This is a genomic window from Demequina sp. NBRC 110056 (assembly GCF_002090155.1).
Classification (GTDB): domain Bacteria; phylum Actinomycetota; class Actinomycetes; order Actinomycetales; family Demequinaceae; genus Demequina.
This window is the reverse complement of record NZ_BBRM01000008.1, coordinates 56802-111358: the sequence shown is the minus strand read 5'-3', so window position 1 is coordinate 111358 and position 54557 is coordinate 56802. Positions and strand designations below refer to the sequence as shown.

61 protein-coding genes and 1 tRNA gene (2 of these 62 cut by a window edge) are annotated in these 54557 nt (G+C 72.3%); 31 read left to right on the top strand and 31 right to left on the bottom strand.

The window, feature by feature from the left end; genetic code table 11:
- Positions 1-661, top strand: partial view of a xylulokinase gene (gene xylB / locus B7K25_RS12895; RefSeq protein WP_084106564.1) — the 3' end only. Its footprint begins 770 nt before the window's first position; the window shows 661 of its 1431 coding nt (coding positions 771-1431); the start codon falls outside the window, past its left edge; it ends in the stop codon at positions 659-661.
- 86 nt (positions 662-747) lie between these two features.
- Here xylB and B7K25_RS12890 read toward each other — a convergent pair.
- From B7K25_RS12890 to B7K25_RS12880, 3 genes are all read right to left on the bottom strand, one after another.
- Positions 748-821, bottom strand: a tRNA-Pro gene (locus B7K25_RS12890).
- Positions 822-874: 53 nt separating this feature from the next.
- Positions 875-1828, bottom strand: coding sequence for a metallophosphoesterase (locus tag B7K25_RS12885; RefSeq protein WP_084106562.1), 954 nt, complete (start codon positions 1826-1828; stop codon positions 875-877).
- A gap of 7 nt (positions 1829-1835) precedes the next feature.
- Entirely contained in the window at positions 1836-4526 is a 2691-nt protein-coding gene (locus B7K25_RS12880; protein ID WP_084106560.1) for a transglycosylase domain-containing protein, read from the bottom strand.
- A gap of 98 nt (positions 4527-4624) precedes the next feature.
- On the opposite strand from B7K25_RS12880, the gene B7K25_RS13625 reads away from it, so the two are divergent.
- Both B7K25_RS13625 and B7K25_RS12875 read left to right on the top strand, forming a co-directional pair.
- Entirely contained in the window at positions 4625-4777 is a 153-nt protein-coding gene (locus B7K25_RS13625; RefSeq protein WP_144019012.1) for a DUF4177 domain-containing protein, read from the top strand.
- Positions 4774-5247, top strand: coding sequence for a RidA family protein (locus B7K25_RS12875; RefSeq protein ID WP_084106559.1), 474 nt, complete (start codon positions 4774-4776; stop codon positions 5245-5247). Before B7K25_RS13625 ends, B7K25_RS12875 begins: the two co-directional genes overlap by 4 nt.
- A gap of 181 nt (positions 5248-5428) precedes the next feature.
- On the opposite strand, the gene B7K25_RS12870 is transcribed toward B7K25_RS12875, so the two are convergent.
- Positions 5429-6121 carry a Crp/Fnr family transcriptional regulator gene (locus B7K25_RS12870; protein WP_084106557.1) on the bottom strand — a complete coding sequence of 231 codons (693 nt, stop codon included), beginning with the start codon at positions 6119-6121 and terminating at the stop codon, positions 5429-5431.
- Positions 6114-6527 carry a hypothetical protein gene (locus tag B7K25_RS12865; RefSeq protein WP_144019011.1) on the bottom strand — a complete coding sequence of 138 codons (414 nt, stop codon included), beginning with the start codon at positions 6525-6527 and terminating at the stop codon, positions 6114-6116. The genes B7K25_RS12870 and B7K25_RS12865 overlap by 8 nt, the downstream gene beginning before the upstream one ends.
- Before the next feature lie 101 nt (positions 6528-6628).
- Between B7K25_RS12865 and nth the strand changes: the two genes are divergently transcribed.
- Positions 6629-7336 (top strand): endonuclease III, encoded by a 708-nt coding sequence (gene nth / locus B7K25_RS12860; RefSeq protein ID WP_084106635.1) that lies wholly within the window; start codon positions 6629-6631, stop codon positions 7334-7336.
- A 43-nt stretch (positions 7337-7379) separates the two neighbouring features.
- Here nth and nhaA read toward each other — a convergent pair whose 3' ends face one another.
- The gene (nhaA, locus tag B7K25_RS12855; RefSeq protein ID WP_084106554.1) at positions 7380-8738 is read right to left on the bottom strand and encodes a Na+/H+ antiporter NhaA; all 1359 of its coding nucleotides are present in this window, start codon (positions 8736-8738) and stop codon (positions 7380-7382) included.
- Positions 8739-8775: 37 nt separating this feature from the next.
- Positions 8776-9495 carry a winged helix family transcriptional regulator gene (locus B7K25_RS12850; protein WP_084106552.1) on the bottom strand — a complete coding sequence of 240 codons (720 nt, stop codon included), beginning with the start codon at positions 9493-9495 and terminating at the stop codon, positions 8776-8778.
- Between the two features lie 56 nt (positions 9496-9551).
- Here B7K25_RS12850 and B7K25_RS12845 point away from each other — a divergent pair, with 56 nt between their 5' ends.
- The 9 genes from B7K25_RS12845 to dtd all read left to right on the top strand — a co-directional run bounded on the left by B7K25_RS12845 (position 9552) and on the right by dtd (position 14750).
- Positions 9552-10286, top strand: a complete 735-nt coding sequence (locus tag B7K25_RS12845; RefSeq protein WP_084106550.1) for a hypothetical protein — start codon at positions 9552-9554, stop codon at positions 10284-10286.
- Positions 10287-10305: 19 nt separating this feature from the next.
- Positions 10306-10740, top strand: a complete 435-nt coding sequence (locus B7K25_RS12840) for a thioredoxin family protein (protein ID WP_084106548.1) — start codon at positions 10306-10308, stop codon at positions 10738-10740.
- A gap of 40 nt (positions 10741-10780) precedes the next feature.
- Complete coding sequence (locus tag B7K25_RS12835; RefSeq protein WP_159450213.1) at positions 10781-11221, top strand: DUF4395 domain-containing protein; 441 nt, start codon at positions 10781-10783, stop codon at positions 11219-11221.
- Positions 11222-11367: 146 nt separating this feature from the next.
- A complete protein-coding gene (locus B7K25_RS12830; protein ID WP_084106544.1) occupies positions 11368-11904 on the top strand; it encodes an FABP family protein in 537 nt (178 codons plus the stop codon).
- Positions 11905-11941: 37 nt separating this feature from the next.
- Entirely contained in the window at positions 11942-13090 is a 1149-nt protein-coding gene (locus tag B7K25_RS12825) for a folate-binding protein YgfZ (RefSeq protein WP_084106542.1), read from the top strand.
- Positions 13091-13228: 138 nt separating this feature from the next.
- Positions 13229-13489, top strand: a complete 261-nt coding sequence (locus B7K25_RS12820) for a type II toxin-antitoxin system Phd/YefM family antitoxin (RefSeq protein ID WP_084106540.1) — start codon at positions 13229-13231, stop codon at positions 13487-13489.
- Positions 13490-13492: 3 nt separating this feature from the next.
- Entirely contained in the window at positions 13493-13924 is a 432-nt protein-coding gene (locus tag B7K25_RS12815; protein WP_084106538.1) for a type II toxin-antitoxin system VapC family toxin, read from the top strand.
- Between the two features lie 30 nt (positions 13925-13954).
- The gene (locus B7K25_RS12810) at positions 13955-14317 is read left to right on the top strand and encodes a DUF2516 family protein (RefSeq protein ID WP_084106536.1); all 363 of its coding nucleotides are present in this window, start codon (positions 13955-13957) and stop codon (positions 14315-14317) included.
- Between the two features lie 7 nt (positions 14318-14324).
- Positions 14325-14750: a D-aminoacyl-tRNA deacylase gene (dtd, locus tag B7K25_RS12805; RefSeq protein WP_084106534.1), complete on the top strand. Its 426-nt coding sequence runs from the start codon at positions 14325-14327 to the stop codon at positions 14748-14750.
- 205 nt (positions 14751-14955) lie between these two features.
- Here the strand turns inward: dtd and B7K25_RS12800 are convergent, their stop codons facing one another.
- Both B7K25_RS12800 and B7K25_RS12795 read right to left on the bottom strand, forming a co-directional pair.
- Entirely contained in the window at positions 14956-15738 is a 783-nt protein-coding gene (locus tag B7K25_RS12800) for a hypothetical protein (RefSeq protein ID WP_084106533.1), read from the bottom strand.
- Positions 15735-16691 carry an ABC transporter ATP-binding protein gene (locus tag B7K25_RS12795; RefSeq protein WP_084106531.1) on the bottom strand — a complete coding sequence of 319 codons (957 nt, stop codon included), beginning with the start codon at positions 16689-16691 and terminating at the stop codon, positions 15735-15737. Before B7K25_RS12795 ends, B7K25_RS12800 begins: the two co-directional genes overlap by 4 nt.
- 314 nt (positions 16692-17005) lie before the next feature.
- On the opposite strand from B7K25_RS12795, the gene B7K25_RS12790 reads away from it, so the two are divergent.
- The gene (locus B7K25_RS12790; RefSeq protein ID WP_084106529.1) at positions 17006-19585 is read left to right on the top strand and encodes an ATP-dependent Clp protease ATP-binding subunit; all 2580 of its coding nucleotides are present in this window, start codon (positions 17006-17008) and stop codon (positions 19583-19585) included.
- Between the two features lie 143 nt (positions 19586-19728).
- Positions 19729-20745 (top strand): aldo/keto reductase, encoded by a 1017-nt coding sequence (locus tag B7K25_RS12785; protein WP_084106527.1) that lies wholly within the window; start codon positions 19729-19731, stop codon positions 20743-20745.
- A gap of 176 nt (positions 20746-20921) precedes the next feature.
- Here the strand turns inward: B7K25_RS12785 and B7K25_RS12780 are convergent, their stop codons facing one another.
- Together B7K25_RS12780 and B7K25_RS12775 are read right to left on the bottom strand one after the other, a co-directional pair.
- Positions 20922-21455: a thermonuclease family protein gene (locus B7K25_RS12780; RefSeq protein WP_084106525.1), complete on the bottom strand. Its 534-nt coding sequence runs from the start codon at positions 21453-21455 to the stop codon at positions 20922-20924.
- Between the two features lie 129 nt (positions 21456-21584).
- Positions 21585-22463 (bottom strand): A/G-specific adenine glycosylase, encoded by an 879-nt coding sequence (locus B7K25_RS12775; protein ID WP_084106524.1) that lies wholly within the window; start codon positions 22461-22463, stop codon positions 21585-21587.
- 56 nt (positions 22464-22519) lie between these two features.
- Here B7K25_RS12775 and B7K25_RS12770 point away from each other — a divergent pair, with 56 nt between their 5' ends.
- Positions 22520-23140: a hypothetical protein gene (locus B7K25_RS12770; RefSeq protein WP_084106522.1), complete on the top strand. Its 621-nt coding sequence runs from the start codon at positions 22520-22522 to the stop codon at positions 23138-23140.
- Between the two features lie 9 nt (positions 23141-23149).
- Here B7K25_RS12770 and radA read toward each other — a convergent pair whose 3' ends face one another.
- On the bottom strand, positions 23150-24523 hold the full coding sequence (gene radA / locus B7K25_RS12765) for a DNA repair protein RadA (protein ID WP_084106521.1): 1374 nt from the start codon (positions 24521-24523) through the stop codon (positions 23150-23152).
- A gap of 83 nt (positions 24524-24606) precedes the next feature.
- Between radA and B7K25_RS12760 the strand changes: the two genes are divergently transcribed.
- Together B7K25_RS12760 and proC are read left to right on the top strand one after the other, a co-directional pair.
- On the top strand, positions 24607-25821 hold the full coding sequence (locus B7K25_RS12760) for a hypothetical protein (RefSeq protein WP_144019010.1): 1215 nt from the start codon (positions 24607-24609) through the stop codon (positions 25819-25821).
- Positions 25822-25886: 65 nt separating this feature from the next.
- Positions 25887-26735, top strand: coding sequence for a pyrroline-5-carboxylate reductase (gene proC / locus B7K25_RS12755; protein ID WP_084106517.1), 849 nt, complete (start codon positions 25887-25889; stop codon positions 26733-26735).
- Positions 26736-26828: 93 nt separating this feature from the next.
- On the opposite strand, the gene B7K25_RS12750 is transcribed toward proC, so the two are convergent.
- The 7 genes from B7K25_RS12750 to B7K25_RS12720 all read right to left on the bottom strand — a co-directional run bounded on the left by B7K25_RS12750 (position 26829) and on the right by B7K25_RS12720 (position 32094).
- Positions 26829-27443, bottom strand: a complete 615-nt coding sequence (locus B7K25_RS12750; protein WP_084106515.1) for a GyrI-like domain-containing protein — start codon at positions 27441-27443, stop codon at positions 26829-26831.
- Positions 27444-27460: 17 nt separating this feature from the next.
- A complete protein-coding gene (locus tag B7K25_RS12745; RefSeq protein ID WP_084106513.1) occupies positions 27461-27853 on the bottom strand; it encodes an FKBP-type peptidyl-prolyl cis-trans isomerase in 393 nt (130 codons plus the stop codon).
- Between the two features lie 54 nt (positions 27854-27907).
- Positions 27908-28282: an HNH endonuclease gene (locus B7K25_RS12740; protein WP_084106511.1), complete on the bottom strand. Its 375-nt coding sequence runs from the start codon at positions 28280-28282 to the stop codon at positions 27908-27910.
- Between the two features lie 88 nt (positions 28283-28370).
- Complete coding sequence (locus B7K25_RS12735; protein WP_084106633.1) at positions 28371-28844, bottom strand: methylated-DNA--[protein]-cysteine S-methyltransferase; 474 nt, start codon at positions 28842-28844, stop codon at positions 28371-28373.
- A complete protein-coding gene (locus B7K25_RS12730; RefSeq protein WP_144019009.1) occupies positions 28844-30343 on the bottom strand; it encodes an AlkA N-terminal domain-containing protein in 1500 nt (499 codons plus the stop codon). Before B7K25_RS12730 ends, B7K25_RS12735 begins: the two co-directional genes overlap by 1 nt.
- 76 nt (positions 30344-30419) lie before the next feature.
- Positions 30420-30995, bottom strand: coding sequence for a dienelactone hydrolase family protein (locus B7K25_RS12725; protein WP_159450212.1), 576 nt, complete (start codon positions 30993-30995; stop codon positions 30420-30422).
- Between the two features lie 58 nt (positions 30996-31053).
- Positions 31054-32094, bottom strand: a complete 1041-nt coding sequence (locus tag B7K25_RS12720) for an aminotransferase class V-fold PLP-dependent enzyme (protein ID WP_084106505.1) — start codon at positions 32092-32094, stop codon at positions 31054-31056.
- A gap of 78 nt (positions 32095-32172) precedes the next feature.
- On the opposite strand from B7K25_RS12720, the gene B7K25_RS12715 reads away from it, so the two are divergent.
- On the top strand, positions 32173-33072 hold the full coding sequence (locus B7K25_RS12715; protein WP_084106503.1) for a LysR substrate-binding domain-containing protein: 900 nt from the start codon (positions 32173-32175) through the stop codon (positions 33070-33072).
- Positions 33073-33146: 74 nt separating this feature from the next.
- On the top strand, positions 33147-34430 hold the full coding sequence (locus B7K25_RS12710) for an ATP-binding protein (protein ID WP_084106501.1): 1284 nt from the start codon (positions 33147-33149) through the stop codon (positions 34428-34430).
- 62 nt (positions 34431-34492) lie between these two features.
- On the opposite strand, the gene B7K25_RS12705 is transcribed toward B7K25_RS12710, so the two are convergent.
- Genes B7K25_RS12705 through B7K25_RS12695 form a run of 3 tightly spaced genes read right to left on the bottom strand, consistent with a single transcriptional unit; the run spans position 34493 to position 37851 of the window.
- The gene (locus tag B7K25_RS12705) at positions 34493-36355 is read right to left on the bottom strand and encodes a carbohydrate-binding domain-containing protein (protein ID WP_084106499.1); all 1863 of its coding nucleotides are present in this window, start codon (positions 36353-36355) and stop codon (positions 34493-34495) included.
- A 24-nt stretch (positions 36356-36379) separates the two neighbouring features.
- A complete protein-coding gene (locus B7K25_RS12700) occupies positions 36380-37165 on the bottom strand; it encodes a polyphosphate polymerase domain-containing protein (protein WP_084106498.1) in 786 nt (261 codons plus the stop codon).
- Positions 37162-37851 (bottom strand): DUF4956 domain-containing protein, encoded by a 690-nt coding sequence (locus B7K25_RS12695; RefSeq protein WP_084106496.1) that lies wholly within the window; start codon positions 37849-37851, stop codon positions 37162-37164. Before B7K25_RS12695 ends, B7K25_RS12700 begins: the two co-directional genes overlap by 4 nt.
- A 119-nt stretch (positions 37852-37970) precedes the next feature.
- Here B7K25_RS12695 and B7K25_RS12690 point away from each other — a divergent pair, with 119 nt between their 5' ends.
- The gene (locus B7K25_RS12690; protein ID WP_084106494.1) at positions 37971-38654 is read left to right on the top strand and encodes a response regulator transcription factor; all 684 of its coding nucleotides are present in this window, start codon (positions 37971-37973) and stop codon (positions 38652-38654) included.
- Complete coding sequence (locus B7K25_RS12685; RefSeq protein ID WP_144019008.1) at positions 38651-40078, top strand: cell wall metabolism sensor histidine kinase WalK; 1428 nt, start codon at positions 38651-38653, stop codon at positions 40076-40078. Before B7K25_RS12690 ends, B7K25_RS12685 begins: the two co-directional genes overlap by 4 nt.
- A 50-nt stretch (positions 40079-40128) precedes the next feature.
- Here the strand turns inward: B7K25_RS12685 and B7K25_RS12680 are convergent, their stop codons facing one another.
- Together B7K25_RS12680 and B7K25_RS12675 are read right to left on the bottom strand one after the other, a co-directional pair.
- On the bottom strand, positions 40129-40482 hold the full coding sequence (locus B7K25_RS12680; RefSeq protein WP_084106490.1) for a YciI family protein: 354 nt from the start codon (positions 40480-40482) through the stop codon (positions 40129-40131).
- Between the two features lie 93 nt (positions 40483-40575).
- A complete protein-coding gene (locus tag B7K25_RS12675) occupies positions 40576-42165 on the bottom strand; it encodes an ABC-F family ATP-binding cassette domain-containing protein (protein ID WP_084106489.1) in 1590 nt (529 codons plus the stop codon).
- A gap of 140 nt (positions 42166-42305) precedes the next feature.
- Here B7K25_RS12675 and B7K25_RS12670 point away from each other — a divergent pair, with 140 nt between their 5' ends.
- On the top strand, positions 42306-42893 hold the full coding sequence (locus B7K25_RS12670; RefSeq protein WP_084106487.1) for a DUF6518 family protein: 588 nt from the start codon (positions 42306-42308) through the stop codon (positions 42891-42893).
- 34 nt (positions 42894-42927) lie between these two features.
- On the opposite strand, the gene B7K25_RS12665 is transcribed toward B7K25_RS12670, so the two are convergent.
- Positions 42928-43356 carry a cupin domain-containing protein gene (locus B7K25_RS12665; RefSeq protein ID WP_084106486.1) on the bottom strand — a complete coding sequence of 143 codons (429 nt, stop codon included), beginning with the start codon at positions 43354-43356 and terminating at the stop codon, positions 42928-42930.
- 141 nt (positions 43357-43497) lie between these two features.
- Here B7K25_RS12665 and B7K25_RS12660 point away from each other — a divergent pair, with 141 nt between their 5' ends.
- Positions 43498-44145, top strand: a complete 648-nt coding sequence (locus B7K25_RS12660) for a DNA alkylation repair protein (protein ID WP_084106485.1) — start codon at positions 43498-43500, stop codon at positions 44143-44145.
- A gap of 140 nt (positions 44146-44285) precedes the next feature.
- Here the strand turns inward: B7K25_RS12660 and B7K25_RS12655 are convergent, their stop codons facing one another.
- The 3 genes from B7K25_RS12655 to B7K25_RS12645 are packed head-to-tail and all read right to left on the bottom strand — an operon-like array spanning position 44286 to position 45883.
- Positions 44286-44519, bottom strand: a complete 234-nt coding sequence (locus B7K25_RS12655) for a DUF4287 domain-containing protein (protein ID WP_200807965.1) — start codon at positions 44517-44519, stop codon at positions 44286-44288.
- 29 nt (positions 44520-44548) lie between these two features.
- Positions 44549-45523, bottom strand: a complete 975-nt coding sequence (locus B7K25_RS12650) for an SRPBCC family protein (protein WP_084106483.1) — start codon at positions 45521-45523, stop codon at positions 44549-44551.
- 21 nt (positions 45524-45544) lie between these two features.
- Positions 45545-45883 carry a metalloregulator ArsR/SmtB family transcription factor gene (locus B7K25_RS12645; RefSeq protein ID WP_084106482.1) on the bottom strand — a complete coding sequence of 113 codons (339 nt, stop codon included), beginning with the start codon at positions 45881-45883 and terminating at the stop codon, positions 45545-45547.
- 109 nt (positions 45884-45992) lie between these two features.
- On the opposite strand from B7K25_RS12645, the gene B7K25_RS12640 reads away from it, so the two are divergent.
- Entirely contained in the window at positions 45993-46352 is a 360-nt protein-coding gene (locus tag B7K25_RS12640) for a YciI family protein (RefSeq protein ID WP_234988268.1), read from the top strand.
- 13 nt (positions 46353-46365) lie between these two features.
- On the opposite strand, the gene B7K25_RS12635 is transcribed toward B7K25_RS12640, so the two are convergent.
- The gene (locus B7K25_RS12635) at positions 46366-46869 is read right to left on the bottom strand and encodes an SRPBCC domain-containing protein (RefSeq protein WP_159450211.1); all 504 of its coding nucleotides are present in this window, start codon (positions 46867-46869) and stop codon (positions 46366-46368) included.
- A 218-nt stretch (positions 46870-47087) separates the two neighbouring features.
- On the opposite strand from B7K25_RS12635, the gene B7K25_RS12630 reads away from it, so the two are divergent.
- Entirely contained in the window at positions 47088-48980 is a 1893-nt protein-coding gene (locus tag B7K25_RS12630) for a sodium:proton antiporter (RefSeq protein ID WP_084106480.1), read from the top strand.
- A gap of 80 nt (positions 48981-49060) precedes the next feature.
- On the opposite strand, the gene B7K25_RS12625 is transcribed toward B7K25_RS12630, so the two are convergent.
- Positions 49061-49732, bottom strand: a complete 672-nt coding sequence (locus B7K25_RS12625; RefSeq protein WP_084106479.1) for a DsbA family protein — start codon at positions 49730-49732, stop codon at positions 49061-49063.
- A gap of 37 nt (positions 49733-49769) precedes the next feature.
- Positions 49770-51797 (bottom strand): GMC oxidoreductase, encoded by a 2028-nt coding sequence (locus B7K25_RS12620; protein ID WP_084106478.1) that lies wholly within the window; start codon positions 51795-51797, stop codon positions 49770-49772.
- Positions 51798-52102: 305 nt separating this feature from the next.
- Here B7K25_RS12620 and B7K25_RS12615 point away from each other — a divergent pair, with 305 nt between their 5' ends.
- The 5 genes from B7K25_RS12615 to B7K25_RS12595 form a co-directional block, all read left to right on the top strand.
- A complete protein-coding gene (locus tag B7K25_RS12615; protein WP_084106477.1) occupies positions 52103-52531 on the top strand; it encodes a hypothetical protein in 429 nt (142 codons plus the stop codon).
- On the top strand, positions 52528-53025 hold the full coding sequence (locus tag B7K25_RS12610; RefSeq protein WP_084106476.1) for a hypothetical protein: 498 nt from the start codon (positions 52528-52530) through the stop codon (positions 53023-53025). The genes B7K25_RS12615 and B7K25_RS12610 overlap by 4 nt, the downstream gene beginning before the upstream one ends.
- A complete protein-coding gene (locus tag B7K25_RS12605) occupies positions 53025-53252 on the top strand; it encodes a helix-turn-helix transcriptional regulator (RefSeq protein WP_084106474.1) in 228 nt (75 codons plus the stop codon). The genes B7K25_RS12610 and B7K25_RS12605 overlap by 1 nt, the downstream gene beginning before the upstream one ends.
- Before the next feature lie 96 nt (positions 53253-53348).
- A complete protein-coding gene (locus B7K25_RS12600; RefSeq protein WP_084106473.1) occupies positions 53349-54356 on the top strand; it encodes an NAD(P)-dependent alcohol dehydrogenase in 1008 nt (335 codons plus the stop codon).
- Positions 54353-54557 carry the start of an NAD(P)-dependent alcohol dehydrogenase gene (locus tag B7K25_RS12595; RefSeq protein ID WP_084106471.1) on the top strand. 776 nt of this gene lie beyond the right edge of the window, so only the first 205 of its 981 coding nucleotides appear in the window; it begins with the start codon at positions 54353-54355; its stop codon lies off the right edge, out of view. The genes B7K25_RS12600 and B7K25_RS12595 overlap by 4 nt, the downstream gene beginning before the upstream one ends.

The window sequence follows — 54557 nt, the reverse complement described above, 5'->3', positions numbered from 1 at the left end:
CGTGTCGATCGGCACGTCGGGAACGGTGTTCGCGGTCACCGAGGTCCCCGCCCGAGACGTCACCGGGGCCGTCGCGGGCTTCGCCGACGCCTCCGGCGCCTTCCTGCCCCTCGTCGCGACGCTGAACGCCGCGCGCGTGCTCGACGCCTTCACGCGCGTGCTCGGGGTCACCCACGACGAGCTGGGCGCCCTGGCTCTCGCCGCCGAGCCCGGAGCCGGCGGCGCGGTGCTCGTGCCGTACTTCGAGGGCGAGCGCACGCCCAACCTTCCCGACGCCACTGCTTCGCTCAGCGGCCTCACGCTCGCCTCGACGACGCGGGAGAACCTCGCCCGCGCGGCGATCGAGGGCATGCTGTGCGCTCTCGCCGACGGCCTCGCCGCGGTCCGCGCGCAGGGCCTCGATCCCCAGCGCCTGCTCATCGTCGGCGGTGCGGCTCAGAACCCCGCGGTCCAGGCGATCGCGGCGCAGGTGTTCGACGCGCCGGTCGAGATCCCGGAGCCCGCGGAGTACGTCGCGCTGGGCGCGGCCGTGCAGGCCGCGTGGGCCCTCACGGGGGAGCGCCCTGCCTGGGCCGTGCAGACCGTGGCGACCCCCGCCCCCGACCACCGACCGGTGATCCTCGAGCAGTACCGAGCGGCCGCATCGGCCCACCGTCCCTGAGGCGCGCCGGCGCCGGACGGGCCTCGAGCCCGAACGCACCGGAGGCCCCGACGCATCAGCGTCGGGGCCTCCGGTGTGTCTCTCGGTCGGGGTGACAGGATTTGAACCTGCGACCTCCTCGTCCCGAACGAGGCGCGCTACCAAGCTGCGCCACACCCCGAGAAAACAGCCGTGTCAGGATACCGGACGACACGGCCTGAAACCTAACTGGCCTCAGCCCCCTGCCGGCGCAGGCGACGGCGCGTCCACCGGCAGCAGCGTGAGCAGCGTCGCCTCCGGTCGGCACGCCAGTCGGATGGGCGTGTACGGGGAGGTTCCGACGCCCGCGGAGACGTGCAGCCAGACGCTGTCGTCGCCGCCATCCTGGTCCGGGCGGGCGCCCGGCCAGCCGTGCAGACCCTTCGCCCGCGAGGTGTCCAGGTCGCAGTTGGTGACGAGCGCCCCGTAGCCGGGGACGCACACCTGGCCGCCGTGCGTGTGGCCCGCGAGGATCACCTGCGCGCCGTCGGCTCGCAGCGCCTCGAGGGAGCGCAGGTACGGGGCGTGGACGACGCCGATGCGCACGTCGCCCTGGGTGCCCGGGGCACCTGCGCCCTCGGCGACCGGGGAGAGCTCGTCGCGGCCGAGGTGCGGGTCGTCGAGCCCGGTGAAGGACACCGCGTGTCCGGCCAGGTCGAGCGCGCCGCGCGCGTTGTTGAGATCCAGCCAGCCGCGCGCCGTCAGGCCCGCCGTGAGCGCCTCGTGGTCGAGGGCCACGGCCTCACCGTGGAGGCGGGTGGGCTCGCGCAGGTACGTCAGCGGGTTCTTGGCCCGCGGTCCGAAGTAGTCGTTCGAGCCGTGCACGAAGACGCCAGGGAACGCGAGCAAGGGCTCGAGCGCCTCGAGCGCCGTGGGCACCGCATCCTCGTGCGCGAGGTTGTCGCCGGTGTCGACCACGAGGTCGGGCCGGAAGCGCGCGAGCGAGCGCACCCACGCCACCTTGCCGCGCTGGGACGGCGTGAGGTGCAGATCCGACAGGTGCAGGATCCGCAGCGGCTTGGACCCGGCGGGCAGCACGGGAGCGGCGACCTGGCGCACGACGTAGGAGCGCGCCTCGACGAGGCTCCACGCGAGCACGCCGGCGCCGGCCAGGACGGTCGCTCCCGCGACCTTGGACAGTGCTCCCACGCGAGGCTCAGTCGTCGCGACCGCGGCCGCGGTCGTCGTCGTCGCCGTTGCCGTTGCCGTTGCCGTTCCCGTTGTTGCCTTGCGGGTTGCCGTTCTCGTCGTAACCCGGGCACGGCTGGTTGGTGTCCTCGTTCCAGTTGTCGCCGTCGGCGCACTGCTGGACCCAGCCGTTGGGCGGGTTGGTCGAGAACGACGCCGGCGGCCACGTGTCGCCCCAGTAGTCCGAGGGTGCGGTGTTGCGGTCCCAGTCGGAGGGCCAGTTGTACCACCAGCTGGGCAGCTCGTCCGTGGCGAGGTAGACCGTGATGGTCGAACCGGGCGTCATGCGTCCGCCGGAGCCGGGGCTCTGCGACGCGATCGCGCCGGACTCGACGGAGTTCGAGAACACCCGCTGGTCCGAGACCCGCAGGTAGAAGCCCGCCTCCGCGGCGAGGTAGCGCGCCGTCGACTCGGAGCGGCCTACCAGGCTTGGCACCTGGACCGGAACGCCGTTGAGCATCTCGTCGGAGACGGACGGGAAGCCCACCGCCTCCACGCCCTCGAGCGAGCGCTCCATGAACTTCTCCCAGGTGGGAGCCATGAGCGTCGAGCCGTAGAAGAAGGGCTCGTAGCGGCCACCGATGCGCATCCGCTGCTGCGGGGTGTCGGTGTCGGGGTTGCCCAGCCAGAACACGGACACCAGCTGCGGCGTGTAGCCCGCGAACCAGGTGTGCATGTTCTGCTGCGACGTGCCGGTCTTGCCGGCGGAGACGCGGCCCTCGAGCTGCGTGCGACGTCCCGAGCCCTCGGTCATCACGCCCTGCAGCGCGTAGGTGACGCCGGCCGCGAGCTCGGCGGAGATCGCCTGGCGGCAGTCCTGCTGCGGCACCGGGATCTCCTCGCCCTCGGGCGTGGTGATCGACAGGATCGCGAGCGGCTCGCAGTGGACGCCCTCGTTGGCGAAGATCTGGTACATCTCGGCCATGCCCAGCGGCGACGAGTTCTGCGGGCCCAGCACCGAGGACGGCACGAGCTCGAATGGGGCGTTGTCGGCGCGCTCGAAGTAGAGGGACTCGGCCATGTCGCCGATGTCGCACAGGTCCAGCTGGCTGGCCATCGCGACGTAGGCCGTGTTGACGGAGTTCGCGGTCGCCTGCAGCACAGACTGGTTGGAGGCGCCGGTGTTGCCGACGTTGCCCGGCTTCCACGGCTTGCCGTAGAAGTTCACGGGGCCGTTGCACGAGTCCGCCCAGTCGCCGTCCTCGTACTCCTGGATGGATCCCTGGACGATCTGGCGCAGCGAGCGTCCCGAGTCGAGCCAGGCCGCGAGGATCACGGGCTTGAAGGTCGAGCCGGGGCTGAAGCCGCGGGAGCCGCCCCACTCGCGGTCGACGGAGTAGTTGATGGACGTCGAGCCCTCCGCCTCGGCGGCGGGGTCGAAGTCGCGGTTCTGCGCCATCGCGAGGATCTGACCGGTGTCAGGGTCCAGCGCGACCATCGCGGTCGCGAAGCCCGACGGGTCATCGATCGGCAGCGTCGAGCGCAGCTCCTCGTTGGCGATCTCCTGCTTCTTGACGTCGAGCGTCGTGACGATGTCCAGGCCACCGGTGTAGAGCAGGTCGTTGCCGCTCTGGGTGTCCGTGTTGAACACCTCGTGCTTCGAGATGATCTTCGTGACGTAGTCGCAGAAGAACGGCGCGATGTCCGAGGCGGAGCACGAGAACTTGGGAGCCGAGACCTTGAGGGTGTCCTCGACCGGGATCGCCTCGTAGGTGTTGAACTCCTCCTCGGTGATCATGTCCTGCTCGTACATGACGCCGAGCACGGCGTCGCGTCGGACCTCGGCCTGGTCGTAGTTGTCGACCGCGCCGTCGTCGGTGTCGAAGGTACGGGTCGGGTCCCAGCGCGAGGGGTTCTGCGTGATGCCGGCGATGGTCGCGGCCTCGAGCGCGGACAGCTCAGCGGCGGGCTTCGAGAAGTAGTACTGCGCGGCAGCCTCGACGCCGTAGATGTTGCGGCCGAACTGCGCGATGTTGAGGTACTGCTGGAGGATGTCCTCCTTGCCGCAGTTGACCGCCGGGTCGGTGCCGTCGCACTGGTCGCCGTAGCGCTCGTTGCGGCTCTCCTCGAACGCGAGGGCGAGGCGCCACTCGCGGATCTTGCGGGGGATCGTCGCCTCGGTGGCCTCCGCGATCGCCTCGGCCTGCTCCTCGGAGTCGTCGATCTCGAGGGCGTCCTGGAGGAGGGTGTTCTTGATCAGCTGCTGGGTGAGCGTGGACGCTCCCTGCTCGCCGCCCTCGGTGCGCAGGTTCTCAGCGACCGCGCGCAGCAAACCCTCGCCGTCGACGCCGTTGTGGACCCAGAAGCGCTTGTCCTCGATGGCGACCACGGCCTTCTGCATCCAGGGCGAGATCTCCTCGAGCGGGACGATCACGCGGTTCTGGCTGTAGAAGGTCGCGAGGAGGGTCTCCCCGTCGCGGGCGTAGATGTTCGACTGCTGCGGCAGCTCGACGGACTCGAGCTCGTCGGGGAGCTCCTCGAAGATCTCGACGGAGCCGTTGACGGCGCTGCCGGCGACGGTCACCGCGGGCAGGGCGATGCCTGCCAGGAGGAACCCGCCGATCACGGCGAAGGCGACGAACATGAACAGCGCGGACAGCAGCTGCACCACCGTCACGTGGCCATCACGGCGCGCGCGGCGAGAAGTGAAGAAGCCCATATACCAACCTTACGTCCCCGTCTGGACGACCTTTGCGTCCCATGCTCAACGCTCGATACCCGTGGAGGGTTCCTGCGGGCGCGCGATACTCTCGTCGCATGACGCAATGGGAATACGCGACTGTACCTCTCATCGACCACGTGACCAAGCAGATCCTCGACCAGTGGGGCGAGGACGGCTGGGAGCTCGTGCAGGTCGTGACCGGCCCGACGGGCGGCCTCGTCGCCTACCTCAAGCGCCCGAAGTCATGAGCGCCTCGTCCCGTCTGGCCGACCTCGGACTCACCCTGCCCGAGGTCGCGACGCCCGTCGGCACGTACACCCCCGCGCGCCGCCACGGCGACCTCATCTACACGTCCGGCCAGCTGCCTCTCGTCGACGGGGAGCTCGTCGCGACCGGCGTCGTCGGCGCGAGGGCGGGTGACGTGGGCCCCGAACGGGCCGTCGAGTGCGCGCGCGCCGCGGTGCTCAACGCCCTCGCGGCCGTCGCGAACGTCGCCGGCGGCATCGACTCGGTGCTCGGCATCGTCCGCATGACCGGCTACATCGCCTCGGCGCCCGGGTTCACGGGCCAGCCCGCGGTCCTCAACGGTGCGAGCGGCATCCTCGCCGACGTCTTCGGCGAGCCGGGCCGCCACGCCCGGTCCGCGGTGGGCGTCGCGTCGCTGCCGTTGGGCGCTCCCGTCGAGATCGAGCTCATCGCGGAGCTGCGCCCCTTCTGACCCGCTGGCGGTGGATTCTCGCTCATCACCCGTCCGTAGTGCACGAGTTGGGCCCCACTCGCTCATCGAGGGCGATGGATGCACGAGAATCGACCGCCAGGGCGCGGTCGGAGGGCCGATGCGCTCGCCAGCAGCGCCCGCCCCTCGCCTTCTCGACGGCGTCGGGTGGGCTAGCGGGGCGTCAACGCGAGCGCGCGCGCAGGCGCTCGGGCTCGTAGACCTCGACGGCGCCGATGTGGACGTCGATCCATCCGCGCGAGGCGAAGTCCGCGAGGGCCTTGTTGACCGTCTCGCGGGAGGCGCCCACCAGCTGCGCGAGCTCCTCCTGGGTGAGGCCGTGACGCACGGTCACGTGGCCGCGCTCCATGCGTCCGAAGCGGTGGCCGAGGTCGAGGATCGCCTTCGCGACGCGGCCGGGCACGTCCGAGAAGACGAGGTCGGCCATGGTGTTCGAGATGCGGCGGATGCGCTGCGCGAGCGCACGCATGAGGTGGCGGGACATCTCGAGGTGATCGTCGAGCCAGGTGTCGAGCACCGCCTTGGGCAGCTCGTAGATGATCGAGTCCTCGACCGCGTGGGCGCGCGACAGGCGCGGCCCCGGGTCGAACACCGACAGCTCGCCGAGCATGTCGCCCACGCCGAGCAGCCCGAGCAGGTTCTCGCGTCCGTCGCGGGCGGTGCGGGCCATCTTGATCTTGCCCTTGACGATGACGTAGAGCGCCTGGCCCTCGTCGCCCTCGTTGAACAGCACGTCGCCCTTGGCGAGCTCCATGCGCGTCATGGTCGCGATGAGGGAGCGAGCGGAGTTGCCGTCCATGCCGGCGAACAGCGGCGACGACCGGAGCAGCTGCTCCTCGCGGGGTGACTCACCCATGGTCGCCTCCTCGCGGGGGGGTGGACACTCGGCGCTGCTGTCCCAGTGCTCTCACCATCTGCCCCGTCACCATCTCCAGATTGTCGCTGACACGGTCCTCGTACGACTGTAGCCGGGCATCGAGGCTCTGGAGCGCCTCCACGCTCGCGGGAGTCGCACTCTCCGCGTCGGGCCACACGGCTCCCGACAGCTCCGCCGTGGTGGGAGCATCGGCCGCGAGCGCCTCCCAGGCGTCGTCCATCCCGAGCCGCTCGAGCTCGGCGACGTCGGCCAGCTGGGCGATCACGAGGTCCTTGCGCGCCTGCACCAGGCGGCGCCACCAGCGCACCCTCGCGAGCTCGCGGCGGATCTCGCGGCGGCGGTGCCGAAGCTCGGTGACCTGAGCCGACAGATCCGACGTGGGCACGGTCACCTCCGGGCTCGATGGACACGGGCGCGGCGCGCTCCGACGCCCTCTCTATCGGCCGGCGTGCGAGCGGCCTTGAGGCCCTCGCCTACGCTGGATCCATGGCCTCCCGCACACCCCTCACCGTCGCTGTCGAGGGCATGGACGCACCGCCCGTGGCGCTCACGCGCCGCGCGCGCGCCGTGAACCGTGCGCTCGCCGAGGTCTACCCGGACGCGCACTGCGAGCTGGACTACCAGACGCCGTTCCAGCTGCTCGTCGCGACGGTGCTCAGCGCGCAGTGCACCGACGTGCGCGTCAACCAGGTCACGCCGGGGCTGTTCGCCGTCTACCCGGACGCCCAGGAGATGGCCGGCGCGGACCGCGACCGGCTCGAGGCGCTCATCAAGCCCACCGGCTTCTACCGGGCGAAGGCGGAGTCGCTGCTGGGGCTCAGCCGCGACATCGTCGAGCGCTACGACGGCCAGGTGCCGGGCCGCCTGCACGACCTCACCACGCTGCGGGGCGTCGGCCGCAAGACCGCGAACGTGGTGCTCGGCAACGCATTCGGAGTGCCCGGGATCACGGTCGACACCCACATGGGTCGCCTCGCCCGCCGCCTGGGCCTCACCGTCAACGAGGACCCCGTCGTGGTCGAGCGCGACCTCATGGCGCTCGTCGAGCGCAGCGAGTGGACGCTGTGGTCGCACCGCGTGATCTTCCACGGGCGCCGCCGGTGCAAGGCCCGCAAGCCCGAGTGCGGCGCGTGCGAGATCGCCGCCCTGTGCCCGAGCGCACCCGGCGCGAAGGTGAGGGCGCCCGCGTCCTGACACGCGCATCGGCGCTGCGAACGCGCCGCCGGGAGCCGGAACGCTAGTGCTTGTCCGGGTTCGGGTCCTCGGCATCGGGCGCCGGCAGCTCGTCGACGTCCACGTCTTCGCGCGCGCCGAGCGCGCCGAACCGCTGGGCGACGAGGCGCGACTCCTCGAGGGGGGTCGAGCGGCGCTCGTAGATGCGCCGGTAGTGCCGGTCCCGCCACGTGAGCAGGACGGCACCGATGATCGCGGCGGTGAGCGACGCGAACAGCACGGCCATCTTGACCTCGGCGCCCACGGTGCTCTCGTCGCCGAACGCCAGGTCGCCGATGAGCAGCGACACGGTGAAGCCGATTCCGGCGACGAACCCCACCGAGCCGACGTCCCACCAGGACAGGCCTCGGTCGAGCCCTGCGCGCAGGATCTTCGCGGCCACGAAGGTGAACAGCAGGATGCCCAGCGGCTTGCCGACCACCAGACCCAGGAAGATGCCCTGCGCGATCGGGTCCGCCGCGGCGGTCGCGAGGCTCTCGGCGCTGATGGCGACGCCCGCGGCGAACAGGGCGAAGATCGGCACCGCGACGCCGGCCGAGACCGGACGCCACAGGTGCTCCCAATGCTCCGCGAGCGACGACCGCTCGCCCTTGCGCGCGACGGCAGGCACGACCATGCCGAGCGCGACGCCCGCGATGGTGGCGTGCACGCCCGAGGCGTGCATGGTCGCCCACGCGATGACGCCCAGCGGGATGAGGATCCACCAGTGGGTGATGCCCTTGCGTGCAAGGAAGCCGAACACGGCGATGGCCACGGCGGACGCGGCGAGCCACTCGAAGTGCAGGTCGGACGAGAAGAACGCGGCGATGATGATGATCGCCAGCAGGTCGTCGACCACGGCGAGCGTCAGCAGGAACGCGCGCAGGGCGTTCGGCAGCCACTTGCCGACGACGGCGAGCACGGCGATCGCGAAGGCGATGTCCGTCGCGGTGGGCACGGCCCACCCAGCCGTCGACCCGCCCTCCTGCATGAGGTTGACGGCGACGTAGATGCCCGCGGGGACCGCCATGCCGCCGATGGCGGCAACGATGGGCACGATCGCGGTGGCGGGCTTGCGCAGCTCACCGGCGACGATCTCGCGCTTGAGCTCGAGGCCGACCACGAAGAAGAAGATGGCGAGCAGGCCGTCCTTGGCCCAGCCCTCGACCGACAGGTGCAGGTGCAGCGACTCGGGCCCGAACTCGAACGCCTTGATGGTCTCGTACGACTCTGACCAGGCCGAGTTCGCCCAGATCAGCGCGATGACGGTCGCCGCGAGGAGCAGGATGCCGCCCGTACGCTCCGCGCGCAGCACATCCGCGAGGGTGCGCTCGGTGGACGGCGTCAGACGAGAGAACAGGCGGGAGTTGCTGGAGGTGGCCATCGAGTCTCCGGGTGGGGGGTCAGGGGGTGCCCCCAGCCTACCGAGCGCTCTCCTTGTCGCCGCGCTCGGCGGCGGGCTGCTTGGGCTGCGGGGGGTCGAAGCGGTAGCCGACGTTGCGCACGGTGCCGATGAGGTGCTCGTGCTCCGCGCCGAGCTTCGCGCGGAGGCGTCGCACGTGGACGTCGACGGTGCGCGTGCCGCCGTAGTAGTCGAAGCCCCACACCTCCTGCAGCAGCTGGTCGCGCGTGTACACGCGGCCCGGGTGCTGCATCAGGTACTTGAGGAGCTCGAACTCCTTGTAGGTGAGGTCGAGCGGCACGCCCTTGAGTCGGGCGGTGTAGCCGCCCACGTCGACGGTGAGGTCGCCGGAGGAGAACTCCGCGGCCTTCTCGAGCGGGTCCTCGGCGTTCGCGCGGCCGATCATCAGCCGGATGCGGGCCTCGACCTCGGCCGGCGAGGCGTCGGCGAGCACGACGTCGTCCGCGCCCCAGTCGGCGTTCACGATCGACAGGCCGCCCTCGCGCAGCACCAGCAGCAGGGGCACCGAGACGCCCGTGACGTGCACGAGCTTGCAGTTGTTACGTGCCTCGGCCAGGTCGTGGCGGCCGTCGACGATCACGACGTCGGCGTCGAGGGCGTCCAGCATGGCGGACGGCTCGGGCGGCAGCACCCGAGTCCTGTGGGAGAGCAGACCGAGGGCGGGCAGGACGTCAGGCGCACCGTCACGCGACGGTGTCAGCACCAACAGGTCGGCCATCGCCACCTCCGTTCGGCCTTAACTGTAGCGGCGTGGTGGATGAGACACTAACCCCCATGAATCCCACCACCCGGGCGACGATCACTGCTGTCGCGGCATCGGTGATCGCCACCACCGGGTTCCTGGGGACCAGGTATCTCGCTGCTGGCGTGCTGCTGGTGATGGTCGGCTTCGCCGTCGGCTGGCCGGTGCTCGCGCGGGTGTCGCGCCGGTGGGTGTCGACCTCGATCATCGGCGCGGGGTCCCTCATCGCCCTCGCGTCCGTGGTGCTCGGGCGTCAGGAGCCGTACCTGCGCTACATGGTCGTCGCGGTCGCCGCGATCGTCGTGGCCGCGCTGATCTCCGAGGTGTTCTTCGCGAGCCCGCCCGGTCGCGCCGTGACCGCCGTCGCCGCGACCGCGTCGGGCGGTGCGATCGCTGCCGCGGGCGCCGCGTGGGTGGCCTCGAGCCGGACGCCGGGCGCGGAGGACCTCGTCGTCACGGGCGCCGCCGCGCTCGCCATGGCCGCCATCGCCTCCGTGCTCACGCGCAACGCGACGGTCAACACCGTCGGCGCGCTCGTGTTGGCCGCCGCGTCAGGCGGCGCCACCGGCCTCCTGTTCGAGTCCGTGACCTGGTACGGCGGCATCCTGGTCGGCATCGCCGCGGGCGTCGCTGTGGTGCCGATCGCCGAGATGTACCGCCGCGAGCCGCGCCCCCACTCCGTGTGGGCGGGAATAGCGTCGGCCGTCACGCCTGTTCTGGTGGCCGGCGTCCTCATCTATCTCGGCGGACGCCTGCTGATCGGCTAGGACTGAGGACGGAGGGCCGATGCTGGAACGAGCGCTCGTGATCGTCGCCCTTCTCGCGGTGGCGTCGCTGGGCTACTGGTGGTGGCAGCGTCGCCAGGGACGCGTGCGCGCGCTGAGCTCAGAGGACGTGCTGACGGCCGAGCAGCTGGGCGCGCCCCGCGGCGCGCACGCGACGTTCGTGCAGTTCTCGACGCCGATGTGCTCGAAGTGCCCGGGCACGGCACGCCTCCTGCGCGGCGTCGCCGAGCAGCACGTGCACGTCACCCACCTCGAGATCGACGCCTCCGAGCGGCTCGACCTCGCCCGCGAGCTGAGCATCATGCGCACCCCGACCACGCTCGTCCTCGATGGCGACGGCGCGATCGTCGCCCGCATGGATGGCGCCCCGACGGTCGAGCAGGCCCAGCAGGCGCTCGCCGCCGTGGCCTCCCGTTCCGACGGGTACGCCATCTAGGCCGGCGCCCCCTAGAATCGACCGCCAAGGAGGACCACCGATGGCTGAGGACGTCCAGATCGACCCGCGCGGCTACCGCTTCGGCGCGACCGTGACGCTCACGGTCGCCGTGATCGCGCTCGTGCTGGGCGCCACCACTGCGGGATTCGTGGCCATGGCAGTGCTCGTCGCCCTGTTCCTGCCCGGCGCCCTGGTCGGGCCCCAGGCCACCCTCCAGTCCGCGCTGTTCAAGCGCCTCATCCGTCCGCGCATCGGCGCCCCCACGGAGACCGAGTCCTTCCGCCCGCCGCGCTTCGCCCAGCAGATGGGCCTCGGCATGTCCGCGGCCGCGCTCGTGCTCGGCCTGCTCGGGCTCGACTGGGGCTTCTGGCTCTTCGGCGCGTTCGTGACGGTCGCCTCGTTCCTCAACGCGGTCTTCGGCTTCTGCCTGGGCTGCGAGATCTACCTGCTCATCAAGCGCGCGGGAGCGCGCACCGCCTGACGACCCGGCCATAGCCGCCCGGGATAGGATCGGAGAATCATGACCGGACTCGAGATCGCCTTCACCGCCCTCGCCGTGGCGGCCTTCGGCGCCACCACGTGGATCACCGGCATCATCGGCTGGCGGATCCTCCGGAGCCCGCGCCGGTGACCTTCACCCTCCCCGAGGGCCTCGCCCCCGAGGTCTACCCGCTCGCGTGGCTCGTGGGTCGCTGGTCCGGCCACGGGGAGGTCGCCTACCCCGGCGTGCCGCGAGCGCAGATCGTCCAGGAGGTCGTCTTCGATCACGACGGCGGCCCCTATCTCACCTACTCGGCCACGACGTCCCTCATGGGGCCCGACGGCGAGCAGGGGCAGGTGTGGGCCGTCGAGTCCGGGTTCTGGCGCGTCTCGCCGGAGGCTCCCGAAGGCGTCGAGCTCCAGGACTTCCAGCACCCCGTCGAGGTCGTCCTGTCCGACGCCTCCGGGCTGCTCACCTGCTACATGGGTGCCGTGGGCAACGGCCGCATCGACCTCGCGACGCGCTTCGCCGCCGCGACCGAGTCCGGGCCGTCCGTCCGGGGCGCGACCCGCATGTACGGCAACGTCAGCGGCCAGCTCATGTGGGCGTGGGACCTCGCGGCCTTCGGCGAGGAGCTGCAGTCCTACATGAGCGCCGAGCTCTCCCGCGTCGAGGCCGAGTAGCCCGGAATCCTCCGCGGCCGCCAGACGTTCCCCCGCCATGACCTCCCCCCTGCTGACCCGACCCGGCGCCGTCGACGACACGGGCGCCGATGCCGGCGTCGCGTGGCACTACGGCGATCCCACCGCCGAGCAGCGCGCGCTCGAGGCCGGTCGCGCCGTCGCCGACCAGTCGCACCTCGGCATCGTCACCGTCACCGGGCCCGACCGGCTGTCGTGGCTCGACTCGCTGTCGACGCAGCAGGTCGGCGCCCTGGCACCCGGCCAGTCGAGCGAGCTGATGATCCTGTCCCCGCAAGGGCGCATCGAGCACGTCGCCGGCATCGTCGACGACGGCGAGACCGCGTGGCTGATCTCCGAGTCCGCCCCCGCGCTCGCACTGTTCCTGGATCGCATGCGCTTCATGCTGCGGGTCGAGGTCGCCGACGCCACTGCGGACTGGGCCGCGCTGGGCGAGGCCGTCGCCGCCCCCGCGGCCGACGGCGAGCCGGTCACGTGGGTCGACCCGTGGCCCGGCATCGTCGCGGGCGGCACCACCTACGCCGCGACCCCCGACCAGCCGCACGCCGGCGCGGAGCGCGCATGGCGACTGGTGCTCGTGCCGCGCGCCGAGCTCGAGGCCGCGATCGACGCCCGCGTCGAGGCGGGCTGGACCCTCGTCGGCACCTGGGCGACCGAGGCCGCCCGCATCGCCGCGCATCGTCCGCGCGCCGCGCGCGAGGTCGACGAGACCTCGCTGCCGCACGAGCTCGACTGGCTGCGCACCGCCGTCCACCTGCACAAGGGCTGCTACCGCGGCCAGGAGACCGTCGCGAAGGTCCACAACGTGGGCCGGCCGCCGCGCCGCCTGACGATGCTGCACCTCGACGGCTCGGGCCACGCCCTGCCGGAGCCGGGCGCTCCGGTCCTGCAGGGCGACGGCGACGACGCCCGCGAGGTGGGCCGCGTGACCTCCGTGGCGCGCCACCACGAGCTGGGACCGATCGCCCTGGCGGTGCTCAAGCGCTCCGTCGACCCGTCCTCGGTGCTCACCGTGCCGTCCGACGGCGGACCGCTCGCCGCGAGCCAGGAGCTCATCGTGAACGCGGACGGCTTCTCGGCTGACCGTCCTCCCAAGCCCGGGCCCACGATGAAGGGGCTGCTCATGGGCAAGGGGTGCGCCGCCGACGGCGGCGACCTGCCCGACTGACCCAGCGAGCGCATCGGCCCACCGTCCTCGTCTGCCGCTCCTGTAGGAACGATCTCTGCGCGCTTCTCTGCCCACGAGCGCCCTGGAGGACCGCGCGCCACCTGCCGATCACCGCCACGCGGGAGTACGGTGACAACCGTGGAGATCTCAGTGACGGAGCTGCGCAAGGGCCTCACCCAGGCGCTCGAGGCCGCCAAGGACGGCGAGGCCGTCATCATCACCGAGCGCGGCGTGCCCGTCGCGCGCCTCACCGGCGTCGAGTCAGCCGACCTTCTGACGCGCCTCGAGGCCGAAGGCCTCATCACTCCCCCCGCCGAGTCGCGGGCCGTGCCGCGACTGCCCCAGGCTGAGGCCGCCAAGGATGCGCTGTCGAGCCTGCTCGGCCGCATGCGGAGGTAGCCCGTGGCCGTCGTCTACGTCGACACGTCCGCCCTCGTGAAGTTGTGCGTGCTCGAGACCGGAACGCCGCTCGCCGTCGGGCTGTGGAAGCACGCGGACGCGCTCGTCACCTCCCGCATCGCCGACGCCGAGGTGAGGTCGGTGCTGGCGGCCGCCGAGCGCATCGGCCGCATCGACGCCGCGCCTGCCGCGCAGGCGCGCGACCGGTGGAAGGAGCTGTGGCCCTCGCTCGCCACGGTGGAGGTGACCCCAGCGATCGCCCAGCACGCCGGTGACCTCGCCGACCGCCGACCGCTCCGCGCGGGCGACGCGATCCACCTCGCGAGCGCGCTGCTGCTCGCGGAGGCCAAGCCCATCCTGGCCGCCTGGGACCGGCGTCTCGCGGACGCGGGCCGCGCCGAGGGGCTCACCGTGCTGCCGCCTAGACTGGCCTGAGCACCTCCGACCGTTACTGAAAGGCCGCACGTGTTCGGTTTCCTGCAAGCCCTCGTCATCTGGCTCATCTCCGCCGGCGCCCTCGTGGGCTCGGTGTGGGCGCTTATCGACGCGGCCAAGTACCCCACCACCGCGTTCACGAACGCGGGCAAGCAGAGCAAGACGATCTGGCTCGTCATCATGGGCGTCGCGGCGCTCATCGCGTTCGTGTCCATGCCCCCGCTGCCGTTCGGTCCCAACGTGTTCGGCTTCGGCGGCGGTGGCGCGCTCGGGCTGCTCGGCATCGCGGCGATCGCCGTGGTCATCTACTACTTCGTGGACGTGCGCCCCAAGGTGCGCCAGAACAACTACGGCTCGGGCGGACGCGGCAACCGCTCCAACGGGGGCTGGTAGACGGCCGATGCGCGCCGTGCTTCAGCGTGCCTCGCGCGCGTCGGTGACGGTCGAGGGGCGCGTCACGGCGTCGTTCGAGCGTCAAGGGATCGTGGCGCTTGTGGGGGCGACGCACGATGACGGCCCCGAGCAGGTCGCGACGATCGCCCGCAAGATCGCGGAGCTGCGGATCCTCGACGACGAGCGTTCGGCCTCCGACGTCAACGCTCCCGTCATCGTGGTGTCGCAGTTCACGCTGTACGCGGACGTCCGCAAGGGGCGCCGGCCGTCGTGGAACGGCGCCGCGCCCGGGCCGGTGGCCGAGCCGCTCGTCGAGGCGGTGGTCGAGGCGCTGCGCGCGCGGGGGCTCACGGTCGGCAGCGGGGTGTTCGGGGCGATGATGGACGTCGAGCTCGTGAACGATGGGCCGATGACGATCCTCGTCGAGGCGTAGCCGCGCGGTCGCGACGGCCCCCGTTCTCACGGGCGCATCAGCGATCGTTCCGTGAGAACGGGTCGGTTCCACGCGTTCCCACGGACGTCTCGCCGTTCGTCCCTGGGGACCGGCGAGGGCCGCATACGACGTAGGGCCGATGCGCGGGAGGCTTCCCGCGCATCGGCCCTCTTGGCGTGGCCGGCCCGTGGTCCGGGCGGTCCGGTCAGACGTCGCGGCTGCGCAGCGAGAGCACCGCGAGCACGAACGGGATGATCGCCCACAGCAGCAGCACCAAGAGCGCGGGGCCCGAGGCGAGCCCGACCTCGCCCGCCCCGGGTGGGTCCGTGGCGATCACCTGGCTGGTGAGGGTGAAGGGCAGCAGCGCGCCCACCCAGTTGGCGATGGTGTTGCCCACCGACAGCAGGATCGGCGGCGCGATCAGCTCGATCGCGAGGATCGTGAAGATCGTGCCGACGGCGCTGCGCAGCAGCGTGCCGAGCGAGACGGACAGCACGACGACGACCACGAGGCCGAGCAGCTTGCCGCCGAACAGGCGCATCGTCTCGGTGTCGGCCAGGTCGATCGCCGCGGCATCGGCCGGCAGCGCGATCGCCCATGCGACCCCCACAGCCACGACGGTGACGACGAGGGCGAACAGGACCGCGATGGTGGTCTTCGCAGCGAGCACCGCTCCACGGGAAGGCGTGGCCGTGAACGTGTTACGCGCCGATCCGGTGGTGTACTCCGACGTGATGAGCAGCGCCGAGAAGATCGCCAGCAGGATGACGGCGAAGTCGAGCCCGTTGAACAGCAGGCTCGCGCTGGCGAAGGAGCTGTCCGTCGGGCTGGCCGCGAGCAGCGGGATGCCGATGAAGGCGAGCAGCGTGAAGCCCATGAGGATCCACGTCGAACGCAGCGATCGCGCCTTGATCCACTCGGACTTCACGGCGCGGCCGTAGGTGGCCTTGCGCACGGGGACGGCGCGCTGGGCGGCGGTGGCGGTCACTTGGAGACCTCCTCGGTCGGGGCCGATGCGGTCTCGGCGGTGCCGGGCACGCCGGCCTTGTACTCGGTCTCCTCGGCGGTGAGGCGCATGTACGCCTGCTCGAGGGTGGTGGTGTCGTCGCGCAGCTGGGAGATGAGGATCCCGTTGTCGCGAACGATGCGGCCGACACCTAGGGCGTCGAGGCCCGTCACGGTGAGGATCTCGCGCTCCTTGCCGGGCTCGACGGTGGCGCCGGCCGACGTGAGCAGCCCGGCGAGCGTCGCGGCGTCGGGCGAGGTGACGGACACGCCGCCACTCGCGTGAGCCTTGACGAACTCGTCCAGGGGCGCGTCGGCGAGGATGCGGCCGCGGCCGATGATGATGACGTGGTCCGCGGTCTGCTGGACCTCGCTCATGAGGTGGCTCGACAGGAACACGGTGCGGCCGGTCGACGCGAGGTGTCGGGCGAGTTGGCGCACCCACAGCACGCCGTCGGGGTCGAGGCCGTTGACGGGCTCGTCCATCATGACGATCTGGGGATCTGCGAGCAGCGCGCCCGCGATGCCGAGGCGCTGGCCCATGCCCAGCGAGAACTGGCCCGCCTTCTTCTTGGCCACCTCGGTGAGGCCGGTCATCTGGATGACCTCGTCGACGCGCTTGTCCGAGATCCCGTGCGTGGCCGCGAGCGCGCGCAGGTGCTGGCGGGCGCTGCGTCGGGGGTGGACGCCCTTGGCGTCGATGAGCGCGCCGATCTCCGCGAGCGGGCTGTCGAGCTTGGCGTAGGGCTTGCCGCCAAGCGTCACGGTGCCGCCGGTCGGGCGGTCGAGGCCGAGGATCATGCGCATCGTGGTCGACTTGCCGGCGCCGTTGGGGCCGAGGAAGCCGGTGACGATCCCGGGCTGCACGGTGAAGCTGGCGTGGTCGACGGCGGTCTTGCTGCCGTATCTCTTGGTGAGGTCCTTGGCCTCGATCATGGTGGGGACATCCCTTCTCGCGCCGTCGGCGCTCTCTTTCGTTGCTGCCTCGAACTTAATAGGGACGCGACCGTCGCGAACCGGTCCTTGGTCCCGTCATCCTCTCGGGGGATGCCAACCCCGATGCTTCCAGGGGTGCTGGGCACTCCGAGGCGCGACCCGCGCATCGGCGCGATGTTACGGGCATGTCGCACCTGTCACGCCGGTGGCGAACACGGGCATGAGCACGGCCTCGCCCTGGTTAGCCTGGATCCAGAAGCCACAGGTGACTGCGGCGACCCCGGCCCCGGCCGGACGGATCGAAGGAGGATGACATGTTCGAACGGTTCACCGATCGAGCCCGACGTGTGGTGGTGCTCGCGCAGGAAGAGGCGCGCATGCTCAACCACAACTACATCGGGACGGAGCACATCCTGCTCGGCCTTGTCCGCGAGGGCGAGGGCGTCGCCGCGAAGGCGCTCGAGGCCATGGACATCTCCCTCAACGGCGTGCGCGAGCAGGTCCAGGAGATCATCGGCGAGGGCTCGCACGCGCCGTCGGGCCACATCCCCTTCACCCCGCGCGCCAAGAAGGTGCTCGAGCTGTCCCTGCGCGAGGCGCTGCAGCTGGGCCACAACTACATCGGCACCGAGCACATCCTGCTCGGCCTCATCCGCGAGGGCGAGGGCGTGGCGGCACAGGTGCTCGGCAAGCTCGGCGCCGACCTCGGCGGCGTGCGCCAGCAGGTCATCCAGCTGCTCTCGGGCTACGAGGGCAAGGAGCCCGCGACCGCCGGTGGCGGCGGCCCCCAGGAGGGCCAGCCCTCGGGCTCGACCGTCCTCGACCAGTTCGGCCGCAACTACACGCAGGCCGCACGCGAGGGCAAGCTCGACCCCGTCGTGGGACGCGAGATGATCATGGAGCGCGTGATGCAGGTCCTGTCGCGCCGCACCAAGAACAACCCCGTCCTGATCGGCGAGCCCGGCGTCGGCAAGACCGCCGTCGTCGAGGGCCTCGCCCAGGCGATCGTGCGCGGCGACGTGCCGGAGACGCTGAAGGACAAGCACCTCTACACGCTCGACCTCGGCTCGCTCGTGGCCGGCTCGCGCTACCGCGGTGACTTCGAGGAGCGCCTCAAGAAGGTGCTGAAGGAGATCCGCACCCGCGGCGACATCATCCTGTTCATCGACGAGATCCACACCCTCGTCGGTGCGGGTGCCGCCGAGGGCGCGATCGATGCGGCTTCGATCCTGAAGCCGATGCTGGCCCGCGGCGAGCTGCAGACCATCGGCGCGACCACGCTCGACGAGTACCGCAAGCACGTCGAGAAGGACCCCGCGCTCGAGCGCCGCTTCCAGCCCATCCAGGTGCCGGAGCCGGAGCTGAGCCACGCGATCGAGATCCTCAAGGGCCTGCGCGACCGCTACGAGGCGTTCCACCGCGTCACCATCACGGACGACGCGATCGTGGCCGCCGCGCAGATGGCCGACCGCTACATCTCCGACCGGTTCCTGCCGGACAAGGCGATCGACCTCATCGACGAGGCGGGCGCGCGCCTGCGCATCCGCCGCATGACGAGCCCGCCCGAGCTGCGCGACCTCGACGACAAGATCGCGAACGTGCGTCGCGACAAGGAGTCGGCGATCGACGAGCAGGACTTCGAGAAGGCCGCCTCGCTTCGCGACGTCGAGCGTCGCCTCTCCGAGGAGCGCGCCTCGAAGGAGGAGGCCTGGAAGTCGGGCGACCTCGACGTGGCCGCGGTCGTGGACGAGGACCTGATCGCCGAGGTGCTCGCGATGTCCACCGGCGTGCCGGTGACCCGCGTGTCCTCGGACGAGTCCAGCCGCCTGCTCCAGATGGAGTCGGAGCTGCATAAGCGCGTCATCGGTCAGGAGCAGGCCATCAAGGTCCTCGCCCAGTCGATGCGCCGCACCCGTGCCGGCCTCAAGGACCCCAAGCGTCCCGGCGGCTCGTTCATCTTCGCCGGCCCCACGGGCGTCGGAAAGACGGAGCTCGCCAAGGCGCTCGCCGAGTTCCTGTTCGGTGACGAGGACTCGCTGATCTCGCTCGACATGTCCGAGTACGGCGAGAAGCACACCGTGGCACGCCTGTTCGGTGCGCCTCCCGGCTACGTCGGCTTCGAGGAGGGCGGCCAGCTCACCGAGAAGGTGCGCCGCAAGCCGTTCTCCGTCGTGCTCTTCGACGAGGTCGAGAAGGCCCACCCCGACATCTTCAACTCGCTGCTCCAGATCCTGGAGGACGGCAAGCTGACCGATGCCCAGGGCCGCGAGGTGAACTTCAAGAACACCATCATCATCATGACCACCAACCTCGGTGCCGACGCGATCTCGCGCCGTCAGGCGACGGGCTTCTCCGTGGTGTCGGAGACCGGCCACAGCTACGAGGACATGGTCAAGCTGGTGAACGGCAAGCTCAAGGAGCACTTCAAGCCAGAGTTCCTCAACCGCGTCGACAACGTCGTGGTCTTCCCGCAGCTCACGCAGGAGGAGATCATCGAGATCGTCGACCTCATGGTCGCCCGCCTCGACGAGCGCATGAAGGACAAGGACATGGGCATCGAGCTCACCGAGGCGGCCAAGCGGCTGCTCGCGGAGAAGGGCTACGACCCCGTGCTCGGTGCGCGTCCGCTGCGCCGCGCGCTCCAGCGCGAGATCGAGGACCCGCTGTCGGAGAAGATCCTCTTCGGCGAGGTCACCTCGGGCCAGATCGTCCGCGTGGACGCTCAGGGCGAGGGCATCCTCGGCGAGTTCACCTTCGAGGGCATCGACCGCGACGACGTGGTGGGCGAGCCCATCGCCAGCGAGGCCGAGGTCCGCGTCGGCGGCGGCGAGTCCCCCGAGGCGTCGGCCGACGACGAGGGCGAGGAGCCCACGCGGCACGCCCCGGGCGAGTAGCCCTACTCAGCTCATCCGGAGAGCCCGGTCACCGTTGGCGGTGACCGGGCTCTTCCGCGTTCCCACGCGTGAGGGCCGATGCGCGCGGCGAGGTGACCACCGCATCGGCCCTCCGGCGTCCGCGTGTCAGTAGGCTGGAGCGCATGACACACGACCCGTTTGTGGCCGACGCCGCCCGCTACGAGACCATGCAGTACCGCCGCTCCGGACGCTCCGGACTTCGCCTCCCCGGCGTGAGCCTGGGCCTATGGCACAACTTCGGTGGCGCCAACGACACCGACACGATGCGCGAGACCATCCGCACCGCCTTCGACCTCGGCGTGACGCACTACGACCTCGCGAACAACTACGGCCCGCCGCCTGGCTCCGCCGAGGAGAACTTCGGCCGCATCTTCGCGCAGGACCTTGCCCCGTACCGCGACGAGATCATCGTCTCGACCAAGGCCGGCTACTACATGTGGCCCGGCCCGTACGGCGAGTGGGGATCGCGCAAGACCCTGCTGAGCTCGCTCGACCAGTCGCTGACGCGCATGGGGCTCGACTACGTCGACATCTACTACCACCACCGCCCGGACCCGGACACGCCCATCGAGGAGTCGATGATGGCGCTCGACCAGGCCGTCCGCTCGGGCAAGGCGCTGTACGCCGGCATCTCGAACTACGGCGCGGAGGACACGCGCACCGCGATCGGCATCCTGCGCGAGCTCGGCACCCCGCTGCTGATCCACCAGTTCTCGTACTCGATGTACGAGCGCTCGCCCGAGGAGGCGCTCATCGGCACCCTCGAGGACGAGGGCGTGGGCTCCATCGTCTTCTCCCCGCTCGCGCAGGGCCTGCTCACGGACCGCTACCTCCAGGGCGTTCCCGAGGGATCGCGCATCACGCACTCGCAGTTCCTCCAGGAGAAGCAGCTCACGGAGACCTACCTGTCGCGCACGCGCGCTCTCAACGAGATCGCTCAGGGCCGCGGGCAGACGCTCGCGCAGCTCGCGATCCAGTGGGTGCTGCGCGGCGACCACGTGACGTCGGCCCTCGTGGGCGCGTCGTCGGCGGCCCAGCTGCGCACCTCCGTCGCGTCGCTCGACTTCCCCGCGCTCACCGAGGACGAGATCGCGGCGATCGAGCCCCACGCCGTCCACGGCACGCACCACAACTGGTAGGAGCCGCGCAGCGCCGATGCGCGGGCCGGGTCAGGCTCGCGCGTCGGCCCGGTCTGCACGAACTCGCGGATCAACTCACGTAGCGACGCTCGCGGTACGCACAGCCAGAGCCCGCCTCCTGAGTTCATCCGCGAGTTTGTGCACGAACAACTCGCCGGTCGGGTCAGGCTCGCGCGTCAGCCCGCGGCGCCGTCGAAGTCGGGGCACAGGTGCTCGACCTCGGCGTCGAGCTCGCGGTACGCGTCCTCGCGGTCGTGCGGCATCCCGGTCCGGGAGTCGTAGCGCGCGATCGCGAAGCCGTACGCGATCATCTCGTAGCCGTAGTCCTCGCCGTCGATCTCGACGTAGCGCAGCAGGCGGTCGTGCGTGTCCCGGTCGTCCTGCGCGCCCGGCACGAGCGTCACCGGCTGGCCCTCGAGGGTGACCTGCGCGGCCTCGCGCGCCTCGTCGGCGCCGCACTCGCCCCGCTCCGGGGTGTCGATGCCGATGACGCGCACGTCCTCCTCGACGCCGTCGCGCTCCACGACCATCGAGTCGCCATCGTAGACGTGGGTGACCGTCCAGGCGTCCGTGACGGGCGCCGATGTGCTCGCGGCCGGGTCTGCCTCGTCACCGACGAGCCGGGGCAGCAGGTAGGTCCAGCCCCAGATCATGACCGCGGCGATCGACACGATCAGCAGCGCGCGGTACACGGTGGACATCGACCTCATGGGCCCAGTGTTCCAGGGCTCTCGTGGGATCACGTTCCTCCAGCACGCGTGCCGGTGGCGATGCGCGCAGAGGACCTTCCTCCAGGGTGCCGGGGGTCGCCGCGCTCCAGGGTGACGCGGGTCGCCGCGCTACAGGGTGAAGCGGGTTCCGGCGGGGCGGATGAGCGCGTCGTCGAGCAGGGACTGCAGGCAGCGGGCGAACTGGGCGGGCTCGACGTCCGGGAAGTGCGCGGCCCTGTCGAGCGCGACCGGGCCCTCGGCGCCGCGCAGCACCGCCATGATGCGGCCGCGCACCTGACGGTCCGTCCCGTGCCAGGTCTGCGTGCGCCCCGATCCCTCACCAAGCCCGGGGCGCCCGAGCTCGAGCCACGCGCAGTCCGCCTCGAGCGGGCACGCCTCGCACTGGGGCGCACGCGCCGAGCACACCAGAGCGCCCAGCTCCATGGATCCGGCGTTCCAAGCCACGGACTCGTCGACGTCCTCCGGAACGAGCGCGCCCGCGGCCTCGCGCTCGGCACGCGCGAGGTGTGCAGCGGGGTGGGCCTCGCCGCGCCATGCGCGGCCGATGACCCGCCGGACGTTGGTGTCCAGGACCACGTCGCGCTCGCCGAACGCGAAGGCGCGCACCGCGGCCGCGGTGTAGTCACCCACGCCCGGCAGGGCGCGCAGGGCGTCGGCGTCGCTCGGCACCACGCCGCCGTGCCGGTCGACGAGGGCCTGGGCGCACTGCCACAGCCGCTGCGCGCGGCGGGGATAGCCGAGGCGATCCCAGGCGCGCACCGCCTCGGCCTGGCCCGCGGCGGCCAGGTCCGCAGGCTCCGGCCACCGCTCCATCCACGTGCGCCAGACGGGCTCGACGCGCACGACGGGCGTCTGCTGGAGCATCACCTCCGACACGAGCACGCCCCACGGCGTGCAGTCGGGGCGGCGCCACGGGAGGTCCCGCGCCTCCGCGGCGAACCAGGCGATGACGTCCTCGACCATGGCGGTGTCGGAGCGGCGCGGCATGGCTCCATTGTCCCGCGTCCCGACGGGGTTACGGTGAACGCGGAAGGGAGCGTGACGTGGACGGACTGCGCCGGCCGGTGGGCGACGAGGAGCCTCGGGTCTACTGGGTGCGCCGCGCCGTCGTCCTCGTGGCGATCGCCGTGCTCGCGGTCGTGATCTGGCTGGTCATCCGCGGCCTCACCTCGAGTGGGGATGAGGGCACGGACAGCCCCGCCCCCGACACCACCACCTCCCCCACCGTCACGCAGTCCGCCGGCGCCCAGGCCGTCGACAACGACCCCTCGCGTCCCTGCACCGCCGAGGACGTCCAGGTCACCTCGGTCGCCTCTCCCACCCAGGTCAACGTCGGCTCGATGCCCGCGTTCGAGGTGTCGGTCGAGCACGTCGGCTCGGCCGCGTGCAAGCTGTCAACGACCTCGGACGGCACCGCGATGGTGATCCGTTCGGGCGAGGACAAGTACTACGACTCGACCTGGTGCCCTGACACGCCGCTGTTCGCCGACGCCGAGTGGATCCTCCAGCCGGGCGACCGCGAGGCCGTACAGGCGACGTGGACCGGCCAGCGCTACTCCGAGTCCTGCGAGCCGCAGGGCGAGGCGGCGGCCGGCTACTACCTCTCCGCGATCTCGATCGGCGGCATCGCGGCCGCTGAGGCTCAGTTCCAGATGGTCAGCTGACCCGCGACCTCACGGACGCGGCACCGCGCGCTCGACGGCCTCTCGCAGGGTCGACACCGCGTGCACGGTCACGCCGGGCGGGGCGTCGAGGGCCGATGCGCTGGCCGGCACGAGCACCTCGGTGAACCCGAGCCGCGCGGCCTCGGCCACGCGCTGGCCGATCCCGGTCACGGGACGCACGGCGCCCGAGAGCGCCACCTCGCCGATCGCCGCGAGGCCGGGGCGCACGGGCGCATCCGCGCGAGCCGAGGCGAGCGCGAGGGCGAGGGCGACGTCCGCCGCCGGCTCCGTGACGCGGGCGCCACCGATGGTCGACACGTAGACGTCGTCGGCGGCGACCGCGACGCCCACGCGCCGCTGGAGGACCGCGAGGATCATCGCCACGCGCGAGGAGTCGATGCCCGAGGTCGCGCGGCGCGGGTTGCTCAGCGCGCTGGGCGCGACGAGGGCCTGGATCTCGGCGGGCAGGGGCCGCTTGCCGTCGATGGTGATGGTCGCGCAGGTGCCGGTGACGTGCGCGCCCTCGCGCGAGAGGAACAGCCCGGACGGGTCCGCGACGCCCTCGATGCCGGTGTCGAGCAGCTGGAAGCAGCCGACCTCGTCGACCGAGCCGAAGCGGTTCTTGATCGAGCGCAGCAGCCGCAGCTGCGAGTGCTGCTCGCCCTCGAACTGGCACACGACGTCGACGAGGTGCTCGACGATGCGCGGGCCCGCGACCGTCCCCTCGCGCGTCACGTGCCCGACGAGCACCATGGGGAAGCCCTGCCTCTTCGCGGCCTGGATCAGGGCCGACGCGACCTCACGCACCTGGCTCACGCCACCGGCAGTGCCGTCCACCGCGGCCGAGGCGATGGTCTGGATCGAGTCCACCATCAGCAGCCCGGGGTCCTCGGCCTCGATGTGGGCGAGGACCGCCCCGAGGTCGGTCTCCGCCGCGAGCAGCAGTCCCGAGTCGAGGGCGCCGATGCGCTCGGCGCGCAGTCGCACCTGTCCCGCAGACTCCTCACCCGTGACGTACAGGACCGTCCGGCCCCCGCGTGCGGACCGGGCCGCGACGTCGAGCAGCAGCGTCGACTTGCCGACGCCGGGCTCGCCGGCGAGCAGGACGACGGCACCCGGGACGAGGCCTCCGCCGAGCACCCGGTCGAACTCGTCGACGCCGGTGGGCCGACGCTCCGATGCGGTCGCCTCGATCTCACCGATGGGCCGTGCCGCGCTGGTCGCCACGGTCGCGCGGGTCGCGGGGCCGGCGGGTGCTGCGCCGGCCTCGACCACGGTCCCCCACGCCTGGCACTCGCCGCAGCGACCCACCCACTTCACGGCCGTCCATCCGCACTCGGTGCACTGATAGGCGGGCTTCGCGGCGCGGGTCGAGGTGGCCATGGGTCACACGCTAGCCGCAGCGGCTGACACCCTCGCACGCGTGGCTCCCTTCGCGATCGGACCGCCCGCGTACGCTGGGCGGCATGGCGAACGCGACGCCCCCTGACCGACCCAGCCCCTGGCACTCCGTGCACGGCGGCCCCACCACCTCCGAGGCTCCCCCGCGCGAGCCCGTGGCGCCGTCGAAGCCGCCCGCGCCGACCACGGGCTCGATCCCGGTCATCCCGCAGCCCATCGAGGCCGACGACGCCGAGCTCGTCGCGCCCGTGCCGTCCCCGCCGCGCGAGGAGATCATGCCGACCGCGGCAGGAGCGCTGTGGGACTCGGTGCCACCCCCCGCGTCCGAGCCAGCGACCGCCACGCACGACGACCCGTTCCGCACCCTCGGCGACGCCGCGGTGCGCAGCGCCTCGTTGCAGGCCTCGGGCGCCCAGGGCGGCCTCTCCACCTCCTCCGCCGGCTCCCGCGCGGCCACGGCCGCGGCACCGGGAGCCCCATCGGCACCCGCACCCGTCGCCGCGGCGACACCGCCCGACCACGAGGACCCGCCAGCACCGGTCTCGCCTGAGCCGCTCCCCGCCGGGATGCCCGAGATCGCCGACGACGGCCCCGCCTACACGCCGCCGTTCGGCGTCGCCGTCGGCGCCGTCTCCGCAGGCGACGCCGACACGGAGCCTGGCACGGGAGCCGACGACGGCGGCAGCGGCGAGTCCGCGGACACCCCTGCCGAGGAGCACGAGCCCTGGTTCCGGTCGACCGCGTTCCTCGTCATCGTGGGGCTGCTGGTGATGGGAGGGATCGGCTACGGCCTGTTCCTCCTGCTCGCACCCAAGAACGAGACCGTCGAGCTCACGCCGCCGGTGCTCGTCGAGCCCGCCGCCACCGCGACCCTCGACCCAATCGTCATCGAGGAGCCGACCGCCTTCCAGGCGGCGATGCCCGGCACCGTCGGCGCCTTCGCCATGACCGAGCTCGCCGCCGTGAACCCCCAGCAGGCGGGGCTCACCGTCCGCGCCGCCGAGGTCGACGACCTGGTGTACTCCGACGGGGTCGCGCAGATCACCCTGCGCGCTATCCAGCACTACGACGCAGAGGCCGCCACCGCGCAGTTCGAGGCGCTCGCCGCCGACGGCACGGACCGCGCCCCGGTCGAGGCCGGGGGCGCCTCCGTCGGGGAGAGGGCGACCGTCCCCGGCGAGACAGGCGACACGATCGTGTGGCGCAACGGCACGGCGGTCTTCGTGTTGGCCGGCCCCGCGGAGGAGCTCGAGGAGTTCTACTCCCTGTTCCCGCTGTGAGCCGGACGCGGGCGTCGAGCCGGCCCGCGCATCGGCGCTCCGCGGTGACGTACTAGCCTGGCGGCATGAGCGAAGACGCCACGCAGTCAGGAACCGACGCCCCCCGTGTCGCCGTGATCGGCGGCGGCGTGATGGGCGGCACGATCATCACCGCGCTGCGCGTGGGCGGCTGGCCCGCCGATCAGATCGTCGTCGCGGAGCGCGACGGCGGCCGCCGCGACGCCCTCGTCGAGACCCACGGGGTGACCGCCACGGAGTCCATCGCTGACGCGGTGGACGGCGCCGAGGCGATCGTCATCGCGGTCAAGCCCCAGGACGGTGCGGACGCGCTCGAGGCGATCGCCTCGACCTACCGCGACGGCGCGCTCGTGCTGACCGTCGCCGCCGGGCTGTCGACCTCCTTCTACGAGGAGCGGCTTCCCGAGGGCGCGCCGGTGGTGCGGTGCATGCCCAACACCCCCGCGATCGTGGCCCAGGGCGCGACCGCCATCGTCGCCGGGACGTACGCGACGCCCGCTCACCTCGGCCTCGCGGGCGCGATCCTGCGCGCGACCGGACTGGTGGTCGCGCTCGATGACGAGGCGCAGATGGACGCCGTGACGGCGGTGTCGGGCTCGGGACCGGCGTACTTCTACGCCGTGGTCGAGGCGCTCGCCGACGCCGGAGCGCGCCAGGGGCTCGACCCCGTGCTCGCGACGCAGCTGGCCGCCCAGACGTTCATCGGCGCCGCACGCCTCCTGCAGGAGTCCGGAGACACCCCGAGCGTGCTCCGTCAGCGGGTCAGCTCGCCCGGCGGCACGACCATCGCCGCGCTCGAGGCCTTCGGCGAAGCCGGGCTGTCGGACGCGATCGCCGCGGGCGCAGCGGCTGCGGCGGCGCGCTCGAAGGAGCTCGGCGAGGCGCTCGGACGCTGACAGCCGGGCGCTGACGGCCGTCCTCACGCCGGTCGACTTTGTCCCCTGCAGCACTGGCCCCTCGCTCTGCGGCCGCGCACACGGCGCAGTCCTTCACACAGCGGGCTGGCGCAGGATGGTCCGCAGGCGCTCCGGCGCCGAGCGGCGCGGATCGCTCAGGTAGATCTCGTGGTGCCGGCCCCCGAGCGACAGCCCGGCGTCGGCGATCGCCGCATGCATCGCCTCGATCACCGGTCCCTCGTCAGCGAAGGGTCCCAGATGCAGCGTCTGCGCGCAGCGGCCCTCGACGAGCGTCTCCACCCGCACGCGGCCAAGCGACGGCGCATCGACCTTCCGCGCGGCCTTGTCCATGCCGGCCTCGATGAGCGTGTCGTCGACCCACTCGGGCACCACGATCATCACGGTCGACCGCCACTGCGAGCGGTCGCGGCGCACGGTGAACGCGTCCATGTCGTCCGCCCACCACAGCGCCTCGAGCGGCGGCACCACGTAGTCGCGGCCGGCCGTGACCTTCGAGGCGAACTTGGTCGCGTAGGCGACCGGGTAGAGCGTCTCCACGGCGCTGATGAACGACGCCCCCTCGGGCGCCCCTTCGGCGTCGACCATGAGGTAACGCAGGGCGGGCACGTCGACGAGGTCGATCCGGCCCGCGCGCGCCGCGTAGGAGGGCAGATCCTTCTTCAGGTCGACCTTCTCCGCGGCGCCCACGGGTCAGCCTCCGAGCATCACCGCGCGTCGACGATGTCGACGGCGAAGACCAGCGTCGAGCCGCCCGGGATGGGGCCCATGGAGCGGTGGCCGTAGCCCTTCTCCGGCGGCACGACCAGCAGCACCTTGGAGCCCACCGGCTGCCCGACGAGGCCGTCGACCCAGCCCTCGATGAGCGAGCCGCGCGCGATGCCGAACGTGATCGTGTCGCCGCGATCCCACGACGAGTCGAACTTCGCGCCGTCCCACAGCCAACCGGTGTAGTGGACGGTGATCTGCTGGCCCTCGACGACCGCGGCGCCGTCGCCGGCCTCGAGGACCTCGGCGACGAGACCGTCCGGGCGCTCCGCCCCGGCGAAGTCGACGGAGGGCGCGCCCGAGGCGTCGCGGGTGATCTGGGGCAGGGTCATGGCGTCTCCTTGTGGGTGGGGGTCTCCCGCCAGCCTAGGTGACGGGTGGCTCGCTCACACCTCGGGCGCGGAGCCGTCGGGCGCGGCGAGCGCTGCGCGGCGCAGCTCCACCCAGCGCTCGAGGAACGCCCGCTCGTCGAGGCGCTTGCGCCGCAGCCACTGGGTCACCTCGGTGTTGCCCTTACTCGCGTTGCATGAGCGGCACGCGGGCACCACGTTGTCGGCGGTGTAGCGGCCGCCGCGCGACAGCGGGAGCACGCAGTCCTTCTGGAGCGTGCCCTCGCCACCGCCGCAGTAGGCGCACGCGCCCCACGCGTCGCGCAACTCGGCCCACTCGGCCGAGGTGAGGTCGTTGTCGGCCCGGCGCATGCGAGCCGCGCGTCGCCGTGCGTAGCGAGCACGCGCCGCCTTGCTCGTCACCACCCTCATGACGCCAGGCTAGGCGCGGGCGACGCGAGCGGGCCGATGCCCCGCCGGCCAGGCGCCCTCGACAGCCAGCCTCGTCAGATGACGCTCGTCAGGCTGACTCGCGTGCGAGCAGCGACCGCTTGACGTCAACCCCCCACGCGAAGCCCGTAAGCGCACCTGAGGCCCCGTGGACCCGGTGGCAGGGCACGAACAGTGCGATCGGGTTCGCGCCGCAGGCGCCCCCGACTGCGCGGCTCGCTCCCGGGCTGCCCAGCTCCTGCGCGACCTCGCCGTACGTCCGGGTCTCGCCGGCGGGGATCGCTCGCAGCGCCTCCCAGACCCGCTCCCGGAACGCGGTGCCGCGTGCCTCGACGGGGACGCGACCCGGCGCGGAGGCGTCGCCCGCGTAGTAGGCAGCGACCGCATCGGCGGCCTGGACCGTGCCGTCGACCGATCCGGCGAGCCCGGCTCGAGCCGCCACCTCGGCGGGGTCGGCCGACCATGCTGCGGCGACGACGTTGCCGTCGCGTTCGACGACGGTGAACGGTCCGTCGGGGGTGTCGAGGGTCTGGTGGGTGAGCATCACGGCTCCTTCCTCGCGGGCGCGGCGGCCCGCCACAGGTGCATCATCAGGTAGCTGCGCCACGGTCGGTGGCGCTCGGCATAGACGGCGAGGTCGCGCGGGGCGGACGGCAGCCCGAGGGCCGCGGCGCCCGCGCGCACCGCGCTGTCGCCCGTGAGCAGCAGGTCGGGGCGGCCGAGGACGCGCAGCGCCACGTAGTGCGAGGTCCAGGGGCCGATGCCGGGGATGGCCTCGAGGTCGCGCGTGAGGTCCGCGAGCGTCCGGCCGGCATCGAGCACGAGGGTGCCCTCCGCGACGGCCGATGCGGCGGCGGCGAGAGCGCGGCGCCGTCCCGCGGGCCCGCGCACCACGCGCTCGGCGTTCTCCGCGACGACCGTCGGGGTGGGGAACGCCCGCTCGACTCCGGTGCCCCGCGCGGCCTCGGGAAGCGGTGCGCCGAGCTCGTCGACGAGCCCTTGGACCGCGGTGCGCGCGCTGGCCACGGTGACCTGCTGCCCGAGGATCGCGCGCACGAGCATCTCGAACGGGTCCACGGTGCCGGGGACCCGCAGCCCGGGAGCGGCGGAGACCGACGGCGCGAGCGCCGGGTCCATCGCGAGCGCGACGTCCACGGTCATGGGGTCCGCGTCGAGGTCGAAGAGCCGCCGCAGCCGCGCGAGCAGCTCGGGGAGGTCGTCGAGGTGGGTGAGGCGGGCGCTCACCCCGACGTGGTCGACCGCTGGCTCGAGCGCGACGGCGGCGATGCCGTGGCTGAGAGCGATCGCGCGCGAGAAGGCGCTGGCGTCCACCCGCTCGAGGCCGCCGATCGCGCGAGCCGCGAGCCACGTCACGATCTCGCCGCCCGCGAAGGGCTCGCGAGCGCGCAGGCGCAGGGCGATCGCGCCCGCCTGCTCCGACGCCGGACCACGTGAGGCGGCGCGTCCCCGCGGCGCACCCGACGCCCGCAGCGCGGTCGGGGTCATCGCGAACACCTCCGCGATGGTGTCGTTGAACTGACGGATGCTCGAGAAGCCCGCGGCGAACGCGACGTCGGAGGCCGGCATCGTGGTCGACACCAGCAGGTGACGCGCAGTCTGCGCGCGCTGGGCGCGGGCGAGAGCGAGCGCGCCCGCGCCGAGCTCGTCGACGAGGATGCGGCCCAGCTGGCGCTCGGAGTAGCCGAGCCGCCGCGCGAGCCCTGGCACGCCCTCGCGGTCGACGGTCCCGGCGCCGATGAGCCGCATGGCGCGCGCCGCGACGTCCTCGCGAAGGTTCCACGCCGGCGAGCCGGGCACGGCCTCCGGCAGGCAGCGCTTGCACGCACGATAGCCGGCGAGGTGGGCGGCCGCGGACGTCGGGTAGAACGTGCAGTTGGCGGCCTTGGGCGTGAGCGCGGGGCAGCTGGGACGGCAGTAGATCCCCGTCGATCGCACGGCCGTGACGAACTGGCCGTCGAAGCGGCGGTCGCGGCCGGCGACGGCTGCGTAGCAGGCGTCGAAGTCGAGGGCAACGGGGCTCATGTGCACCAGCGTGCCCTCCGCGGCGCCGATGCGCTAGCGGGTTTCGGACACAGCCGTGGGTGCGGTCGTGGTCGCCTCAGTCGAGGGAGGCGAGGAAGTCCGTCATCCTCTCGTAGAGCCGATGCGACGCCTCGGCGTCGTACTCGTGCCAGCCCTCGAACGCGAACAGATGGGCGTCGCCGTCGTAGGTAACGTCCTCGAGCGCGCCGTCCGAGACCGCGACGAGAGCCGCCGCCTCGTCGGCGGTGCACCACTCGTCGCCCGTGGTGCGGTGCAGCTGCCCCGGGACGCCGGTCGGCCAGGCGGGCCCGTCGATCCACTCGGGCGTGATGAGCCCGCTGACGAGCACCGCCGCGGCCGCATCGTCCCGGTGCAGCGCCAGGAGCTGCGCGACGCACGCTCCGAAGGAGAACCCGGCATAGACCACCGGCCCGTCCATGTCGCGGATCTGGGAGGCGACCGCGTGGACGAACGCGGGAGGACCACCCTGGCCGTCGGCGAACGCCACCGCGGTGTCGAGATCGTGGAAGGTCTCGCCGCCGAACATGTCAGGGGTCTCGACCACGTGCCCGTCCTCGCGCAGCGCGTCGGCCCAGGCATGGACGTGGCTCGTGAGACCCAAGGCGGAGTGCAGCAGGACGATCGTGGCCATGGGCGCTCCTTGCGACGGCGGTGCGGGCGTTCGGCTCTCGACGCTACCCGCTCGACCGTCACGCGGCGACGGGAAGGCCTGCCCTGACGGCATCCACCGCGAGCGCGAGGTCGCGCGCGCCGTTGTAGACGTGGAAGCTGAGTCGCACGCGGCCCGCGCGGGCCGAGGCGCGTACGCCGGCGGCGGCGACCGCGCGCGCATCGGCCTCGAGCGAGACGATCGCGCTGCCCGCGCTGCGCAGGCCGACCGCGCGACGCAGCTCGTCCGCGAGCGCCGTGGTGTGCGCGAACGCGGCACGGGCGTCGGTGCGCGCGTGCAGCTCGAGGGCGAGCGCGGCGGACTCGAGCAGCTGCCACGGTGGCGAGCAGTCGAGGCGCCGAGCGGTACCGCTGAGCGCGGGAGCCGAGCCGTAGAGGTTGTCCCAGGGCGCATCGGCGCCGTACCAGCTCGCGTAGGCAGGCCGCAGCCACCGTCCGGCATCGCGCACGCCGGCCACGGCGATGCCACGCGGCGTGGTGAGCCACTTGTAGCCGGCCGCGACGACGACGTCGAGCCTGCGCGCATCGATGGGGAGCCACGGCAGCGCCTGCGTCGCGTCGACGAGCGTGCGGGCGCCCGCCGCGTGCGCCGCGTCCGCGAGCGCGTCCAGGTCGAGGACGCGGCCGTCGCGCGACTGGACCGCGCTGACCGCCACGAGGTCGACGCCCGGACGTACCTCGTCGATGAGGGAGTCCAGCGGCACGGCGCGCACCTCGAGCCGCGGGTCCGCCTGGAACGGCCAGGGCACCGAGCTGAAGTCCCCCTCGGCGACGAGCACCCGGGCGCCTGGCGGCAGCGACGCGGCCACCAGGCCGACGATCTGGGACACGGATCCCGCGATGGTGACGTCCGCGGCGCCGAGACCGATCATCGCGCCATAGGCGGCGCGGATCCGGTCGACGACGGGATCCATCGCGGCGGGGTCGAGCGTCGCGCCCGCCCAGTCGTCGGCGGCGGCGCGCAGGGCGGCGGCGGATGCCCGTGACGGCAACCCGTACGCGGCGGTGTCGAGGTAGCCGCGCGGCACGTCGAAGGCGCTGGCGATCCGGGGGTCGAGCATGCCTCCATCGTCGGGGCGCGGTTGAACAACGACAAGATCTCCCTTCTATGGTCAACACCTCGATATCATCGAGGTGTCATGATCGACGTCGAACGACTCCTCATCCTGCGCGAGGTCGCCCGCGCGGGCTCGAAGGCAGGCGCCGCCCGCGCCCTGGGCCTCGCCGAGCCGACCGTCGCCCACCACCTGGGCGCACTCGAGCGGCGCGCCGGGGTGCCGCTGACCGCCCGCCACGGTCGCGTCACCCGGCTCACACCCGCCGGTGAGGCGCTGCTCGAGCACGCGGAGGCCATCGCCACGTCGCTCGCGAGCGCGGAGCGTGCGCTCCAAGCTCATGCCGACCTGGGCACGGGCCGCTTGCGGATCGCGTCGTTCACCTCGTTCTGCGCCGTCACGCTGCCCGCACCGCTCGCGCAGTTCGCGCGACGCTACCCGGGGATCGAGGCGGGCCTCGTCGAGACGGAGACCGACGACGCGCTGGCGCTGCTCGAGGCGGGCGAGGTGGACCTGGTGATCGGGTTCGCCGACGACGTGACCCCGCCGCCCGCGCACCTGCCCATCCGATGGCTCGACCACGACGAGTACCTCGCCGTGCTGCCCGCCACGCACCCGCTCGCGCGGCGCGAGACGGTCGACATCGCGGCGCTCGCCGAGGAGACCTGGATCTCCGGGTGCCAGCGCTGCCGTGCCCACCTCCAGGCGCTCGCGCACGCGGGCGGGTTCGAGCCGCAGATCGCCTTCCAGACCGAGGACTACGTCACCGTCCAGCGTCTGGTCGCGGAGCGGCTCGGCGTGGCGATCCTGCCGCGCATGGCGCTCGCCGCCTCCCCCGAGGTCGCGGGGATCGTCACCGTCGCCACCGCACCCACCAGCTTCCGGGAGGTCTTCCTCGCGCTGCCCCGCGAGGCCACGCCGGCGGCCACGGCGTTCGCGGAGCTGCTCGCCCCCGGCGGCACCGGCAGCGTCAAGGGCAGGTAACGATCACGCCAAACCTCTGGTCACGGTGACCACGCGGCGGTTACATTCCCCCCACCCCCGACGGAGGAGGCGACATGGCCCCGTGGCATATCCGCGATGCGCGCAACGACGACTTGGACGGCGTGCTGCGCCTCTGGGAGCACTCCCGCCAGGCCGGCGTGGAGCCCGCCTACCCGCTCGCCGAGGTGCTGTCCTCGTGCCGCGAGGACATCGCCGTGGTCGCGGTCGCGGGCGACCAGGTGGTGGGCGCCGCGGTCAGCCGCGAGGCCCACAACCAGGCGTGGATCGTCTTCCACGGCATCGACGAGGCGTGGCGCGGCCGGGGCATCGGCTCCGCGATGCTGCGGGAGCTGGAGCTCCGCATGCGCGGCCACGACCCAACCACGCTGTCAGCCCTGGTCCCGGCCGACGAGACGCGCGTCGACGCGTTCCGCCACGCCGGCTTCGCGGAGAAGAAGGCGTTCCGCTACTTCGAGCGGCACGTGCCGGTGCAGCGCGAGGAGGCCAGCCACCTCGCGGAGCTCGGGGGCCGTAGCATGCCTCCCCACCTGTGGGATGCGGTCGGCGGGATGCGGCGCGAGAAGGAGCTGCTCGAGCAGCGCCTAGTGCTGCCGCTTGCGCGCCCCGACCTCGCGACCCAGTTCGGCGTCGCCCCTCCCCGCGCGGTCGTGCTGTTCGGCCCGCCCGGGACGGGGAAGACGACGTTCGCGAAGGCCATCGCCTCCCGACTCGAATGGTCGTTCGTGGAGGTGTTCCCGTCGCGACTGGCCGCCGACCCCGCCGGGCTCGCGGGCGCGCTGCGCGAGACGTTCCGGCGCATCGGCGAGCTCGAGCATGCGGTGGTGCTGATCGACGAGGTCGAGGAGATCGCGTCCCATCGCCGGGGGGATCCTCCGTCGCCGCTGCAGGGCGTCACCAACGAGCTGCTCAAGATCATCCCGGCCTTCCGCGAGCGCCCGGATCGCCTTCTCGTCTGCGCCACGAACTTCATCCGCTCGCTCGACAGCGCGTTCCTGAGGCACGGGCGCTTCGACTACGTCATCCCCATCGGCCTACCCGACGAGGAGGCGCGCGAGGCGATCTGGGAGCGCTACCTGCCGGCGACCTCGCGCGGCCGGGTCGACCTCGGCGCGCTGGTGACGGCGTCCGCCGGGTTCACGCCGGCGGACATCGAGTTCGCCGCCCGGCGTGCCTCGCAGGGGGCGCTCGAGGTTGCCGTGGGCGGCGGGGCGATCGACGGCTCGGCGGGCCCCGGCACCGACGACTACCTGCGTGGCATCGCGGCGACTCGCGCCACGGTGCCGCCGGAGATGGTCGCGGAGTTCGAGGAGGACATCGACTCGCTCGCGCGGGTCTGAGCACGGTCCGCGGTTCCGCTCGCACGTGCCTCGGACAGGCTCGCGAGCGGAACCGCTGGCCGTCAGCTGGCGGTGACGGTGCCCGCCTCGGTGCCGCCCGACACCGTGCCACCGACGACGAGCCCGTCGGTGTCCTCGCCAGAGACCGTGCCGCCGAAGACCACCGTGTAGGTGTCGCCGGCGACGAGGTCGGGGCTCGACAGCACGAGCGTCTGCGAGTCCTTGGGTGAGGTGAACGAGGCGACCACGTCGCCATCCGCGTCGACCACCGTCACGGCCTCGCCCGCGGACACGGTCTGGCCGTACGAGACGCCCACGACCGCCTGGTCGCCGCCGCTCGGGGCCTGCGCCATCCCGGCCGAGCCCGTCGCGAGGAAGGTGCCGCCGTCGATGGTGAACGAGCCGTCGTAGTCGAGCGCGCCGTTCCCGCTCGACGTCGGCCCCGCCACGACCACGGTGCCCCCGGTCATCTCGACGCTGCCGTTCGAGTCGACGCCATCGCCGTCGGCGTCGATCATCCAGGTGCCGCCGGAGATCTCGATACGGACGCCGTCGGCGCCGCTCTCGCCGCCGATCGCGGCGGTCGAGGCCTCGACGGCACTCGTCGCGGTGTCGGCGGTCTCCGTGTCCACCGACGTCACCAGGGCGGCGGAGACGGCCGATGCGCTGGTCGCGGCGACCTCGGAGGTCGCGGCCGCGGCGCTGGTCGAGTCGTCGGAGGAAGCGTCCGAGGATGCGCCCGGTCCCCCGGAGCCGCGCTCGGGACGAGAGCCGTCACCGCTGGGCATGTCACCACCGGGCATCTGACCGCCACCCATGCCGCCCATGCCCAACTCGGAGCCCGAGCCGTCGGTCGCGTTCAGGCCGTCGTCGGAGGACACGATGGTCGCCTCGCCGCCGGACAGCAGGATCACGCCGGCCTCGAGGCCCTCGTAGGACGAGGTCACCTCGACCGTGCCGCCATCGATGCGCAGGATGCCGTCCGCGTGGATGGCGTCGTCCTCGGCCGCGATCGCGACGTCGCCGCCCGTGATGGTGGCCTGCACAGCGGCGTCGATCGCATCCGAGGCTGCCGTGATGTCGAGCGAGCCTCCCTCGATCCACACCACGCCTACGGCCTTGTCCGGCTCGTCGGCGTCCGCGACGTTGTCCGACCGCAGCCCATCGCCACCGGCGTCGATCGTGAGATCCCCGCCGCGGATCACGAGGTGGTCCTTGCCGCGCAGGCCGTCGTCGGCCGCGGTGACGGACACCGTGCCGGAGTCGATCACGAGCGAGTCCTTGGACGTGATGCCGTCCGCGACGGCACCCTCCACGGCCAGCTCGCCGTCGCCGGTGATGAACAGGTCAGAGCTCGCGTAGATCGCGGCGTTGGCGCCGTCCGCGGACTCCGTCGCGTCGGCCGTCTCCGCGACGGCGTTGCTGGAGCCGCTCGCGAGGTGCAGCGCGACCTGATCCGCGGCGACCACCTCGATGGCGCCGGACTCGGAGGAGGTGATGTCGACCCCGTCCAGGACGAGGTGGACGTCCTCGCCGTCGGCGTCGACCACCACCTTGCCGTCGCTCAGGGTTCCCGACAGCACGTAGACGCCGGCTTCCGAGATCGTCACGACGTCGCCGTCGACGCTCACGCCCGAGCCGCCGCTCGAGCCGCCGTCGGCGAGGGTCACCTCGACCGCGTTGGCGGTCGACACGGCGAGGTCCAGTTCCTCGACGTCGAGGTCCGCGAACGTGGCCTCGGTGAGGCTCGCGAGGTCCACGGTCACCTCGGACTCGGTGGAGACGGTGGACGTGTCGCTGGCGTCCTCCTGGACGGTGCCCGTCGACGAGGTCGTCTCGGCGTCCTCCGAGGCGGGTGAGCAGGCGGTGAGCAGGAGCGACCCTCCGACGAGGAGAGAGGCGAACATCAGGGCTGGCTTCTTCATGGCGGTGCCTTTCTGGGTGCCGGCTCAGGCCGGCTGGGGGACGGTGACGTGGCGGCGCAGGGTGCGTGCCCAGCGGTTCGCGGGGAGCTCGGGGCGCAGCGCCGCGAGGGACGTGCAGTACTTGGACACGCGGGACGGGCGGATGCCGAGCGCCCACAGCGCGCGGTCCACGGCGCCCGCGCGGGACGCGGACTTGGTCTCGACGATCAGCGCGCTGCCGAAGTCGACGGCCTCTCCTGATGCCGCACGGCCGGTGACGTGGGAGTCCACGGTGACGCGCGCATCGGCCGTCAGCAAGGTCGTCCGCGCGTAGGAGGTGGTGAGGGTCTCCCGGAGGGCGCCCACCGCGCCCGCGGTCTCGCCGAAGCCGGCGACGAACGTGCGTGCCGCGGCCGGGAGGAACGGCCCTGCCGAGCCCTGGACGCGCGCCGGCTCGAGCCACTCGCGGTGCTTGACGGTCTCGCCGGTGCGCGAGCGCAGCTTCACCTCGATGGCGTGGGTGCCGGTCTCGATGTAGTGGCGGGTCCGGACCTTGAAGCGGGCGGGGCGCCGGTGCGCCGCCGACCGGTACGACGTGAGCTCCGGGGTGTCGTAGTACACGGACTCGTAGCGGAAGGTGCGGAGCCCGTCGATCTCGAGCACGCGAGGCGCCGGGTCGAGCGAGCCGAGGGCGACGGCCCAGTCAGCGGGCGACACGAGGTACTTGCGGTCGGTGCGGGTCTGGAGGGCCGCGGCGGCGTCGAGCTCGGCGAGGTCGACGGGCTCGAGGCGGGACGTGGCCTCCGGCCAGCCGATGCGGGAGCCGGTCATCGTCCGCTCCCCGCGAGGACCGGCTCGACGGCCGTGGCGCGCTCGGCTTCGGCCGCGCGCGTGATGGGTTTCGCACCGCCTCGCGGCACCGTGTAGCGGACGTCGACGAGGGTCGTCTCCTGCACGAGGTCGACCTTGCGGACCTGCACGCGGTGCACCGTCGCGTCGAGCAGCTGCTCCAGGTGCGCCTTGAGGCTGGCCTCATCGGTGAAGGACTGGTCGAGCACGATCTGCTGCTGTCGGGAGCGCGCGAACAGCGCGGGGTTGTCGCCCACGGCGATGACGCCGAGCAGGACGGCCATGAGGGTGAAGCTCACCGTCGGCGAGATCGACGGGAACCCGCCGAGCAGACCCAAGGCGATGGCGGTGAAGTAGTACGCGATCTCCGCGTGGTCCATCTCCGTCGACCGCAGCCGGATGATCGACAGCACGGCGAAGATCCCCAGGCCGAACCCCAGGGAGATCTCCGCGTTGGTCATGGCGTAGGTCACGCCCATGACGCCCACGTTGATCGACAGGAACGCGACGATCATGTCGCGGCGCCGGTGGCGCGGGAAGTACAGGCCGAAGACCATGACGGCGATGGCGATCAGGTCCGCGATGATGAAGGCGTAGATGGGCACGTCGGGGGCTCCGCTCGGTCGGGGCTCGTGGTCCGGGGCGGACGGCGAGCCGTTGACCTCCATGTCACCAACCGAACCTGGGAGATCCCTGGGAGCGACGGCACAGCATCCTGGGACGTCCTCCCGGCTCCCTCCGTGCGCGCTCCCAGCGTTTTCCCAGGCAGGAGTGTGAGACTGGAGACATGCCAGACCGACGCATCCTCGTGGTGGACGACGAGGACAACCTCCGCACCATGCTCGCCGCGGCCCTCAAGTACGAGGGCTACGCCGTCGCGCAGGCGAGCGACGGGGCCGAGGGCCTGCGCGCCGTGCGCGAGGGTCGCCCCGACCTCATCATCCTCGACGTGATGATGCCGAACGTGGACGGCTTCGCCATGTGCCGCCGACTGCGCGAGTCCGGCGACCGCACGCCGATCATCTTCCTCACCGCCCGCCACAGCGCCGAGGACAAGGTGCAGGGCCTCACCATCGGCGCCGACGACTACCTCGACAAGCCGTTCAACCTCGACGAGCTGGTCGCGCGCGTCGAGGCGGTGTCGCGACGGGTCGAGCGCTCGCCGTCCGCGGCGGACACGTACACCGTGGCCGACCTGGTGCTCGACGACGTCTCCCACCGCGTCACCCGCGACGGCGCCGAGGTCCACCTGTCGCCCACCGAGTACCGGCTGCTCAAGCACCTGATGCAGAACGTGGGCCGGGTGCTGTCCCGCGGGCAGCTGCTCGAGGCGGTCTGGGGCTACTCGGCGGACGACGACCCTGGCGTGGTCGAGACCTACATCGGGTACCTCCGCCGCAAGGTCGACACCGTCGACCCCCGGCTCATCCACACCGTGCGCGGCGCCGGCTACGCCCTGAGGGCGCCGTGAGCGAGCCGGCCGCGGCTCCCGACGGCGGCGCCGCTGCGCGTGCCGGGAGGCCGTCGCAGCGCGGCATGTCGCTGCGGAGCCGCCTCATCGTCGGGTTCGCCGCGATCGCTGCCGTCGCCATCGGCGTGGCGATCGTCGTGACGGCGTCGACCACGAGCTACCAGGTCGCCCAGCTCGACGAGCGACTCGCGAGCTTCGCCGGTCCGTCCTTCATCGACCAGCCGCTGCAGGACCTCCCCGGGGGCCAGCGCAGCGAGCTCACGCGCCCGTCCGACGCCTTCCGTGGGTACATCGCCTCGACGGGCGAGACCTACGTGTTCCTGCGTCCCAACGTGGAGGATGCCCCCACCTCGGTGCCTGAGATCTCGGTCGCGGACCTGGACCCCGCCGCGGCGACCTACCTCACCGTGCCGGCATCGTCGGGAGACGGCGAGTTCCGCGTCCTCGCCCGCCCCGCCGGCGAAGGCTGGGACGTCACGGCCCTGTCGATGGACGCCGTGAACTCCTCGACGCAGCGCCTCATCCTCATCGAGACCATCGGGATCGCGCTCATGCTCGCGGGCCTCGCGCTCGTGGCCTGGTGGGTGATCCGGCTGGGCGTGAACCCCATGCGCCGCATGGTCGACGCGTCGACTCGCATCGCCGACGGGGACCTGTCGGTCCGGCTCGAGGGCGCCGGCACGGGATCGGAGTCAGCCGAGCTCGCCGCTTCCCTCAACGCCATGATCGGCACGCTGACCTCGTCGCTCGAGGAGCGCGAGCGCTCCGAGTCTCGCCTCCGAGAGTTCGTCGCCGATGCGTCGCACGAGCTGCGCACGCCGTTGACGACGGTTCTGGGCTACTCCGAGCTGCACCGCAAGGGGGCGCTGCGCCTCAAGGCCGACCAGACGGACGCATGGTCGCGCACCGAGGCCGAGGCGTTGCGCATGAAGCGCCTGGTTGACGACATGCTGGAGCTCGCGAAGTACGACGCCGAGCCGACGCTCGCCCGCGAAGCGCTCGACCTCGCCGCCCTCGCCGCCGATGTCGCCGAGGGCGCCGCCACGGCGTTCCCCGACACGTCCTTCACGACGACCGGGGAGGCCGTCACGGCGACGGTCGACGCCGATCGCGTGCGCCAGGCGCTGCTCAACGTGCTCACGAACGCCGCGACGCACGGCGGATCGACCGTGGACATCGTCGCCGCCGCGACGGACGCCGGCGCGCGCCTCACCATCACCGACGACGGGCCCGGCATGCCGCCCGAGGTCGCCGCCCGCGCGACGGAGCGGTTCGTCCGCGGCGACGCGTCGCGACAACGCGCCACCGGGGGCGCGGGGCTCGGGCTGGCGATCACCGCCGCGATCGTCGAGGCGCACGGCGGCACCCTGACGGTCGAGTCGCAGCCCGGTGCCGGCACCACGGTGACGTTCACGCTGCCCTGAGCGAGCGCATCGGCCCTCCGTCCGCCCTGACCCTGGAGCGCCGCCCTCCCTCACCGGGGTGACGGCGCCTCGAGCGCGTCCCAGTCGTAGAACGGCCGTACCTCGATGGCTCCGAGACGCGCCATCGGGTGCTCGAGCGCGATCTCCACCGCCTCGTCCATCGAACGACAGTCCAGGATGTCGATGCCGGCGATCTGCTCGTGACGTTGGGTGAAGGGACCGGGCGTGACGAGGCGGCCGCTCGCCCGCCACCGCACGGTGCGCGCCTGCCGGGCCGGTGCAAGGCGATCGCCGAAGAACCGCGCGCCCGACTCGTCGTGACGGTGCACCCAGGGCTCGACGTCGTCGTCGCCGGGCAGCGGCTCCTCGATGGGCTCGGTCAGGACCAGCATGAGGTACTTCATCGTGTCTCCCCCGTCGCGGTGCCGTCCTCCCATCATGCTCCGCGGTCGCCGAGGCTTCCTGCTCAGGCGCCCGCGCACCGCACCGAGACCCCACTACAGGGGGACGTCCGTGAACCCGCCACCCTCGAGCGTCCAGGAGCGCGTCGGCCGCAGCGCCTCCACGAAGTCCGCGTCGTGACTCACCACGATGAGCGCGCCGCGGTAGTCCGCGAGCGCGTCGAGCAGGTGCTGGCGCGACGCGAAGTCGAGGTTGTTGGTCGGCTCGTCGAGGATGAGGAGCTGCGGAGCGGGCCGCGCGAGCAGCACGGAGGCGAGGGCCGCCCGGAACCGCTCGCCCCCCGACAGCGTGGACGCGACCGCCTCCGCGGCCCGGCCACGGAACAGGAACCGCGCGAGCGCCTCCCGCACCTCGTGGGGCGACGCACCCGGCGCGGCGGCACGAACGTTGTCGACCACGGTGAGCGCGGGTTCGAGGACGTCGAGGCGTTGGGGCAGCAGGCCGGGCGGCACGTGCACCGCGGCCGTGCCGGAGAGCGGGTCGACGGCGCCGAGCATCGTCTGGATGAGCGTGGTCTTGCCGGCGCCGTTCGCGCCCGACAGGACGATGCGCTCGGCGCCTTGGACGCGGGCGCTCACCTCGGCGCCGGTGCGCAGGACGCAGTGGTCGAGCGTGGCGACGTCGCGCCGCGCCGGCACCTCCGTTCCCGGCAGGTCGACACGGATCTCGCGGTCGCGGTCTGCCGCGGCCTCCGCGGTGTCGAGTCGGTCTCGCGCGGTCTCGAGCCTGTCCTCGTGGATGCCGGTCACGCGCGCGAGCGTCGCCTGCGCCTGGCGCTTCTTCGCGCTCGCGAGGATCTTGGGCATGCTCTCGGCCTTCTTCGCTCCGACCTTGCCGCGGCGTGCGGCGCCCTCGACGTAGGTGCGCAGCTCGCGATGCTGGCGTGCGACGTCGGCCTTCGCCGTCCGCACATCCTGCTCCGCCCGCTCCCGCTGCGCCGCGAGCTCTGCCTCGTAGTCGTCGAGCGCGCCGCCGAACGTCCGCACGGATCCGCGGCGCACCTCGAGGATCTGATCGACGCGGCGCAGCACCGAACGATCGTGCGTCACGACGACCGTCGCGCCGGCGCGGGCGACGATCGCGTCGATCACCTGGGCCGTCGCCCGCTCGTCGAGGTTGTTGGTGGGCTCGTCGAGCAGCAGCAGGTCGGGCTGATTGATGAGCGCGGTCGCGATCGCCAGCCGCGTCGCCTCGCCGCCCGACAGCTCGCCGACGACGCGGTCGAGGGTGCCGTCGGGCAGTCCCAGCGACCCGAGGACCGCCTCGGCGCGCGCCTCGGCGTCCCAGTCGTCGCCGATGACGTCGTAGTGCGCGGGGTCGACCGAGCCCGCCTCGACCGCGCGCAGGGCCGCGCGGATGGCGCTCAGGCCCATGACCGCATCGGCGCTCAAGGCCGGGTCGAGCGCGACGTCCTGCGGGACGTACGCGAGGGTGCCGGCGCTCGTGACCGTCCCGCGCTCGGGCTCGAGGTCGCGGGCGAGAAGGCGCAGCAGCGTCGACTTGCCGGCGCCGTTGGCGCCGACGATCCCGGTGAGGCCGGGCGGAAGGGTGCCGGACACGTCGACGAGGCACGGGGTGCCGTCAGGCCAGGACAGGGTGAGGTGGGCAAAGGACAGGGCAGGCATAGGTTCTCGCAATCGTCTGGGTGCGGGTGCGCGTGGCCAGACAGCGTCTGGCGAACCTACTTCTTCAAGGGACTGCTCCTGTCGTGTGCGGATGCGACGCTCGATGATACCGCGACCGCCCGCGGCCTATCCTGACGCCTGTGAGAGCCCGCCTTCCCCTCGCGCTCGGCGCGGCCATGCTCGCGGGCGGCATGATGTCGTTCGGCCAGACCGTGGCCCCCGACGCGATCGCCCCGCTGTTCAACTCCGCCGCCCCTGTCGTGGCGGTCGCGGCGGCCGTGTCTCTAGCAGCGCGCGGGCCGTGGAGCCACGTCACGCTCGGGGCGCTCGCGGGGCCGCTCGTGATGGTGGGCTACTACGCCACGGCGTCGCTGCGCGGGTTCGGCGTCAGCGCCTCGTGGGTGGTCCTGTGGTGTGTGGCGGGCGTGCTGTTCGGCGCCGTGATGGGGCTTGCCGTGTGGCTGCTGCGTGGCCACGGAGCGGCCTGGCTTCGGCCGCTGGCTGCGGCGGTGCTCCCCTCGGTCGCGGTGGGCGAGGCGGCGCACGGGCTGGCCCGCATCTCGGAGTCGACGCCGGTCGGGTACTGGTGGGCGCAGGCGGCGATCGGCGTCGCGGTCCTGGCGTGGACGGTGGCGACCCGCCTCACTGGGGTCGCGGCGACGCTGGTCGCCTGCGGCGCGACCGCCGCCGGGGCGGCCGCGGTGTTCGCGGCGTACGGCGCTTTCTAGGTCTCGTCGCGCCGGAGGGCCGATGCGCCCGTGGCTACCACGGCATCGGCACGTCGGTGATGGGGTGGGCGTCGTCGGGCAGGTGCGGCAGGTCGTCGCCATCGCCTCGGATGCACAGCCACGTGAGCGGCCCGTCGCTGTCGGGCAGGGCGCGCCAGGTGCGCATCACCCCCTGGCCCACCCGGATCGCCGTTCCGGGTCCGACGTCGACCACGTCGTCGTCGAGCCCCATCTGGCCGGTGCCCGTGAGGAAGATGTAGAGCTCCTCGTCGGAGCTGTGGGCGTGCCAGTAGCCCGCCTCCTCGCCCGGCACCAGGGAGTTCGCCGTCGCTCCCACGTACTGCATGGGCAGCTCGTGGTCGATGACTCGGCGGCCGTCCCGCATGCGACCCTCGCGGAACCCGCCGTGGTGGTCCCTCCACGCGTCGGTGGGGCCGAGGTCGATGCGCTGGTAGTCGCTCACTCGACCGAGTCTGACACACCGCCCCCTCGCTTGTAGGAGCGATTTCTGCGCGCTTCGCGCTCACACGGCACGCTGTAGGACGATTTTCTCTGGGTACGCGGGCACTGCCCGCGACACTCCCTCGCTCGTACGCTGGGAGCCATGGCCACACTCGACGAGGCGATGGAGCTGCTGCGCGAGCGCGCGACCGAGCAGCGCCTCGCTGACCTGTCGAAGTGGGGCATCCCCTCCCGTCATGCGATCGGGGTGCCGGTGAAGGACATCCGCGCGGTCGCCAAGCTCGTGGGCACGGACCACGCGCTCGCGGAGGAGCTGTGGTCGACGGGCATCTACGAGGCGCGGATGCTGACGTCCTTCGTGGGGGACCCTGCGACCCTCACCGCGGAGCAGATGGATTCCTGGATGGCCGATGTCGACGACTGGTCGCTGTGCGACACGCTGTGCTTCGGGTTCTTCGACCGCTCCAACCACGCCTGGGGCCGGGTCGATGCGTGGGAGTCCGACGAGCGGCTCTACGTGCGCCGCGGCGCGTTCGCCCTGTTGTGGGCCCTCGGAAGCCACGCTCGCGACGCGGCTCCGGAGGAGTTCATCGCGCGTCTGCCCGCATGCGAGCGCGCAGCGTCCGACCCGCGCCCGCACGTGCGCAAGGCCGTGGACATGGCGCTGCGGTCGATCGCTCGCCGGGGGCCGGACGTCCACGCCGCCGTCGCCGAGACGGCGGGTCGGTTGGCGGCGAGCGACGATCGCGGCGCGGCTGCCATCGGCCGCGCCGTCGCGCGGCGGATCTGACGACCGAGCAGCCTGAACGTACCCGGCGCGCGTGGCCGTCCTCCTGCATGCCGGTCTCGGGCGAACGGCGCAGAGATCCTTCCTCCAGCACGCGGCCCGCGGATGAACCGCGCAGAGAACCTTCCTACAGAAGCCAGGGCTCAGGCGAGCTTCGCCTTGACGTAGGCGACCACGGCGTTCGCGTGGCCGTGGCCCATGCCGTGCTCGTCCTTGAGGACGGACACCACCTCCATGTGCGGCTTGCCTGCCACCAGTCCGTCGGCCGCAACGTCGAGCCAGTCCTGGATGGGTCGCCCGTAGGTCTTCTCGATGCTGGGGAAGTACGACGCGGGACCCTTGACCTTGGCCCCGGGGTCGACCTCCGGCGCGACCACGCGGTGCGCGCCGGAGGCCTGCTCGGCGCTCACGCGAGCTGCCCCTCGAGCCGGGCGTAGGAGGCCTCCATGCCGTCGACCATGCCGGTGCCGATGATCATGTCGCGGACCTCGGCGTTCGGGTAGGTGATGACGAGGGTGAGCAGCGTGCCGTCGGCGTGGGGGGTGAGCGTGAGCTCGTTGACGTTGGGCTCGCCGGGCATGCCGACCATCGACTCGGTCGTCACCTCGCGGTGGGGCGGGTCGACCTCGAGCAGCTCACCGGTGAAGCCGAACGGCTCGCCCGGCGTGCCCTCGTTCGGCGCCCACTCCTGACGGAAGGTCTGGCCGACCTCCTGAGCGGGCTCGGCGACCGTCATGGTCCAGCCGTCGGGGCCCAGCAGCCACTGCTTGAGAAGCTCGGGCTCGTGGTGGGCGCGCCAGACCTGCTCCACGGTGCCGCGGATGACGCGGGACACGCGGACCTGGGTGTCGGACAGGATCTGCAGGTCGGCCACGTTGCCCGCGGCGAAGGACCTCAGGTCCGCGAGCACCGCGTCGATCTGGCCCATCGCGGACGTCATGCCCTCCTCCATGCCCATCTCGAGCAGCTGCTCGAGCTGCTCCGCGGAGCCGAACCACGTGGTGGTGGTCAGGCGCGAGCCACCCTCGTGGTCCTCGAAGAGGAACGTCATGCGCATGCTCGGCATGTCCGTGTTCTCCTCCCCGTCCTCGGTGGCGAAGCCGTCGCGCACCTCGAAGGAGTGGCCGGGGTCGACCGCGAGGAACTCCCAGAAGCCGCCCGAGTGCTCGCCGTCGGGACCGCTCATGTAGTACGAGCTGCGCCCTCCGGGGAACACGTCGTGGCGGGTGAAGGTGGCGGGCCAGCCCTCGGGCCCCCAGAACTTCTCGATCTGGCGCGGGTCGACGTACGCCTCCCAGAGGCGCTCGCGGGTCGCGGCGAAGTCCGCGACGACGGTCATCGTGAGGGACTCGGGATCCTTGGAGACGGAGGTGATGGGCATGATGGGGACCTTTCGGGAGTGCTACTCATCGTCGGCGAGCAGCGCGTCGAGACGTCCGATGCGCGATCGCCAGATCTGCTCGTAGCGGTCCAGGAGGGCTTGCGCCCGGCGGATCGCCTCGGGATTGCCGCGAACCTTGCGCTCACGACCATGGGGATGCTTGGTCACGAGACCTGCTCCCTCCAACACCGCGACGTGCTTCTGCACGGCCGCGAAGGACATCTGATACTCGCCGGCGAGCTCGGAGACGGACGCCTCGGACGCGAGGGTCCGCCGCACGATGTCGCGGCGAGTGGCATCGGCGAGGGCCCGGAAGATCCGGTCCACCTCGTCGTCGGTGAGCTCAGTTTCTACAACCATTTGGTTGTACATTACGACGCGCCGATGCGCGTGTCAACAGTTCTGTCGAGGTTCGGCTCGGTCGTTCGTCACCATGGTGACGACGAGCCCACTGCCCAAGGAGGCGGACGTGAAGTACGTGATGATGATCATCCACGGGGACACCGAGCACTCGGCGGCCGACGCCGAGGCCGCGCCCACGGCGGAGAGCTGGTTCGACGAGGCGCGCGCTCGCGGCGCGTACGACCTCGGGGTCCGCCTCGAGGAACGTGAGACGGCGCGCACGGTGCGCGTGCGTTCCGGCGAGACCCTCGTGACGGACGGTCCCTTCGCCGAGACCCGCGAGTGGGTCGCAGGGTTCGCGCTGATCGAGGCCGCGGACGAGGCCGAGGCGATCGACCTCGCGCGCCGCAATCCCGCCGCGCACTGGGGCCGGGTCGAGATCCGCCCCGTGCACAGCTTCGGCGGCCCGCTGCTCGGCGAGGAGTGACGAGCGCGCCACCTCAGCCCTCGCCGCGCGCGTAGAGGCGCTGCAGCTCCTCGAAGTGCTCGTCGCTGAAGACCTCGGCCGGCCGCTCGCCGGCCAGGTGCTGCGCGAGGCGGTCCAGATGCCAGTGCCACCCCGCCGCGAAGTCCGGGTCGCGCGGGTCGGGCGCGAGGTGATCGAACGTGAGAGCCGTTCCAGCGCCATCCGCGTCCACCATGAAGCACACGTGCCAGCGGCCACCGGGCCCGCCCCACGCGTACTCGAGGACGCGCCCCTCGTCGTAGCCGAGCACGTCGCCGCTGGCCGGCTCTCCCCCGGTGTCGAAGGTGACCGCGCCGCCCACCCGTGGCTCCAGGCTCATGCGGAACGCCCACGCGGCGGTGGCGTCCGCATCGGTGATCGCGGCCCACACGGCGTCCGGCGCCGCGTCGAGCGAGCGCTCGAACCGCAGCACCGCCACCGCGTCGACGTCGATCACCCGCCCCTCGTCGGCGGGGTCGAGCGGAGCGACGTCGTCCATGTCCGCCAGTGTGCCCCAGCCACGCGCGCGGCGCGCGGCGAGCGAGACCCGGCGAGCGCATCGGCCCTCCACGGGCGCTCTCCCGGTGCTCCTCACCCCTCCTCGCGAAAGTGGGCCCACGTTCATCGCGGAGTCCGCCGAGGCAAGGAAAGTGCGCCCATTTTCGCCACGAGTGGCGTTGGAGGTGTGCGGAGACGCGTGCGGTCTACGCTCTGTCCATGACCATCGCCGGCACCCTCGTGGTGATCCTCGCCGCAGGGCTCCTCGCGCAGCTGATCGCCGCCCGCGCGCGCATCCCCGCCATCGTCGTGCTGATCGCCGCCGGCCTCCTGCTCGGGCCCTTCACGGGAGTGGTCCAGGTGCCGGGCAACTCCGAGGAGGTCAGCGCGCTCATCGGCCTCGGCGTGGCCGTGGTGCTCTTCGAGGGCGCGATGGACCTGCGGCTGCACGAGGTCAAGGACCAGCGCATCGGCATCCGCCGGCTCACGCTCCTCGGGCCGCCCGTCGCGATGGTGCTCGGCGCGCTCGCGGCGCACTACGTCGGCGGGCTCGAGTGGCCGGTCGCCTGGGTGCTCGGCGCGCTCCTCGTCGTCACCGGTCCCACGGTGATCATCCCGCTGCTGCGCCAGGCGCGTCTCGACAAGCACTCGGCGTCGCTGCTCAAGTGGGAAGGGATCATCAACGACCCCATCGGCGTGCTGCTCGCGCTGATGACGCTGCAGTACGTGCTCATCGTCGACGCCGCGATCGACCCCGACCTCGCGAACATCGCCCAGGCCATCGGCGTCGCCTCGGTGGTCGTCACCCTCGTGGGCGCCGTGCTCACCGCCGTGGTCCTCGGCGGCGTCGCCGGGTTCGGCATCGGCATCGTGTTCCGCCGCGGCTGGGTGCCTGCCCACCTGCAGTCCCCGCTGCTGCTCGTCCTGGTGCTGGTGATCTACTCGATCTCCGACCACGTGGTCCACGAGTCCGGTCTGCTCGCCGTGACGCTCATGGGCATCGTGCTGGGCAACATGCGCCTCGCGGATCGCGAGCGCCTGCTGGACTTCAAGGAGGGCCTCAGCGTGGTCGTCCTGTCCGCGCTGTTCATCATCATCCCCGCGCAGCTCGAGCTGTCGCAGCTGACGCTCATCGACTGGCGGATCGTCGCGTTCGTGCTCGTGCTGATGTTCGTCGTCCGGCCGCTCACCATCGCGCTCGTGACGATCGGCAGCCCCATCGGCCGCAAGGATCGCGTGCTGCTGGGCTGGATCGCGCCGCGCGGCATCGTCGCCGCGGCCACCGCCGGCGTCTTCGGCCCCGAGCTCGCCGATGCGGGCTTCGAGGACGGCGACGTGTTCCTGCCCACCGTCTTCCTCGTCATCATCGTCACCGTGCTCGCGCATGGCTTCACCATCGGCTGGCTCGCGCGCCGCCTGGGACTGTCGTCCGGCGAGGCGAACGGACTGCTCATCGTGGGCGCATCCCCGTGGACCGAGTCGCTCGCGGCCGCGCTGCGCCGGCTCAAGATCGCCGTCCTCGTCGCCGACGGCTCCTACCAGCGCCTCCAGCCGCTGCGCATGAACGACGTCCCCACCTACTTTGGCGAGATCCTGTCCGAGCATGCCGAGCTCGAGCTCGACACCTCGGAGCTGTCGTACGTGCTGTGCGCGACGGAGAACGACTACTACAACGCCCTCGTCGCGCGCTCGCAGGGAGCCGAGCGGGGCTTCCACCGCACCTTCCAGATCGCCACCCACGGCGAGTCGTCGGACGAGGCCAAGCGCCTGCCGTTCGAGCGCCGCGCCTCCTTCGCGTTCGACGGCGCGTGGGACTACGACGAGCTCAACGCCCGCATCGAGCAAGGCTGGTCGATCCACACCACGAAGCTCACCAAGGACTTCGGGTGGCAGCAGTGGCGGGTCCGCCAGCGTGATCGCGGCGTCGAGTGGATGCTCGTGGGCGAGCTGACGGCCCAGGGCGAGTTCCGGCTCTACTCCGACGAGCAGCGCTTCATCCCCGACACCGGGGCGACCGTCATCTACTTCGCGCCCGACCACTCCAAGCGGGAGCGTGCGGCCGAGCGGGAGGCGTCAGCCGCGAGCGCGCCCGACCCGGCCGCGGGCATCTAGCGCCCAGCGAGGCCGGCTCGTCGACGACCACCTCGGGCACGGCGGCGACAGCCGCCCAGGGCTTCGGTCGCGCCACCGGCTCAGCCGGCGTCGGCCGCCACGCGCTCGATGATCTGCGCGTACTGCTCGGTCTCGACGCAGCCAGGGATCGCCAGCCGCCCGCCCACGACCGTGAACGGGACTCCAGTAGCGCCGAGCTCGCGGGCCTTCGCCTCGTCGGCGAGCACCGACGCGGCGTAGTCCTCACCGTCGAGCACGCGAGCCGCGAGGTCGCGGTCGAGCCCGGCGGAGACCGCCGCGGCGATGAGGTGCTCGTGGCTGGAGAGGTCGACCTCTCCGGAGAAGTGGCCGCGCTGGATCGCCTCGCGGACGGCGAGGCCCAGGCCCGCCTCCGCGGCGGCCGCGATGAGGCGATGCGCGTCGAACGTGTTCGCGGTCACGCGGTCGGACACGTAGGGCAGGCCCTCGGCGCGGGCGAGTCCCGCGACCCGCTCGTCCATCGCCTCCGCCTGCTCCGCCGATGCGCCGTACTTGCGCGACAGCATGTCGATCACCCGCTCGGGCTGATCCTGGTGGGGGTCGAGCTCGAAGGCGTGCACCACGAGCTCGATCGAGCGCCCCGTGCTGAGGGCGGCGTCGCGCAGACGCGCCTCGCCCACGTAGCACCAGGGGCAGATGATGTCCGCCCACACGTCGATGCGCAGGGGCTCGTCGGCGGGGGCGTCGGCAGGGTTCACAGTCGTCTCGGTCACGCCACCCCAACGTGCGAGCGCCCGCGGGGATTCCTCATCAGATCGCGTACCCGTCGTCGGAGCCGCCGGAGCCCACCGCGGCGTCCATGATCCGGTAGGCGTTCGCGATGATCGTGAGCACGGGGTTGACGCCGCCGTTGGTGACGTGCGCGGACCCGTCGACGACGCGCAGGTTGTCGTGCCCCCAGACGCGCCCGAGCGGGTCGAGCACGCTCGTGCCGGCGTCGACGCCCATGCGACAGGTGCCCGCCTGGTGCTGGCCCACGCTTGGCCCCTGCCCGAGGGTGCGCGCGCCGAGCGGGACCACCGTGCTCGCTCCGGCGGCGCGCAGCCATTCGAGGGCGCGGTTGGTGAGGAAGGTCTGGACGCGCAGGTCCTCGGGGTGGATGTCGCCGCTGAACCGCGCCACCGGCATGCCGAACGCGTCGGTGACGCTGCCGTCCACGGTGACCCGCGCATCGGCCCTCGTCATCTCGTGGACCGGGCCGACCACGCGCTGGAGGCGCGGGAGGAGATGCGCGAGGCCCGACAGCAGCTCCTCGCCGTGGAAGGGCAGGAGGCGTGCGTCTTGGAGCGCGGACAGCGCCGATGCCGGGGTGGGGACGAAGTCGTTCGCGAGCATGCCGCCGCCCACGAGGCCGGGGTTCGCGTGGCGGAAGTCGTGGGTCGCGATGCCGGGGCCGGGGCCTCTCCCGTCCTCGACCGGGTCGGCGAAGACGCCGATCGCGCCCGCGTAGACGTGGGCCTGGAGGTGCCTTCCCACCTGGTCGCGGTTGTTGCCGATGCCGGCGGGCTCGCGGTCGGTCGGGCTCGCGAGGAGCAGCCGCGCGGTCTCGATGGCGCCGGCGGCGAGCGCGATCTCCTCCGCCTCGACCGGCGTCTCCCACGGCCCGTGCGCGTCGTGGCCGCGCAGCACCGCGCCGGTGACGCGCCCGCCCGCGTCCGCGGTGAGCTGCACGGCCTGGGCGCCCGTGACGATGCTGAGGCGGCCGGTGCGGGCCGCGCGCCACAGCGTCGTGTTCTGCGACCCCGCCTTCGCGCCCACGGGACAGGCGAAGCCCACGCACTGCGAGCACCGGATGCACGCGGCGCGGCCGCGATAGGGCTCGGAGTTGATGAGCAGGGGCACGTGCTGCGTGGTCCAGCCCAGCCGGTCGGCGCCGCCGCGCAGTCTCTGAGCCGCGGCGTTGCGGGGCATGGGCGGCAGGGGGTACGGGCTGGACCGCCGTCCCTCGGCGACCGCGTCGCCGGTCGCGCCGCTGACGCCCCACTCGAACTCCGCGTGCGCGTAGTACGGCTCCATGTCCTCGTACGTCACGGGCCAGTCCGCGAGAGCGGATCCCTCAGGCACGCCGTACGTCGAGGCCATCCGGAAGTCCTCGGGGCAGAACCGCCACGCCTGCGCGCCGTACACCCGCGTGCCGCCGCCGAGGGTCATGGCGTTGTTGCCCCACCGGGGGTCGGACGGGTCCACCTCCTCGCCGTCGGTGCCGATGCGCGGGTTGCCGGCGAGCGGGGGCCCCGTGAGGACGTCGAGACGGGCGTCTGAGCGCGGATTGCGCAGGTGGTCCTCGGCGAGCGTCGCCGTCGAGGGGGCGTCGCCTCGCTCGACCACGAGCACGGACCGACCGGCCTCGGCGTACTCCTGGGCGGCGACGCCGCCGCCGGCGCCCGAGCCGATCACCACGACGTCGTACCGCCGGCGCAGCTCGGTCCGCGGGACGAGGCAGGCCAGCACCTCGTCGGGCAGGTCGGAGCCGTCCGGCACGTCGGCGACGGTGTCGCGCCAGCCGACGGTGCGCCGCGTGTCCGGGCGCGACACGTGGACCTGCGCGATGAGGCGCGCGATCCACTGTGCGTCGGGATCGTTCGCGAGGGCGGAGGCATCCCGGCCCTTGGCGCGCCGGTTGAGGTCGGCGAAGCGCTGCGCCCACTCCGGGTGGTCGGACTGGAGGATGTGCGCGACCTCGGCGACGGTCCCGTCCTGGCGGGCGATGCGGCTCTCGGCCGCGGGGAGGATCGCATCCGCCCACGCGGCGAGCGCGTCGTGGTCGACCCCCGTCATGACGCCAGCCTAGGCCGGTTCGGTGACGCTCTTGTTTCGTCGCCGCTGTGCCGCTCGGCTTCGGAAGGTGGCAGGCGAGCTCGAGCCAGCGAGCGCATCGGCCGTCCGCCCGCCCACGCCCTCGTCCTCCCCCTCCGCACCTGCGCCGTTGCCGCCGGGTGCGGGTGGGGCCCATCTCGTGCATCAGGTGCCGCCGATGCACATGGCGGGCCCTGCTCGCGCGAGGTGATGTAAAGAACTCTTGACATGATGTCAAGGCCGCCTTACCTTGGGCGTGTAAAGAACTCTTGACATGGGGGACGCGCATGAGCTTCGAACAGCGGCAGACGGCGATAGGGCTGGCGATCAGCCTCGTCGCGGTCCTGACCTACGCCGGCGTCGTGGCCGTCCGCGCCCTCACCGACGACCTCCCTCTGACGGAGGTCGCGTGGCAGGGACCGCTACTCGTCACCATCGGCGCGGGAGGCGCGCTCTACGCCGCCGTCTACGTCGTGGGACTCATCCGCACCCGCGGCCAGCGACGGACGGACGAGCGCGATCGCCAGATCCGCACGGTGGCCGAGTCCACGGGAGCGGGGCTCGCGGGGCTCGGCGTGCTCGCGGCGCTCGTGATGCTCGCGCTCGACGTGGACACCTTCTACGTCGCCAACGTCCTCTTGCTCATGACGTGGCTCGGCTCGGTCGCCGAGGCCGGCACCGCGCTCGCCGCCTACCGAGAGGGGCTGGACGCATGACCGAGCACGAGTTCCGCGCCGCCGAGGACGACGAGCGCAGCCCCATGACCATGGACGAGCGTGCCGTCTGGGTGTCGCTCGTCGTCTTCGTGATCACGACCGGCGCCTACCTCGCCGTCGTCGTCCCCCGTGCGCTCAGCCAGCCCGTCGACGAGGTGTCGTGGGTGACGCCCATGCTGTGGGCGATCGGCATCTCCGTCGTCGGCACCATCGTGGGGTCGATCGTCGCCGCGATCGGCTCCGCCGTGGGCCTCGCGGCCCGTGGGCGCGACCCAGAGCTCGAGCTCGGCTCGGACGAGCGGGACAAGGAGATCAACCGGCTCGGCAGCCGCGCCTCCTACGGCGTGGTCAGCGCGGGCATGCTCGCCGTCCTCGTCCTCGCGATGATCGACGCGGACACGTTCTGGATCGGCAACGCCGCGTTCCTCTTCGGCTTCCTCGGCACGGTCACGGACTGCGTCGTGAAGCTTCGCGCGTACCGGAGGGGCTTCTGATGGGCCGCTCCACCAAGGTCACCAACGCCATCCGCGCCCTGAGGTTCGCGCACGGCGAGATGACCCAGGCCGACCTGGCGGAGCGCATCGGCGTCACCCGCCAGACGGTCATCGCCATCGAGCAGGGCCGGTACTCGCCGAGCCTCGAGATGGCCTTCCAGATCGCGCGGGCGTTCGGTGTCCCGCTCGATGACGTCTTCCAGTACCCCGAGGAGGACCCGGCCTAGTCCGGATCGCGCACCGCGCGCGCCACCACCTTCACGGTCACGAGCACGTGACCTGTAGTCAGCGCACCCTCGTGGAGGGTGCGCGAGGAGACCAGCATGACCACCACGACCATCCCCGACACCATGACCGCCATCGCCCACGAGCGCTACGGCGAGGCGGACGTCCTCGCCAGCGCCGAGCTCCCGGTGCCGACACCGGCGCCCGACCAGGTCCTCATCCGCGTCGAGGCCGCGGCGCTCAATCCGGCCGACGTCTTCCTGATGCGCGGCCGCCCGCGGGTGCTCCGCCTCGCCGCCGGGCTGACGCGACCCACGATCCACGTGCGCGGCAGCGACGTCTCCGGCGAGGTCGTCGCCGTGGGGGACAAGGTCGCTCACTGGCGCCGCGGCGACCGCGTGTTCGGCGAGGCGGCCAGCGGGTCCCTGGCCCCGTTCGCGACCGCGGCCGCCGGTCGCATCGCACGGATCCCTGCCGGGGTCTCGGCCACCGACGCCGCCGCGTCCGTCATGGCCGCACTTGCCGCGCGCGACGGCCTCGATGCGGCCGGGCTGCCCGCCGGCGCTGACGGGACCGGCAAGCGCGTGCTCATCGTCGGTGCCAGCGGGGGCATCGGGTCCTTCGCCGTCCAGCTGGCCGCAGCCCAGGGCGCGCACGTCACCGGTGTGTGCTCGACCCGCAACATGGACGCGGTGCGCGCGCTGGGGGCCGATGCGGTCGTGGACTACACACGCGAGGCGGTCACGGACCTGCCTGCGTGGTTCGACGTCGTGTTCGACAACGTGGGCGCCGTCCCCATGGAGTCTCTCCACGCGCTCACGACGCCCACCGGCGTGGTGGTGCCCAACAGCGGCCTCGACGGGCCCGACGGCGGGGCGATCATGCGGGTGTTGCGCCTGCACGCGCGCAGGATCCTGCTGCGCCGGCGCTACCGGGGCTTCTACTCGGCGCCGTCGACGGCCAAGCTCGAGGCGATCGGCCGGAGCCTCGCGGACGGCGCGCTCACGCCGCTCGTCGACGAGGTCCTTCCGCTGTCGCGCGGCTCCGAGGCGATGGCCCGCGTCGCGTCCGGGCACGCCCGCGGCAAGGTGGTGGTGACGCCATGAGGGCGGTGACCTACAGCCGGTACGGCGGGCCCGAGACGCAGACCCTGACGACGGACGCGCCCACTCCCGAGCCCGGCCCCGGCGAGGCCCTGGTGCGCGTCGCCGCGGCGGGCCTCAACCCGTACGACTGGCACATCTACCGCGGCGACCCGTGGCTCGCGCGCCTCAAGTTCGGGCTGCGCGCCCCCGGCGAGCGGACCG

Coding starts and splice junctions, on each gene's coding strand:
- B7K25_RS12660 (WP_084106485.1), top strand. CDS start 43,498: ATGGCCACACTCGACGAGGCGATGGAGCTGCTGCGCGAGCGCGCGACC.
- B7K25_RS12695 (WP_084106496.1), bottom strand. CDS start 37,851: ATGGAGGTCAACGGCTCGCCGTCCGCCCCGGACCACGAGCCCCGACCG.
- B7K25_RS12740 (WP_084106511.1), bottom strand. CDS start 28,282: ATGAGGGTGGTGACGAGCAAGGCGGCGCGTGCTCGCTACGCACGGCGA.
- B7K25_RS12825 (WP_084106542.1), top strand. CDS start 11,942: ATGACCTCCCCCCTGCTGACCCGACCCGGCGCCGTCGACGACACGGGC.
- B7K25_RS12785 (WP_084106527.1), top strand. CDS start 19,729: ATGACACACGACCCGTTTGTGGCCGACGCCGCCCGCTACGAGACCATG.
- B7K25_RS12875 (WP_084106559.1), top strand. CDS start 4,774: ATGAGCGCCTCGTCCCGTCTGGCCGACCTCGGACTCACCCTGCCCGAG.
- B7K25_RS12725 (WP_159450212.1), bottom strand. CDS start 30,995: ATGGCCACGATCGTCCTGCTGCACTCCGCCTTGGGTCTCACGAGCCAC.
- B7K25_RS12835 (WP_159450213.1), top strand. CDS start 10,781: ATGGCTGAGGACGTCCAGATCGACCCGCGCGGCTACCGCTTCGGCGCG.
- B7K25_RS12850 (WP_084106552.1), bottom strand. CDS start 9,495: ATGGCCGACCTGTTGGTGCTGACACCGTCGCGTGACGGTGCGCCTGAC.
- B7K25_RS12880 (WP_084106560.1), bottom strand. CDS start 4,526: ATGGGCTTCTTCACTTCTCGCCGCGCGCGCCGTGATGGCCACGTGACG.
- B7K25_RS12635 (WP_159450211.1), bottom strand. CDS start 46,869: ATGGACGACGTCGCTCCGCTCGACCCCGCCGACGAGGGGCGGGTGATC.
- dtd (WP_084106534.1), top strand. CDS start 14,325: ATGCGCGCCGTGCTTCAGCGTGCCTCGCGCGCGTCGGTGACGGTCGAG.
- B7K25_RS12620 (WP_084106478.1), bottom strand. CDS start 51,797: ATGACGGGGGTCGACCACGACGCGCTCGCCGCGTGGGCGGATGCGATC.
- B7K25_RS12870 (WP_084106557.1), bottom strand. CDS start 6,121: ATGGGTGAGTCACCCCGCGAGGAGCAGCTGCTCCGGTCGTCGCCGCTG.
- B7K25_RS12710 (WP_084106501.1), top strand. CDS start 33,147: ATGGCCCCGTGGCATATCCGCGATGCGCGCAACGACGACTTGGACGGC.
- B7K25_RS12600 (WP_084106473.1), top strand. CDS start 53,349: ATGACCACCACGACCATCCCCGACACCATGACCGCCATCGCCCACGAG.
- B7K25_RS12775 (WP_084106524.1), bottom strand. CDS start 22,463: ATGCCGCGCCGCTCCGACACCGCCATGGTCGAGGACGTCATCGCCTGG.
- B7K25_RS12705 (WP_084106499.1), bottom strand. CDS start 36,355: ATGAAGAAGCCAGCCCTGATGTTCGCCTCTCTCCTCGTCGGAGGGTCG.
- B7K25_RS12690 (WP_084106494.1), top strand. CDS start 37,971: ATGCCAGACCGACGCATCCTCGTGGTGGACGACGAGGACAACCTCCGC.
- B7K25_RS12760 (WP_144019010.1), top strand. CDS start 24,607: ATGGCGAACGCGACGCCCCCTGACCGACCCAGCCCCTGGCACTCCGTG.
- radA (WP_084106521.1), bottom strand. CDS start 24,523: ATGGCCACCTCGACCCGCGCCGCGAAGCCCGCCTATCAGTGCACCGAG.
- B7K25_RS12645 (WP_084106482.1), bottom strand. CDS start 45,883: ATGGTTGTAGAAACTGAGCTCACCGACGACGAGGTGGACCGGATCTTC.
- proC (WP_084106517.1), top strand. CDS start 25,887: ATGAGCGAAGACGCCACGCAGTCAGGAACCGACGCCCCCCGTGTCGCC.
- B7K25_RS12715 (WP_084106503.1), top strand. CDS start 32,173: ATGATCGACGTCGAACGACTCCTCATCCTGCGCGAGGTCGCCCGCGCG.
- B7K25_RS12605 (WP_084106474.1), top strand. CDS start 53,025: ATGGGCCGCTCCACCAAGGTCACCAACGCCATCCGCGCCCTGAGGTTC.
- B7K25_RS12610 (WP_084106476.1), top strand. CDS start 52,528: ATGACCGAGCACGAGTTCCGCGCCGCCGAGGACGACGAGCGCAGCCCC.
- B7K25_RS12730 (WP_144019009.1), bottom strand. CDS start 30,343: ATGAGCCCCGTTGCCCTCGACTTCGACGCCTGCTACGCAGCCGTCGCC.
- B7K25_RS12780 (WP_084106525.1), bottom strand. CDS start 21,455: ATGAGGTCGATGTCCACCGTGTACCGCGCGCTGCTGATCGTGTCGATC.
- B7K25_RS12735 (WP_084106633.1), bottom strand. CDS start 28,844: ATGCTCACCCACCAGACCCTCGACACCCCCGACGGACCGTTCACCGTC.
- B7K25_RS12745 (WP_084106513.1), bottom strand. CDS start 27,853: ATGACCCTGCCCCAGATCACCCGCGACGCCTCGGGCGCGCCCTCCGTC.
- B7K25_RS12720 (WP_084106505.1), bottom strand. CDS start 32,094: ATGCTCGACCCCCGGATCGCCAGCGCCTTCGACGTGCCGCGCGGCTAC.
- B7K25_RS12680 (WP_084106490.1), bottom strand. CDS start 40,482: ATGAAGTACCTCATGCTGGTCCTGACCGAGCCCATCGAGGAGCCGCTG.
- B7K25_RS13625 (WP_144019012.1), top strand. CDS start 4,625: ATGACGCAATGGGAATACGCGACTGTACCTCTCATCGACCACGTGACC.
- B7K25_RS12675 (WP_084106489.1), bottom strand. CDS start 42,165: ATGCCTGCCCTGTCCTTTGCCCACCTCACCCTGTCCTGGCCTGACGGC.
- B7K25_RS12840 (WP_084106548.1), top strand. CDS start 10,306: ATGCTGGAACGAGCGCTCGTGATCGTCGCCCTTCTCGCGGTGGCGTCG.
- B7K25_RS12630 (WP_084106480.1), top strand. CDS start 47,088: ATGACCATCGCCGGCACCCTCGTGGTGATCCTCGCCGCAGGGCTCCTC.
- B7K25_RS12700 (WP_084106498.1), bottom strand. CDS start 37,165: ATGACCGGCTCCCGCATCGGCTGGCCGGAGGCCACGTCCCGCCTCGAG.
- B7K25_RS12845 (WP_084106550.1), top strand. CDS start 9,552: ATGAATCCCACCACCCGGGCGACGATCACTGCTGTCGCGGCATCGGTG.
- B7K25_RS12615 (WP_084106477.1), top strand. CDS start 52,103: ATGAGCTTCGAACAGCGGCAGACGGCGATAGGGCTGGCGATCAGCCTC.
- nhaA (WP_084106554.1), bottom strand. CDS start 8,738: ATGGCCACCTCCAGCAACTCCCGCCTGTTCTCTCGTCTGACGCCGTCC.
- B7K25_RS12795 (WP_084106531.1), bottom strand. CDS start 16,691: ATGATCGAGGCCAAGGACCTCACCAAGAGATACGGCAGCAAGACCGCC.
- B7K25_RS12790 (WP_084106529.1), top strand. CDS start 17,006: ATGTTCGAACGGTTCACCGATCGAGCCCGACGTGTGGTGGTGCTCGCG.
- B7K25_RS12650 (WP_084106483.1), bottom strand. CDS start 45,523: ATGCCCATCACCTCCGTCTCCAAGGATCCCGAGTCCCTCACGATGACC.
- nth (WP_084106635.1), top strand. CDS start 6,629: ATGGCCTCCCGCACACCCCTCACCGTCGCTGTCGAGGGCATGGACGCA.